Genomic DNA, 49,327 nt, shown 5'->3' with positions numbered 1-49,327 from the left:
CGCCGAAGGAGCGGCTCGCCGCCCGTCAGACGCACCTTGCGTATGCCGAGCTGCGCGAGAGCACGCACGACGCGGACGATCTCCTCGAAGGACAGAATGTCCGCGTGGGAGAGCTTCTCCACGCCATCTGCGGGCATACAGTAGCGGCAGCGCAAATTGCAGCGATCCGTCACGGAAATGCGCACATATTCGATTTTGCGGCGATAAAAATCAAGCATACGACGCCTCTCTTACCACGAATATCCGATAATCAGACCCAAAGGGCGCAGACGCATCGGCAAACTCGCAATCAACGCACAACAATTTCACAACAAGATGACATCGACCTCCGCACCCGCAGCAAGGGGCGGCGAGCCGGCGGGAATATCGACGAGCGCGTTGCAGCCGACGGCGGAGAAGAGCACGCCGGAAGCATGCTTCTCGGGCAGATGCACCTCGCCCTGCGCATACTGCGCTCGCACGAAGCGCCTGCCGCGGCTCGCCTTGGAAAAGCCGTCCCGCAAGACGGCGCGGCGGCGCATCGGCAAGAGCGCGTCTTGCGCCGTCAATTTGGCGAGCACGGGACGCGCGAGAAGCTCAAACGTCGCCGAAGCGGCAAACGGATTGCCCGACAGGGCGATGCCGAGCGTGCGGCGCGAGTCGCCCGCCGCCGAAAACGTATAGCCGATTGCGGGCGCTCCAGGCTTCATCAGAACGCGCCAGAAAAGGCGCTCGGCATTCAGTTCCTTGACGACGTCGTGCATGATGTCCTTCTTGCCCACGGAAACGCCGCCCGTCGTCAGAACGAGGTCGGGCGGCTCGGCAGAACTCACGAGCGCACGCGCAACCTCCTCCGCATCGTCGGGCAGCGCACCGAGGATTTCCGCCTCGAATCCCATCTCCTTGAGCCTTGCCGCGAGCAAGTAGAGATTGCTGTTGTAGATCTTGCCGGGGCAGAGCGGCTCGCCCGGCTCGACGAGCTCATCGCCCGTGCTCGCCAAAACGATGCGCACGCGGCGCACGCAAGGAAGACGCTTCCTCCCCTGCCCCGCCAGGACGGCGATGTGCGCTGCCGTCAGACGATCGCCCGCCTTGGCGAGCACGGCGCCTTCTTCCACATCCTCCCCGCGAAAGCAGAAGTTCTCGTGATGCTTGAGCGCATAAGGCACGAGAATTTCCTCGCCCTCCACGCGCACGTCTTCCTGCCGCACGACGGTGTCCGCGCCCTCGGGCATCGCCGCGCCCGTCATCAGACGAAGCGCCTCGCCCGCGCCCACCTTGCCGGCGAAGAAGCTGCCCGCACACTCCTCGCCGATGACGCGAAAGCGCGCGGGAGCGTCCGCCGACGCCCCCTGCGTACAGGCAGCCAAGAGCGCATAGCCGTCGAGCGGCGAGCGGTCAAACGGCGGCTGGTCGAAGGCGGCGCAGCAGTCCTCGGCAAGCCTTCGCCCGAGCGCCGCGAGAAGCGGCACGGACTCGGCTTCCGACAGCGGAATCTCGCGCACCTCGCGCAAAAGAAGCTCCTGCGCCTTTTCCAATGATATGTCCTGCATCGCTCCACCTACTCCCACTTGCCGAAGGTGCAGCGCGGATAGTGGCACGTCTCGCACGCGAGACACAGCCCGCCGAGTCCAAGGCGGCGGATCTCGCGGCGCGTCACGCGCTCGCCCGCCAAGATGCGCGGCAGCACGATGTCGAAGATCGTCGCCGCACTGTACATGACGCAGCCCGGCAGGCCGAGCACGGGCACTGTGCGCCCGTCGCGCTCGGCATAGGCGAGCAGGAACATCGCACCGGGCAGAACGGGAGCGCCGTACGTCACGACCTCCGCACCCGCAGCGCGGATCGCGGCGGGCGTGCGGTCGTCGGGATCGACGCTCATGCCGCCCGTGCACAGCACCATGTCCATGCCGCGATCAAGAAGCTCCTCGATCGCCGCCTGCGTGTGCTCCAAGGCGTCGTCAGAAATGCGGTGCTCGTTGACCGAAAGCCCGAAGCCGCGAAGCTTCGCCGCAAGGACAGGCGTGAACGTGTCCTTGATCCTGCCGTGCGCGACCTCCGATCCCGTCGTCACGACGCCGACCTTCAGCGAGCGGTACGGCAGAAGCCGAAAGATCGGCTCATCGCCGACGGCTCGCGCCGCTTCATCCATCAAATCCTTTTTTACGGCGAGCGGAATCACGCGCATGCCCGCGAGCAGATCGCCCTTCTTGACCGCCATGTACTGCGGCGCACAAGCCACCATGATGTCATCAAAATCGTTGAGCCGATGGAAGCGCTCGGCATCGACGGCGAATATGCCGTCATGAAGCGCCCGAAGCTCGATCTTGCCCTCTTTCGGCTCAGAGGCTTCCATTCCCTCGTTCTGACAGAAGCCGCGCAGGATCTCCGCCGCTTCGTTCTCGTGCAGCAGTGTGCCGTCGTTTTCCCAGACGTAGAGATGCTCCTTGCCCAAAGAGAGCAGCACGGGGATGTCCGCCGCCTCGACGACATGCCCCTTGCGAAAGCGTGCACCCTTCCTCACGCCGCGCACGATCTCCGTGATGTCGTGACAGAGGATCTGCCCGACCGCATCTTCCACAGAGATTTCCTGCATCGCCAAGGCGCTCACGAGCGGCTCTCCTTCCTGCGGTAGACGATGGGGCTGCGCGTCAGATAGAGGAACGGGAAGCTCAGGCAATGCACGAGGCGCGTGAACGGAAAGAGGATCGCCGTCACCATCCACAGCAGCATGTGCGCGCGGAACACGAACGGCACGCCCTCCATCAGCGAAACGTCGGGAGAGAACGCAAGGAGCGAGCGGAACCACGGCGAAATCGTCGCGCGGTAGTCAAAAGCGAAGCCGCCCAGGGCATTCGACAGCGTCCCCGCGCAGCCCGTCAGGATGGCGAGGAAGAGCACGAGGTAGAGCCAGCGATCCATGCGCGACGTATTGACCTGCATGTAGTCCTTGCCCAGAAAACGGCGCTTCAAGAGCAGCAGGAAGCCGAAGAAAAACAGGATGCCCGCCGGTATGCCGCCCGCCAGCGCGATGATGTGATAGAGATGCTCGTTGATTCCCGCCGCTTCCGTACAGACCTTCGGGATGAGCACGCCGATGATGTGACCGCCCAAGGCCATGAAGAGGCCGAGGTGGAACATCGGGCCGGCGATCTTCAAATCATTCTTCGAGAGAAATTCGCTCGATTTCGTCGTCCAACCGCGCTCCATCAAGACGTAGCGCGCTATCGTGCCGCCTATGAGCACGGTGAAAGCGATGTAGGGCAGTACGCCCCAAAAGAACTCATTCATGCTGCATCCCCTTCCCATCTCTCCGCCTGCATGAGCACGACGTCCAAAAGAAAAGCATAGGCGAGCTTCGCCTCGATGAAGCGGTCGCGCAGGAGCTTGAGCTTGTCCTTCATCGTGCGAAAGACCTCCGCCGCCTTCTCTTCGGGCAGGGCGGCGGCAAGCTCCAAGAGCGCCGGCAAATAGTCGGGAAGCTCATTCTGCGTGTCGAAGCCGTTCTTGAGAAACAGCTGCTTGTAGACGTGCATCTCGCTCGCCTGCTTGCCGAAGTCCGTGCGATCCTGCGTCGTCAGATAAAGATTCGTGTTCGGCGAGAACTCGAAAGAGCGCACATATTGCTCTTCGTAAGCCTTATTGCCAAGCTCCTGCGCGTAGTCAAAAAGCTCTTCCAAGACCTCTCGCGCCTGCTTCGTCTCAATCTCTGCCGCCGCGGCGCGGTAGGCGTCGAAATCCTGCCACCACGCCTCGCTCGGGTACTCCAAAAGATATGCCGCGAGCTTCAGCAGCTTCTTGTACTCTTCCATCAGCAACCTCCCGGGCAGACATAGCCCGCGCTGCCCTGCAGCTCACGCAGACGCTCGTGCGTCTCCGCCTGCAGTCCCGCCGGAATGACGACGCGATCCTTGCGCTTGGCGATGGCAAGCAAGCGGTACATCTTCTCGTACTCCGCCTCATGCAGGGAAAGCTCTTCGGGAAGCGACTCTTTCGTTTCCTTGTAGCGCATGACCGTGCGCATTTCCAAGAGCCGCGCGAGCGTATTCTTGACGACGGCGACGTCGCCCGCCGCAAAGAGCTGCGCCAGATATTCGAGCGGAATGCGCATGTCCGCCGCGTCGGGCAGGTAGACATCCGCTTCCACATGCTTCAAAATCGGCGAGAGCGGCGGGATGTACCAGACCATCGGCAGCGTGCGGTACTCAGGGTGAAGCGGCAGAGCGATCTGCCACTGACGGATGATCTTGTCGACGGGCGAACGCTCCGCCGCATGAATCCACGCATCGGAAATGCCCGCCTCACGCGCCGCCTTCTGCACGTCCGGATCGTGCGGATCGAGAAAGATGCCGCGCTCGCTCGCAGGAATATGCGCGGCATTCTCCGTCTTCGCCGCCTCTTCCACCTTGTCCATGTCGTAGAAAATCACGCCCATGTAGCGGATGCGCCCGACGCAGGTGTCGGTGCAGACCGTCGGCAGGCCGTTTTCCAGACGCGGATAGCACAAGACGCACTTCTCCGCCTTGTTCGACTTCCAGTTGTAATAGATCTTCTTGTACGGACAGGCGGGCACGCAGTGACGCCAGCCGCGGCAGACGTCCTGCGAGATGAGGACGACGCCGTCCTCGTCGCGCTTGTAGATCGCGCCCGAAGGACACGCGGCGACGCAGGCGGGATTCAGACAGTGGTTGCAGAGGCGCGGCAGATACTTCATGAAGAGATCGTGAAATTCCAGCTTGATCTTCTCGCCGAGCTTCTTCAAATTGTGATCATTGCGCGCCGACTCGCCGCTCGCGAGATCGTCCTCCCAGTTCGGCCCCCACTTGATCTCCATGCGCTTCTGCGTGATCAAGGAGCGCGGACGCGCCACGGGCTGATGGTTCTTGCGGCCCGAATGGATCAGCGTCTCGTAGTCGTATGTCCACGGCTCGTAATAGTCGTCAAGCTCGGGCTGATCGGGATGGTAGAAGAGCTTCATGAGGCGCACCGCCTTGTTCGCGCCGGAGGCGAGCGAAAGCTCGCCGTCCTTGACCTTCCAGCCGCCCTTCCACTTCTCCTGATCTTCCCAATTCTTCGGGTAGCCGATGCCCGGCTTCGTCTCGACGTTGTTGAAGTACATGTACTCCGCACCCTCGCGGTTCGTCCAGACGTTCTTGCACGTGATCGAGCAAGTATGGCAGCCGAGGCATTTGTCAAGGTTCATGACCATCGCTATCTGCGCTTTAATCCTCAAGCCAATCGACCTCCTTCATCTTGCGCGCGACGACGTAGGCATCGCGCTGGTTGCCCGTCGGGCCGTAGTAATTGAATCCGTAGCTGAACTGCCCGTAGCCGCCGATCATGTGCGTGGGCTTCATCATGATGTGCGTCGGCGTGTTGTGCGTGCCGCCGCGCGTGCCCGAAATCTTCGAGCCGGGCACATTGATGTGGCGATCCTGCGCGTGGTGCATGAATACGACGCCGCGCGGCAGGCGGGGCGAAGTCACGACGCGCGAGGCGACGACGCCGTTGCGGTTGTAAAGCTCGACCCAGTCGTTGTCCTTGACGTCGATATCGGCGGCGTCCTTCTCGTTGAACCACACGGTCTGCCCGCCGCGGAACAGCGTCAGGAGCTGCTGGCTGTCAAAGTACATGCTGTGCGTGCTCCACTTGTTGTGCGGCGTCAGATAGCGCAGCGTGATTTCCTTGCCCTCGCCGAGCTTCTTCTCGATCGGACGGTTCTCCAAGATCGGGCGGTACGTCGCCATCGCCTCGCCCCACTCCTGCATGAGCTCGTGATCGACGTAGAAGCACTGGCGTCCCGTCACCGTGCGGAAAGGCACGAGCTCCTCGACGTTCGTCGTGAACGGCGTGTAGCGGCGATTGCGGTTGCTGCCCGTGAACGTCGGCGTCGTGATCGTCTGGCGCGGCTGCACGGCGACCTGATCGAACGTGAAGCGCTCGATCTCGCGATCCTTGGCAAGCCGCGTGAGATTCGTCAGACCCGTGCGCTTCTCCATCGACTGCCATGCGCGCACGGCGACAGAGCCTTTCGTCGTCGACGAAAGCCCCATGACGGCGTCGGCGGCCTGGCGCGCCTCGAAGATCGACGGCATACCGTAGGAGACGAAATCCTTGTTTTCAATGACGCCGTTGCGCTTTCGGATCTCCTCGTAGTCCTCCTTCGACTCCCACGAGAGGCCGTGTGCGCCCATGCCCTTCTCCACGTTGGGGCCGAGCGCGATCCACTTCTCGTAAACCTTCGTATAGTCGCGCTCCACCTTGACGAGGTTCGGCATCGTCTTGCCCGGGATCGGCTCGCAATCGCCCTTCTTCCAGTCGCGAATCCTGCCTTCAGGCTGCGCCGTCTCGCCTTCCGTATCGTGCTGCAGAGGCACGGCGACGACATCTGTGTACGGCTTCATGCCCGCTTCCTTGGCGACGCGCGAGACGGCCTCGGCGAGCGTGCGGAAGATGTCCCAGTCCGTGCGCGCCTCCCACAAGGGATCGACGGCAGGCTGGAACGGATGGACAAACGGATGCATGTCCGTCGAAGAAAGGTCGGTCTTCTCGTACCACGTCGCCGTCGGCAGCACGACGTCGGAATAGAGTGCCGAGCCTGCCATGCGGAAATCGAGGTCGATGAGCAGATCTAGCTTGCCCTCGGCCGCGCCGCCGGGCTTACCGATCTCCTGCTCCTCGCGCCAACGGATCTCCGTCGGGCGCGTCGGGCACTTCTCCTCGGCGAAAAGGCCGTTCTTCGTGCCGAGCAGATACTTGAGGAAGTATTCGTGCCCCTTCGACGACGAGGTGATGAGGTTCGCACGCCAAATGAAGAGGTTGCGCGGGAAGTTCTCGGGCGCGTCGGGATCTTCCGCCGAGAAGTTCAGCTCGCCCTTCTTGAGGCTTTCAGCGACGAACTTCTTCACGTCCTCGAAATCCTCATGACCCGCTGCCTTCGCCTCGTCGATGATCTTCTGCCCGCTCTTGTTGAACGTCGGATAGAACGGAAGCCAGCCGAGTCGCGCCGCGAGCACGTTGTAGTCGCCGGGGTGGCGGTAGCGCGGCTTGCCCGTCGCCGCGACAATCTCTTGCGTGTCGATCTCGTCGCTCCGCCACTGATCGGTGCCGAAGTAGAAGAACGATGTGCTGTTCTGCAGGCGCGCCGCCGGCTGCCAGTCCGTCGCCGTCATGACGCGTGCCCAGCCCTCCGCCGGGCGCAGCTTCTCCTGCCCGACGTAGTGCGCCCAGCCGCCGCCGTTCCTGCCTTCCGCCCCGACGAAGAGCAGGAGGTTCAAGATCGTGCGGTAAATGATGTCGGCATTGTACCAGTGGTTGATGCCCGCGCCCATGATGACCATGGTTCTGCCGTCCGTCTTGATCGAGTTGTCCGCCATCTCACGCGCCGTATGAATGGCAAGCTCGGGCGAGACGCCCGTGTACTTTTCCTGCCAATGCGGCGTGTACGGCACATCATCCTCGTAGGACGAGGCCGCCTCGCCGCCGAGGCCGCGATCGATCGCATAGTTCGCCATCGTCAGGTCGTAGACCGTCGTCACGAGGCGCTCGCCCGCCGCCGTCTTGATTTTCTTGACCGGCACCATGCGCTTCAGGAGCATTTCCTCGCGCTCCGTGCCGAAGTACGGCAGAGTGACTTCGATTGCCTCATCCTTGATGTCGAGGACGGAAAGACGCGCCTTGATCGCCTCGCCCGTGTCGCTGTCCTCTTCTTTGAGATTCCACTTTGCCTGACGATCCCAGCGGTCGCCCATCGTGCCGTTCGGCACGACGAGTCTTTCCGTCATCTCATCCACGACGTAGAACTTGAAGTCGGCGTGCTTCTCGTCGGCGCGTCCCATATCCTTCGCGTTGAGGAAGCGTCCGGGCAGGAAGCTGCCGTCTTCTTTCTCGTCGAGGAGCACGAGGAACGGGAAATCCGTAAAGCGGCGCACATAGTCGACGAAGAACGGCACTTCCTTGTCGATGTAGTACTCCTTCAGGATGACATGCCCCATCGCCATGGCGAGCGCTGCGTCGCTGCCCGTGTGCAGGCTGATCCACGTGTCGGCGACCGTCGTCGACTCCGCGTAGTCGGGCGCGACGGAGACGACCTTCGTGCCCTTGTAGCGCACCTCCGTCAAGAAATGTGCGTCGGGCGTGCGCGTCAGCGGCACGTTCGAGCCCCATGTGATGATGTAGCCCGCATTGTACCAATCGCTCGACTCCGGCACATCTGTCTGGTCGCCCCAGACCTGCGGGCTTGCCGGCGGCAGATCGGCGTACCAGTCGTAGAAGGAAAGCCCCGCGCCGCCCATGAGTTGCATGAAGCGAAGCCCTGCGGCATAGCTGAGCATCGACTTCGCGGGAATGACGGAAAAGCCAAAGTTGCGGTCCGGACCGTACTTTTCCACCGTGTAGAGAAGCGACGAGGCGATGAGTTCCGACACCTCATCCCAATTCGAGCGCACGAAGCCGCCCATGCCGCGCGCCGCCTTGTAGCGCTTCTTCTTCGCGGGATCGTCGGCGATGCTGCGCCACGCCTCAAGCGCCGTCTTATGATTCTTTCTCGCCTCGCGCCAAAGCTCAGCGAGATCGCTCCTAAGGTACGGGTACTTGATGCGCAGCGGGCTGTAGAGATACCACGAGAACGAAGCGCCGCGCGGACAGCCGCGAGGCTCGAAATCCGGCATGTCGGGCGCGGTCTCCGGATAGTCGAGTGCCTGGTTCTCCCAAGCCACGAGGCCGTCCTTCACATAGATGTTCCAGCTGCACGACCCCGTACAGTTCACGCCGTGCGTCGAGCGCACCCGCTTGTCGAACGACCAGCGGTCGCGGTACATGTTCTCCCAGTCGCGCCCGCCCTCATGAATCTGTTGGTGGCCGCTCGCCGTCCGCTCCTTCGGGATAAGATAACGGAACTTCTGGAAAATGCTGCTCACTTCTCCATCTCCCTCCTGAGGAAATCTCGTTTCCTTAAAGAATACGGATATTTTCATCCGCACTTCTCTAACTTCTCTAATCCGATTTATTATAGCAAAATTTTCTCGGATTTGTCTTGTAACAAATATCACAGATGAAAAATTTTCTGTCGAATATGGGATATGCAGTGATAAATATTACTGCAAGTCGCTTTTCTTATGCTATACTAAGATGATATGGTATAATGATTTTCACCGAAGAAAGGAGTTTTTCCATGAAAAAAATCGCCCTTCTCCTCTCGTGCCTCACCCTCTTCGTTCTCGCGGGCTGCGGCACAGCGCCGAGCGCTTCGGACGCGAAGAAAGATTCCGTCGAGCTGCAGGTCTCCGCTGCCGCGAGCCTGACCGACGCGATGAATGAGCTGGCGACCGAGTACGCGAAGGTGCATCCTCAGACGAAGGTCGTCTTCAACTTCGGCAGCAGTGGCGCCCTGCAGCAGGCGATTGAGAACGGCGGCAGCGCCGACCTCTTCTTCTCGGCGGCGCAGAAGCAGATGGATGCGCTCGAAAAGGCGGGACTTCTCGCTGACGGCACGCGCAAGAACCTCCTCGAAAACGAAGTCGTGCTCATCGTTCCCAAGGATGGCGGTAAAGCGATCGCCTCCTTTGACGCGCTTGCGACGCCCGCAGCTTCGCGCATCGCTCTCGGCGAGCCGAAGGGCGTTCCTGTCGGCCAGTACACGGAGGAAATCCTCACGAAGCTCGGCATCCTCGACCAGGTGAAGGCCAAGGCGGTCTACGGCTCCGACGTGCGTCAGGTTCTCTCGTGGACGGAGACGGGCGACGCGGACTGCGGCGTCGTCTACGCGACGGACGCTGCCGTTTCCGACAAGGTCAAGGTCGCAGCGAAAGCTCCGGCAGGCTCGCACAAGCCCGTCATCTATCCCGCCGCCATCTTGAAGGACACGAAGCACATGGACGAGGCGAAATCCTTCCTCGACTTCGTTTCCTCGGAAAAGGGCATGGCGATCCTTGAAAAGTACGGCTTCAAAGCCGCCGGAAAATAATGGAACTTGAAGTCAAGATCCGCAAGAAGTTGCGCGGCTTCGATCTTGCCGTGGAATTTTCCGTGCGCGACGAGGTGCTCGCGCTGCTCGGCGCCTCGGGCTGCGGCAAGAGCATGACCTTGAAGTGCATCGCGGGCATCGAAAAGCCCGATGAAGGTCGCATCCTGCTCAACGGGCGCACGCTCTTCGACAGCGAAAAGGGCGTCAACCTCGCGCCGCAGAAGCGCCGCGTCGGCTACCTGTTTCAAGACTACGCCCTGTTTCCCAACATGACCGTGGCCGAGAACATCACGTTCTCGGCACGCGGCACGAAAGAAGAAAAGCGCAAGCTCCTCGAAAGGGAGCTTGCGCGCTTTTCGCTTGAGGGACTCGAAAACTCCTACCCCAAGGAACTTTCGGGCGGACAGAAACAGCGCACGGCGTTCGCGCGCATCCTCGCCTCCGATGCAGAGTTACTGCTGCTCGACGAGCCGTTTTCCGCGCTCGACAGCTACCTCAAGTGGCAATTGGAGCTGGAGCTGCTGCACCTCTTCGACTCCTACGGACGCGCCGCCGTCCTCGTCTCGCACGACCGCGGCGAAGCCTACCGCCTGGCCGATCGCATCGCCGTCCTGAGCAGCGGCGCACTCGAATCGCTCGGCACGAAGCACGCGCTCTTCGAGCAGCCCGGCACACTCGCGGCGACGCTCCTCACAGGCTGCAAGAATATCTCCCGCGCACGCCGCACGGCAGAGCATGAGCTCTTCGCCGAGGACTGGCAAATCACGCTGCACTCTGCCGCCCCCGTGCCCGAGAACCTCCGCCATGTCGGCATCCGCGCCCACTTCTTTTCCCTGCGCGAAGAAGCGGCGGAAAACACGCCGCGCATGGAAGCCGTGCAGATCATCGAGGATGCCTTTTCCTACCTCGTCATGGCGAAGAAGGCGGATTCGGACGCCGCGCCCGTGCGTTGGGAGATTGAAAAAATCGCTTGGCAAGGGCTGGGGCAGAAAGAATTCTATCTGCATTTTCCCGCCGATCGGCTCATCTTGCTCGAACGATAGGAGGCGCACATGGAATTTTCTCCCTTTTGGATCACCTTGAAGACGGCGACGGTCGCCACCTTCATCTCCTTCTTCCTCGGCATCGCCCTCGCCTACGCCGTCCTCCATCTGAGACGCTTCCAAGGCATTGCCGACGCCGTCATCACATTGCCCATGGTGCTGCCGCCGACCGTCGTCGGCTTCTTCCTCCTGCTCGTATTCGGCAGGAAAAGCCCTCTAGGGCAAATGCTCCTCGACTTCGGCATGCCGCTCGTCTTCACATGGAAGGCGACCGTCATCGCCGCCGTCGTCGTCTCGCTGCCCCTCATGTACCGCACGGCGCGCGGCGCCTTCGAGCAGCTCGACAAGAACATTGTCTATGCGGCACGCACACTCGGCATCTCCGAGTGGCGCATCTTCTGGCACATCCTCGTGCCGAACGCCAAGCACGGCATTGTTGCGGGACTCGTGCTGACGTTCACGCGTGCGCTCGGCGAGTTCGGCGCGACGATCATGTTCGCAGGCAACGTCCCCGGAACGACGCAGACGATGTCCACAGCGATCTACGCCGCCGTGCAGGCGAATGACTACGACCTCGCCTTCCAATGGGCGACGGCTCTCGTCCTCTTCTCCCTCGTCTTCGTCGCCGCCATGAACGCTTGGCTCGCGCGAAGCCGCGGCTAAAAAAATACGGACACAAAAAGCTTCCTGCTGCAGCGGCGCTACAGCAGGAAGCTTTTTTATTTCAAGTTGTTTGCGAGGGGACTGCGCCTTACATCATGCCCGGCATACCGCCGCCCATGCCCGGTGCGCCCATCGGCATCGGAGGCTCCTTCTCCGGCTTGTCCGCCACGAGCGTCTCCGTCGTCAGAACCATCGCCGCGATGCTCGCCGCATTCTGCAGAGCGGAACGCGTGACCTTCGCCGGGTCGACGATGCCCGCGCCGATCATGTCGACGTACTCGCCCGTCAGAGCGTTGAAGCCCGTGCCGTTCGCCGACTTCTTGACGTTCTCGACGACGACGGAACCTTCGAGACCCGCGTTGTTCGCAATCTGGCGAACCGGTTCCTCGATGGCGCGCTTCACGATGTTGATGCCCGTCTGCACGTCGCCCTCGGCGCTCAAAGCGTCAAGCGCAGGCAGGATGTCGACGAACGTCGTGCCGCCGCCGGCGACGATGCCCTCTTCGACCGCCGCACGCGTAGCATTCAGAGCGTCCTCGATGCGCAGCTTCTTGTCCTTCATCTCGACCTCGGTCGCAGCGCCGATCTCGATGACGGCGACGCCGCCCGCGAGCTTTGCGAGGCGCTCCTGCAGCTTCTCCTTGTCGAAGTCCGAAGTCGTCTCCGCAACCTGCTTCTTGATCTGCTCGACGCGCGCGTCGATCGCAGCCTTGTCGCCGGAGCCGTCAACAATCGTCGTCTCTTCCTTCGAAGCGCGAACCTGACGCGCCTGACCGAGATCCTCGATCTCGACGCTGTCGAGCTTCCTGCCGACTTCCTCGGAGATGACCGTGCCGCCCGTCAGGATAGCGATGTCTTCGAGCATCGCCTTGCGGCGGTCGCCGAAGCCCGGAGCCTTGACGGCAAGAGCCTTGAACGTGCCGCGCAGCTTGTTGACGACGAGCGTCGCAAGCGCCTCACCGTCGAGATCCTCGGCGATGATCATCAGTTCCTTGCCCTGCTTTACGACCTTCTCAAGAATCGGCAGGATGTCGGCAATCGCCGAAATCTTGCGATCCGTGATGAGGATGTACGGATTGTCGAGAACGGCTTCCATCTTGTCCGTGTCCGTGACCATGTAGGGGGAGATGTAGCCGCGGTCGAACTGCATGCCCTCGACGACCGAGAGGTTCGTGTCCATGGACTTCGACTCCTCGACCGTGATGACGCCGTCCTTGCCGACCTTCTCCATCGCCTCTGCGATCAGCTCGCCGACTTCCTCGTCACCCGAGGAAATCGCCGCGACCTGCGCGATCGCCGCCTTGCCCTCGACCTTCTTCGAGTTGCTCTTGATCTCATCGACGAGCTTCTTGACCGCCTGGTCGATGCCCTTCTTGAGGATCATCGGGTTCGCGCCCGCAGCGACGTTCCTCATGCCCTCGTGGATCATCGCCTGCGCGAGAAGCGTAGCCGTCGTCGTGCCGTCGCCCGCGATGTCGTTCGTCTTCGTCGCGACTTCCTTGACGAGCTGTGCGCCCATGTTCTCAAACGGATCTTCGAGTTCGATGTCCTTCGCAATCGTCACGCCGTCGTTCGTGATCGTCGGTGCGCCGAACTTCTTGTCGAGAACAACGTTGCGACCCTTAGGCCCAAGCGTGACCTTTACGGCATTTGCCAAAGCGTCGACGCCCTTGCCGAGCGCACGGCGCGCTTCTTCATTGAACAAAACCTGCTTTGCCATGGTAAAACCTCCCAATATCTATCGAATCTATCGAATCTGCGCTCTCTCAGACAAATCTCAGAGAACCGCGAGGATGTCGCTCTCGCGAACGATCAAGTAGTTCTGCTCGTCGACCTTGACTTCAGAACCCGAGTACTTCGAGAAGATAACCTTGTCGCCCGTCTTGACTTCCATCTGCGCGCGCGTGCCGTTGTCGAGCATCTTGCCCGTGCCGACTGCGACGACTTCGCCTTCCTGCGGCTTCTCCTTCGCCGTGTCTGGCAGCACGATGCCGCTCGCCGTCTTCATATCGCCTTCCGAAACCTTGATGACAACTCTGTCGCCCAATGGCCTGATCATGTTTATCTTCCTCCCAAATCAACGGAATCGCTGACGAATCAGCTCTTCCTAAATTCTTTTTGTTAGCACTCGCGTTGCTTGAGTGCTAATCACAGTTCTTATATTACTCATTTTTCGACAAATAGTCAAGGACTTTTTTTGATTTTTTGACCTTTTAGGGAGAAATCTACTGAAACCGTTCAAGAAATCACGCCCATGAGCGCAGATCGATTGGCAAATTTTTCTTAATCTCGGCACGCAATGTCCACGAAATGGCGGTTTGTGCGTGTGCTTTGTACCAAAAAGAACGGCCTATTCTTCCCATCATCAAAATGCCGTCAGGCTTCCAAACTGTTCTCATTGAGCAGGAAATCATAGACGCTCATCAGCAGCACGCCCTTTTCATTATAGTGCGGCGCAGGCGTATTCTTCGTGATGATCATACGCTTGAAAAAATCGCCCGTCAGCATCAGCGAGCGCTGCTCCTGCTCCATCTTTGCGGCATCAGGCAACGCGTAGGCGGATTGGATATAGTACCGCTTCGATCCCTTGTTGCAGACGAAATCAATCTCAAGCTGTCTGCGAATGCTGCCGCCCTTTTCATTCCTGTCGTTCTGCACGATGACGCCGACATCCACATTGAAGCCGCGAACCTTCAGTTCATTGAAGATGATATTCTCCATGCTGTGCGTCTCTTCCAACTGTCGGAAATTCAGCCGGGCATTTCTCAGTCCCATGTCCGTAAAGTAATATTTCAAAGGAGTGTCCATATATTTCTTTCCCTTCACATCATAGCGCATGGCGCTGTCGATCAGGAAAGAATCACAGAGATAATCAATATATCGCTTGATCGTGCTGTTGCTGATGCTCTTTTTCTTGACAGATTTGAAAGTCGCCGACAACTTTTCCGGATTCGTCAGCGAGCCGATGGCAGAGGAAAGGATGTTCAAAATATCTTCTAGTTCCGCCTTGTTGCGAATGTTGTGCCTGCCGATAATATCGGAAATGTACGTTTCTTCAAAGAGCGATTTCAAAAAAGCGATTTTCTGCTCCGCCGTCGTAAAACTCAGCACGAGCGGCAAACCGCCGTAGAGCATATATTCATTCCAGCCATCCTGCTTCGTACCGTTATAGACTGACATGAACTCTGCAAAGTTCAACGGATACAGGTGAATCTCGTCGCCGCGCCCACGGAACTCCGTGATCACATCCTTCGACAGAAAACGCGCATTGCTGCCCGTCACATAGACGTCCACATTCTTCATGCGAATGAGGCTGTTCAAGACGGCCTCAAATTCGTCCAGAAGCTGCACTTCGTCGAGAAGCACATAATACATGTCATCGCCCGTAATCCGTTCCTGCAAATGCGGGTACAGCACATCAGGATCACGAAACCGCTTGTTTTCAAAAGCATCAAATGCGATCTCGATGATATGCGCCTCATCAATTCCCTCAAAAAGCAGATGTTCCTTGAAAAGACTAAAAAGAAGATACGATTTCCCGCACCGCCGCAAACCCGTCACTACTTTGATCAAACCATTATGCTTTTTGCTGATCAGCGCATCAAGGTAGCGATCTCGTTTTATTTCCATACTCCATGCCTCCTATTGAAGATTTCTGCGGCATTACGCAAAAATCTTCAACAGTATGATGCATCGTCTATTCCTGGCGTGATTCCTCACCCCAGCACCAGTCCCACCGGGCAATGATCGCTGCCGAAGACCTCGTTGTGGATCGTCGCTTCCTTGATCTTCGGCGCGAGGCGGTCGGAAACGAGGAAGTAGTCGATGCGCCAGCCTGCATTCGTCTCACGCGCCTTGCGAAGATACGACCACCATGTATAGATGCCCGTCTTGTCGGGGTAGAGCGCGCGGAACGTGTCGGTGAAGCCCGCTTGGAGAAGCTCCGTCATCTTCTCGCGTTCCTCGTCGGTGAAGCCTGCATTCTTGCGGTTCGTCTTGGGATTCTTGAGGTCGATTTCCGTATGCGCCACATTGAGGTCGCCGCAAACGACGACGGGCTTCTTCGCATCAAGCGTCAAAAGATAGTCGCGGAACGCCTCCTCCCACGTCATGCGATAAGCGAGCCGCTCAAGGCCGCGCTGCGAATTCGGCGTGTAGACCGTCACGAAGTAGAGATCATCGAACTCCAGCGCGATGACGCGCCCCTCGTGATCGTGCTCTTCGATGCCGAGGCCGTAGCTGACGGAAAGCGGCTCGATGCGGCTGAAGACCGCCGTGCCCGAGTAGCCCTTCTTCTCCGCACTGTTCCAATACTGCTTGTAGCCCGTAAGCTCCAAGATTGCCTGCTCCGGCTGCATCTTCGTCTCCTGCACGCCGAAGACGTCGGCGTCGAGCGCCTTGAACGACTGCATGAAGCCCTTGCCGAGGCAAGCGCGCAGACCATTGACATTCCATGATACAAAACGCATGATATTTCCCCCTCAGCCCTGCACGGGATCGCCGACGAAGTAGAGATAGAGGACGACGATGATGCCGAGCACGATGCGATACCAGCCGAACGCCTTGAAATCGTTGTTCTTGATGTAGCGCAGCAGGAACTTGATCGAAAGGATCGACACGACGAATGCCGTCGCCATGCCCACTACGAGAATCAAGATCTCGCTGCCCGTGTAGTGCCAGCCAAACTTGACCATCTTCAAGAGACTCGCGCCGAACATGACGGGAATGGCGAGGAAGAACGTGAATTCCGCCGCCACATAGCGCGACGTGCCGAAGAGGATGCCGCCCAAGATCGTCGCGCCCGAGCGCGACGTGCCCGGCACGAGAGACAGCACCTGGAACAGGCCGATGATGAACGCCGTCTTGTAGTCGAGCCGCTCGATCTCGCGCACGCGCGGCGTGCGGCGCTTATTGTACGTCTCGACGACGAGGAACATGACGCCGTAGAAGATCAAGGTCGCCGCGACAACAGGCGCCGTCATGAAGTGCTCTTCCATGAACTTGTTGAACAAGAGTCCGATGACCGCCGCCGGCACGCAGGCAAGGATGACCTTGTACCAGAGCTGCCACGTATCGCGCTTCTCCCAGCTTGACTTCCAGCTTGAAAACGGGTTGAGCTTCTCAAAGTTCAGCACGACGACGGCAAGGATGGCGCCGAGCTGTATGACGACGAGGAACATGTCCATAAAGGACTTCGACACGTCGAGCTTGATAAATTCGTCGACGAGGATCATATGACCCGTACTGCTGATCGGCAGCCACTCCGTCAGACCTTCGACGATACCCAGGACAACCGTTTTCAAAAGCTCCATAATACTTAAATCCACACAGAATCCCCCTAATTCTCCCTACGAGATATTGAACGGGAACATTATACCACAGTTGCCGCGTCGTTGGAACAAAAAGGATTGCTCTTTCCATTCGCAAAATTGCGGAATCACTGCCCCCATGAATCCTTAAATTATAAAAGATAATAGATCTTATTTGTGAATCCGTACCATTTATGCTATAATGGGAGCGATGAATTTGCGGGCAAAGTTCCGCCCCTATATCGCAAAGGAGGATTTTTCATGCACAAGATGTTGAACCAGCTTCTTTCCGACCTCGTCGTCGAATATCACAAACTTCAGCACTACCACTGGTACGTCAAGGGTCCCGACTTCTTCCCCGTTCACGCGCAGTTGGAAAGCTACTACGACGGCGTGCGCGAAGACATCGATGCCATCGCCGAGAGCCTGCTGCAGATCAACCACGAGCCGCTGTCGTCCCTCAAAGACTTCCTCGCAACCGCGAAGATTGAAGAAGCGAAGCCCGGCTTCGTGACCTCGGACGAGATCCTCGCCGAAGTCGAGAAGGACTTCTCCTATATCTACGAGCAGGTGCGCAGCCTCAAGAAAGCTGCCGACGAGGCGAACCGCTACGTCACTTCCATGCTCATGGACGACCTCATCAAGAAATACGTCAAGTCGCTGTGGATGCTTCGTCAGGCGCGCATGAAGTAAGAGAAACCGCAGCATGAACAGTCAAAAATGGGCGATGCACGGATATGCATCGCCCATTTTTTCATTTCGTGCCACCCTTCAGGTCTTGAACTTGGCGGCCGCCGCATTGAGGTCGTGTGCCATATCGGAGAGACCGCGCGTACTTGCAGCGATCTCTTCTTACGCTTGCACGATCTTGCTGAAGTCAGCGACCTCGCGCAGGAGATCGTCGACGCCCTTCAAGAGGGCGAGGCGATTCTTGCGAATCTTCTCGTCGTCCGCCATGACCATGACGGCGTCAAAAAAGGCGTTGATCGGCTCGGCAAGATCCTTGAAATCGTCGATGGCGCCGACGAAGTCGTGCGCCTCGATGAGGCTCTCAGCTGCACTCCTAGCGGAAGCGTAGGCCTTCATCAGTTCCTTCTCCTCGTCCGTCTCGAAGAGCGCTGCATCGACGTGCGCTTCGCCCTTCTCCGCCTTCGCCGCGAGGTTCGCCACGCGCACGAAGGCCTGCACGGCGTCCGCCATGCCGGGCGCGGCAAGCTGATCTCTGACCGCCTTCGCCGCGAGCAGCACGCGGCGCACGTCGTCGACATTGCCGAGCACGGCGTCAGCGATGTCGTAGCGTATGCCTTCTTCGGCGAGCACGTTCTTGAGGCGCAGGCGCATGAAGTCAGCGACGTCCGCCTGCATCTTCTCGCGCACCGCCGCGTCCGTGATCTTGAGCAGATCCATCGTCCAGTCCACGAGGTCATGCAGGGATATGGCAACGCCCGCCTCGATGATGCTGTGCACCATGCCGAGCGCCTGGCGGCGCAGGGCAAAGGGATCTTGAGAACCCGTCGGAATCAGGCCGCGACTGAACGTCGCGACGATGTTGTCCATCTTGTCCGCGAGACTCACGACGAGTCCCGCACGCGTCTTTGGCTGCGCATCGCCCGCGAAGCGCGGCATGTAGTGCTCGTCAATCGCAAGAGCTACGTCCTCACCCTCGCCGTCGAGACGCGCGTACTCCTTGCCCATGACGCCCTGCAGCTCCGTAAACTCCGTGACCATTCCCGTCACGAGATCCGCCTTGGAAAGGAGCGCTGCACGCATCGCCGCTTTCTTCTCGGCATCATTCGCACCGATGGCATCAGCGATTTTTCCTGCGAGCTTTTCGAGACGCAGTGATTTATCGTAGACCGTGCCAAGCCCTTCCTGGAACACGACGGTCTTGAGCTTTTCCAAATGCTCCGCAAGGCTCTTCTTCCTGTCCTCGTCGAAGAAGAACTGCGCGTCGGCGAGGCGCGCGCGCAGCACGCGCTCGTTGCCGTGCTGCACCGTCTCAAGGTACTCTTTCCCGCCGTTTCGCACCGTGAGGAAGAGCGGCAGGAGCTTGCCGTCCGCCGACTTCACGGGGAAGTAGCGCTGATGGTCGCGCATCGGCGTGATGACGGCGTCAGGCGGCAGCGCGAGGTACTTGTCCTCGAAACTTCCCGCAAGCGCTGTCGGATACTCGACGAGGTAAAGCACCTCTTCGAGGAGATTCGGCGTGATTTCCGCCGTGCCACCATGCGCCTTCGCCGCTTCGACGAGGCCCTCCTCAATCAGAGCCTTGCGCCGCGCGGGATCGACGATGACGAAGGCCTTCTCGCACGCCTCCTCGTAATGCGCGGCATCCTCAATCGTGAAGTCGCCCGTGCTGAGGAAGCGATGGCCGCGCGATGTATTGCCGCTCTTGACACATGCAAGCTCGAAGGGCACGATCTGATCGCCGTAGAGCGCGACGAGCCAGCGCAGGGGACGGATGAAGCGGAAGTCGAGGTCACCCCAGCGCATGCTGTTCGGAAGCGGAAGACCTGAAATGAGATCGGGCAGCATCTTTGCCAGCACCTTTTCCGCACTCTCTCCCTTTTCCTCGACGAGCGCATAGACGTAGCCGTCACGCACGACGAGATCTTGCGCCTTCAATCCCTGTCCGCGCGCGAAGCCTTCCGCCGCCTTCGTCGGCTTGCCTGCCGCATCAAACGCCACCTGCACGGAGGGACCGCGCTTCTCCTCAGCGACGTCCTCCTGCTTTTCTGCGAGTCCTTCGACGACGAGCGCGAGACGGCGCGGCGTGCCGAGCGTCCGCACCGCGCCGTGCACGAGGCGCAGTTCCTTCAGAGCCTTCTTCGCGTTCTCGCCAAGCTCCTTGAGCATCCCGGGCATCGCATGTGCCGGAATTTCCTCCGTACCGATCTCCAACAACAAATCCTTGCTCATGCTTTCGCCCCCCTCTTCAGCATCGGATAGCCAAGTTCCTCGCGCTGCTTCAGATAGCACCGGGCGCAGAGGCGTGCGAGTTTGCGCACGCGCCCGATGAACGCCGTGCGCTCCGACACGCTGATCGCGCCGCGCGCGTCGAGCAGATTGAAGGCGTGTGAGCACTTCAAAACGTAATCGTAGGCGGGATGGACGCGCCCCAGTTCGATGATGCGCACGGCCTCCTTCTCGTACTTGTCAAAAAGATCGAAGAGAAGAGCCTCATCCGACAAGTCGAAGGAATACGCCGACTGCTCGACTTCGTTCTGATGGAAGACGTCGCCGTATGTATAATCCGCTGTCCACTGGATGTCGAAGACGTTCTCGACGCCCTGAATGTACATGGCAAGACGCTCCAGCCCATAGGTGATCTCTGAAGAGACGGGCTTGACGTCAACACTGCCGACCTGCTGGAAATAGGTGAACTGCGTGATCTCCATGCCGTCGAGCCAGACTTCCCAGCCAAGACCCCATGCGCCCAAGGTCGGCGACTCCCAGTTGTCCTCGACGAAGCGGATGTCGTGCTGCTTGGGATCGATGCCGAGGCTTTCAAGACTTTCGAGGTAAAGCTCCTGGATATTGTCGGGCGACGGCTTCATGATGACTTGGAACTGATGGTGCTGATACAGACGATTCGGATTGTCACCGTAGCGCCCGTCCGCCGGACGGCGCGAAGGCTCGACATAGGCGACGTTCCACGGCTCGGGTCCCAAGACGCGCAGGAAGGTCGCGGGATTCATCGTGCCCGCGCCCTTCTCCACGTCATACGGCTGCGCTAGGATGCAGCCTTGCTCGCTCCAGAACTTCTGCAGAGCGAGGATGATCTCCTGAAACTTCAAATCGAACAACTCCTTATCTCGCGAAACGGACAAAAAAACGCCCCGCCCCGCAACAAAAATGTCACAGGGACGAGACGTATCCCGCGGTTCCACCCTGATTGACGCCGCCGTGCAGCAAAGCATGCTGCGGCAAACGCCCACCTTGAATTTTATTGAACTGATGCTCCAAAGCGCCCGTCACTCCCAAGAACCGCGCAAGAATCGTGCGCCGCCCTGACGGTCTTCCACTGCCACCGTCTCGCTGTACGGAAGTTCCTTTTCTTCTTCATCGCATGTTTAGTTTAGCAAAGGACATGGCGGCTGTCAATGGAGGGACTATCATTTGTTTATCATACCCAGTTTTCCGCCTTGTTGGAATTTCAGCATCGCGGCCATTTGGCATGAAATCTTCCGTGAAGCCATTGACCCCTTTCATGAAGATCTCCCACTTTTCCTCTTCTGAGATGGACTTGTTTTCTTGACCGTCCATGCCGAGCTGCTGCAGCGCCAACCTTTTTAAAAGCTGCGGCACATTCGATCTCTTCGCACGCGCCGCCTTCACAAATTTTCTGCGCTCCATATTGTTAAGCGGAACATTCACCATACGCATAGCAGCCACCTCCCTACAAATGATTATATTTCATCCAATCGTATGCCGTCAAGGCAAACTGCACGTTCCAACGCCCGTTTCCCCACGCGCCGCCTTCCAGCCGAGCGCCGCCTGCCTCGCACGGATGAAATCGGCGTAGATGCCGCGCTCTTGCAAAAGTTCCTCATGCGTGCCGCGCTGCACAATCCTTCCCTCAGAGACGACGATAATCTGCCGCGCGTTCCGCACGGTGTTGAGCCGATGCGCGATCATGATGACCGTCTTGCCTTTCGTCAGCGATTCCATCGCCTTTTGCAGACGATCTTCGTTCTCGGGATCGACATTCGCCGTCGCCTCGTCGAAGATGATGATCGGCGCGTCCTTCAAGATGGCACGCGCAATGGAAATGCGCTGGCGCTCACCGCCCGAAAGGCTCGCGCCACCGTCTCCGATCACAGTATCGTAGCCCTCGGGCAGCGCCTCGATGAAGTCGTGGCAGCAGGCCTCGCGTGCAGCGGCGACAACTTCCTCGTGCGTTGCCGTCGGCTTGCCGAAGCGGATGTTGTTTTCTATCGTATCGCGGAAAAGATAGACGTTCTGGAAGACGATGCTGATCTGTCGCATCAAAGATTCGAGCGTGTAGTCGCGCACATCATGTCCGCCGACCTTGATGCTGCCGTCCGCCACATCCCAGAAGCGTGCGATGAGATGGCAGAGTGTCGTCTTGCCCGAGCCGCTCGGACCGACGATCGCCGTCAAGGCGCACTCAGGAATCGCCAATGAAACATCATCAAGAATCTTTCGCGTACCGTAGAAAAAGTCGACGTGTTCGAAGGAAACATCGTGATGCTCCGGCTCGATATCCGTGCCGCCCGAATCCATCTGCGGCAGATCCGCCGCCCGCTCCGCCTGCTCGATGGAGCTTGTCACAACGCGCAGGATCATCAGCATGCTTCCCGTAGACTCAATCTGCGAGAAAATCAGAAACGAGAGCACCAGTCCCATGAGAGCTGTCAGAAGATCCATCGTACCTGCCTCGTAAGAAAACAAGGCGACGAACATGATCAAGACGCTGAAGAGGCGCAGCGTCGTCTCCTGCGCGATGGCGTACGGCGTGAAGATCTTTTCGATGGCGAGATTCGCCGCACGGCTCTCATCAAGGGCTTCACGCACGCGCGCATCACCCTTGCCGCGCAGGTTGAACGCCTTGATGACGGGCATTCCCTCGATCTGCTCGAGAACCGCCTCGACCAGTTTCGCCTGCGCCTTCTGCCGCTTCGGCGCAAGGCTGCGCGACTTCTTTTCCACCGAGGAGGTCACGAGCAAGTAGCAGAGGACGCCGAGGATGAAGAGTACGCCGATGCGCCACTGCCAGAAAAGCAGCATGGGCATGAGGATCAGCGTATTCAAAAAGCCACTCAAAAGGGTGACCAAGAGGCGCGGCGCCGTGTTCTCCACATCGTTCAGAACCGTTGTCGCAACACCCGTAAGCTCACCTCTGCTGCTTTCGTCAAAATAGCCCATGGGAACCGTCTTGAGCTTGTCGCCGATGACGATGCGCTTTTGTGCCACCATGAAGTAGCCGGCATGGACGCGCTGCAGCTGCGAAAAATAATGGGCAACCGCCCTGCCCGTCACGCTCAATGCGAGCAGCCCCAGAGAAGAAAGCGCAGCCTCCGCCGTACCCCTTCCTTCGACCAAGGCCTGCAAGATGATGTAGATCGCCGTGATCTGCAAGATGTGAAAAAGCGCGTAAACGATGCCCAGAGCGAGCGACTTGTTGAGGTTTCCCCGCTCCTTTCCCGCAAAATGCCAAATCATCTTCAGCGCTTCAAGCATGGCAATCACCATCCTTTGCTCCGACATGCGCGTGCCACATCGCGCGATACGCTGTGCTCTTTTCAAGCAGCTCCTCGTGCGTGCCGCTCGCCGCAACCATGCCCGCTTCTATGAGGAAGATCTTGTCGGCGTCCGTAATCGTCGACAGCCGATGCGCGATGATGATGACCGTCTTCCCCGCGATGAGACGTGCGACCGCCCGCTGCAGGATCGCCTCGTTCTCAGGATCGACATAGGCAGTCGCCTCGTCGAGCACGACGATCGGCGCATCCTTCAAGACGGCGCGCGCGATGGCGATGCGCTGACGCTCGCCGCCCGATACATGACTGCCGCCCGTGCCGACGCGCGTGTCATAACCATGCGCAAGCCGCAGGATGAAGTCCTCGCATCCCGCAGCTCGCGCGGCGCGCTCGACCTCCTCGTCGGAGGCCTGCGGCCTGCCCATGCGAATGTTCTCACGAATGCTGTCGTCGAAGAGATAGGCATCCTGTGCAACGAAGGAAACGAGATCATAGAGCTGCGCGAGCGGAATATCCGTACTCTCCCTGCCGCCGATCTTCAAGCTGCCCGAATCTATATCCCAATATCCGGCAATCAGGCGTGCGAGCGTCGTCTTGCCGCTGCCGCTCTGTCCGACGAATGCGTTCAAGGTATGCGGTGCAAGCGCAAGGCTCACGCCGTGCAGCACTTCCTTGCCGTCTTGGTAGGAAAAGCGCACATCCGTAAGCTCGATGCCCGCATCGAAAAGCTCGACATCCGATGTGCCATGATGCTGCTCCTCCGCTCTCAGCAGCTTGTCAGCCGAAGCGACGACTGTCCCGACCTGCGACACCGTGTCAATGAACCCCAGGGCCTCGATCAACGGCCCTGCGACTCCCAGAGAAAGAATCACCGCCGTCACGAACACTTCCATGCTCATGTAGTCCTGCATGTAAAGAAGCCAGCCGCCGGGCAAAACCGTCAGCAGTGTCGTCGGCGCAATCGTCATCGCCAAGGAGATGGGAAATTGGCAGTCCTTCATCCACTGATAGAAATATGCGGCATTCGCCACGATGCTACGCGAAAACTTCTCGTAGGACGCCGCGCCCTGGTTGAACGCCTTGATGACCTCGATGCCGCCGATGTACTCGACGATAGCAGCATTCATCGTCTCCGTCGCCGCCACCGACGCCTCGAAGCGCTCCTTGTAATCGCGCATGGCAAAGCTCAGGCAGAAGAGCCCGACGGGGATGGAAACGATTGCCAGAATAGCCATGCGCCAATCAAGCACAAGCAGATAGCAGAAGATGCAGAAAGGGCCGACGAGATTCGCCGTCAGCTCGGGCAGAAGATGCGCGAGCGTGCGCTCCGTGCTCTCCACCTGATCGACGATGATATGCTTGACCTCGCCGACAGGCAGATCCGCGACCGTGCCGAGCGGCAGCTTCGGCAGCTTCTGCAGGATCTTCCAGCGAACTTCGCGCAGAATGGAGAACGCCGCCTTATGCGAGACGGAAAGCGCGTACGCATAGAGGATGCCGCGCAGAAGATAGCCGACAAACGCGGCGAAGCACAGCAGAAAAACCTCATCCCTTTGCAGCCCCCGTCCTGCCAGAAGCGCCGCGAGGAGTGACGATACGACGAAATACGGCACAAGTCCGCAGAGCACTGCCGTAACAGAAAGGAAAATCGAAAAGAGAAGCCTGCCGTGCTCCTCTTCATCCAACTCCCACAGACGCAGCAAAGCGCTTTTCGCATCCATGTCCGCACCTCCTCAATATTTTCCATTTGGATTCCATGATAAGTTTAGCGAATCTTTAGATAATGATATGTAAATCTATTATCAATGATAATCTATATCGTTATATCATACTTCGCACTGCAATTCAAGAATAAAGTTTTATTAACGCTTTTCTGCGACACAAAACAGCATCCGTCAAAGAAAAAAGGGCTGCCGCACAAATCGTGCGGCAGCCCTTTTCTTTGCAGCAAACCTCGCCTTACTTGCCGGCGAGCTTCTTGTAGCCTGCGAGCCTCATCTTGGCGTCGTTCTCCGTCTTCTCGAAAAGTGCGTCGGCAGCCTCGGGGAAGCTGCGCTTCAAGGAAGCATAGCGGACTTCGCCCTGCAGGAATTCCTGGAACTTGCTGAAATCCGGCTCCTTCGAATCGAGCGTGAACGGATTCTTGTCCGTGCCAACGAGCGTCGGGTTGAAGCGGTAGTTCGCCCAGTAACCGCAGGCGTTGGCGCGCTTGCCCTCTTCCTGGCTGCAGCCCATGCCAATGCGGATGCCATGGTTGATGCACGGCGCATAAGCGATGATGAGCGAAGGTCCTTTATAAGCCTCGGCTTCCTTGATCGCCTTCAAGACCTGGTTGTGGTCGGCGCCCATGTTGACCTGTGCGACGTAGACGTAGCCATAGGACATCGCCATCATGCCGAGATCCTTCTTCTTCGTCTTCTTGCCCGTCGCAGCGAACTCTGCAATCGCAGCCGCCGGCGTGGACTTCGAAGCCTGACCACCCGTGTTGGAGTAGACCTCCGTATCGAAAACGAAAACATTGACATCCTCGCCCGAAGCGAGCACATGATCGACGCCGCCGTAGCCGATATCGTAAGCCCAGCCGTCGCCGCCGAAGATCCACTGCGAACGCTTCACGAAGTAGTCGCGCTCATCGTAAATCTTGTTCAGAAGCTCGTCCGTGCCCTTCTCCTTTTCGAGAAGTTCCGTCAACTTGTCAGCGCGCTCGCGCGTGCCTTCGCCCTCGGCCATGTTGTCCTTCCAGTCCTTCAAAGCAGCCTGGAGATCTGCACTTCCCTTGCCGTCCGCAAGCGCCGCATCGACATCGGCCGCAATGCGGTCACGGATCGCACGAACGCCGAGGAACATGCCAAGACCGAACTCTGCATTGTCCTCGAAGAGGGAGTTCGCCCAAGCCGGGCCATAGCCCTTCTCGTTCTTCGTGTACGGCATCGCCGGTGCGCTGCCGCCCCAGATCGACGAGCAGCCCGTAGCATTCGAGATCATCATGCGATCGCCAAAGAGCTGCGTGAGGAGCTTCGCGTACGGCGTTTCGCCGCAGCCTGCGCAAGCGCCCGAGAATTCGAGCAGCGGCTTCTCAAACTGCGAGCCGATGACCGTATCCTTCTTCATCGGGTTCTTCTTCGGTGCGACCTTCGTCGCATCGACGCCATAGTCGAAGTAGACCTGCTTCGCCTTGAGATCGTCGTCGAGCGGCTTCATGTCGAGCGCCTTCGCCGGGCAGACCTGCGCGCAGTTGCCGCAGCCGAGGCAGTCCATCGTGGAGACGGCAATCGTGAAGTTGTAGTCCTTGATCGCCTTGGTCTTCTTCCACGGGAAGCCCTCCGGCGCCGCATCCTTCTCGGCGTCCGTCGTGAGCACGGGACGAATGGTCGCATGCGGGCAGACATAGGAGCACTGATTGCAACCGATGCACTTCTCGGCATTCCATACGGGAACATTGATCGCCGTGCCGCGCTTCTCGTAAGCCGCGCCGCCGACGGGGAACGTACCGTCGACCATTTCCTCAGCGAACTGCGAAACCTTGAGACGGTCGCCTTCCTGACGGTTCATGACGTTCTGAACGCCCGTGATGAACGCCGGAATATCATGCGCTTCTTCCTTCTCGTCCTCAGCATTCGCCCAGTCCGCAGGAACATTGACGCGATGCAGAGCCTCGATGCCCTTGTCGATGGCGCCGTTGTTCATGTCGACAATCTTCTGACCCTTCTTGCCGTACGATGTGACGACAGCATCCTTGAGGTACTTGACAGCCGTTTCAATCGGAATGATGTTCGCGAGCTTGAAGAACGCGGACTGCATGACCATGTTGAAGCGGCCGCCGAGGCCGAGCTCCTTGGCGATTTCCACAGCGTTGACCGTGTAGAACTCGATGTCGTTCTTCGCGATGTAGCGCTTCATGTAGGCGGGCAGGTGCTTCGAGAGATCCTCCTCGTTCCAGACCGTGTTGAGCAGGAACTTGCCGCCGCGCTTGAGGCCTGCGAGGAGATCGTACTTCGTCACGTACGACTGCTGCGAACACGAGATGAAGTTCGCGTTGTGAATGAGATACGGCGAATTGATCGGAGACTTGCCGAAGCGCAGATGCGACATCGTGATGCCGCCGGACTTCTTCGAGTCGTAGGCGAAATACGCCTGCGCATACATGTCGGTCTTGTCGCCGATGATCTTGATGGCGCTCTTGTTCGCGCCGACCGTGCCGTCCGAGCCAAGACCCCAGAACTTGCAGGCCGTCGTGCCTTCCGGCGTAAGATCGACGTCCTCGGGGTACTCAGCGAGCGACGTATGCGTGACATCGTCGTCGATGGCAATCGTGAAGCCATGCTTCGGATCGTCCTTCTTGAGTTCCTCGTAGACCGAGAGGACATGATCGGGCGTCGTGTCCTTGCCGCCGAGACCGTAGCGGCCGCCGACGATGACAGGGTTCATGTCGGAGTTGTAGAACGCCGCCTTGACATCGAGGTAGAGCGGCTCGCCGATCGCGCCCGGCTCCTTCGTGCGGTCGAGGACAGCGATCTTCTTGACCGTCTTCGGCAGATACTTGAAGAAATGCTCGAGCGAGAACGGACGATAGAGATGCACGGAAAGAAGGCCGACCTTTTCACCCTTGGAATTGAGATAATCCACGGCTTCGCCGGCCGTCTGACAGATCGAGCCCATGGCGATGATGATGCGCTCGGCATCCTTTGCACCATGATAGTCGAAGAGATGGTGCTCGCGTCCCGTGATCTTCGCGAGATCTGCCATGGCTTCCTCGACAAGCTCAGGCAGCGCTTCATAGTACTTGTTGGCGGCTTCCTGCGACTGGAAGTAGATATCCGGGTTCTGCGCCGTACCGCGGATGACCGGATGATTCGGGTTCAGTGCGCGTGCACGGAACTCCTTGACCGCATCCCAGTCGAGGAGTTTCGCAAGATCGTCAAAGTCGATGACTTCGATCTTCTGAATCTCATGCGACGTGCGGAAACCGTCGAAGAAGTTGATGAAAGGCACGCGGCCCTTGATGGCGACGAGATGCGCGACAGCGGCGAGATCCATGACCTCCTGCACGCTCGCCTCACACAGCATCGCACAGCCCGTCTGACGCGCTGCCATGACATCGCGCTGATCGCCGAAAATATTGAGGGAGGAAGTCGCCAGAGCACGGGCGCTCACATGGAAGACACCGGGAAGGAGCTCGCCGGCAATCTTGTAGAGGTTCGGGATCATCAGCAGAAAGCCCTGCGAAGCCGTGTACGTCGTCGTCAGAGCGCCTGCCTGCAAAGAGCCGTGCACAGCGCCTGCAGCGCCTGCCTCGGACTGCATCTCGATGACGCGCACCTTCTGACCGAAGATGTTCTTCGTTCCCTTCGCCGCCAGAGCGTCGACATGCTCCGCCATCGGCGAGGACGGCGTGATCGGGTAGATGGCGGCAACATCGGTGAATGCGTAGGAAATATATCCCGCAGCCGTGTTGCCGTCCATGGTCTTCATTTTTTTGCTCATGTTTTGAATTGCTCCCCTCTTTATAAAAAGATACAAAACACATAAATGTGGGTAATACCCGCTATGACCTATTATACACCGAACCATTCCTGTTGTAAATAAACAGCATGAGGAACAATTCGGAAAAATAGGAGAAAATCACAGATTTATTGACCTTGCGTCCGCCTCCCGATATAATAGAAACCATTATGAAAACTGCACCAAGACCGCCAAGAAAGCTAGGAGTGGAATCGCTTGCATCACCTTCGCCGCCTGAGGCCTCTCGTGCCCGCACTCATCGTCCCTCTGATCCTTTGGGCGACCGTCATCGAAAGTGATGAAGCGCTCTATGCCAAGGCGCCGCTTCGCGCCATAACGGAGACGTCCATGCTGCATCCCTTGTCCTTCTCCCCCATTCTCGTGTGGGAGAAGAACGTCAACGCCACGCACTACGAAATCGAATTCTTCCGCGAACAGCCTGCCATTTGCTATCCCGATACGGCGTCCTCCGAAGCCGTCTGGCGCTCCGATGACGTCTATGCAAGCAGTTACAACCCGCCGCTCTTCCTCTTCGCTGCCGATCTCTTGGGGCGCGCGCCGCTCTATTGGCGCGTGCGCGCCCTCGACTTCGACGGCACGCCCGTGTCGCTTTTCAGTGCCGTCATGACGCTCTACACGAGCGCCGCCGTCGCGCCGAGCGTCATGACCGTGCCTCTTCCCATCGCCTCTTCCGAAATCACGGCGCCTCTTCTCTATCCCGTCTACCATTGGGTGCGCCCTTATCGTGCGCATGCCTTCGAGGTCGCGCTCTACGCAGAAGATCCGCCGGAAAACCCCGACGCCGAGCCGATCGACACGATGACGACGCAGCTTTCTGAAATCTACGACCAGAAGCCCCGCATCACCCAAGGATTCTTCTACTGGCGCGTGCGCTCGCTCGACGAGGCGGGCGAACCCGCAAGCGACTGGTCTCCCGTGCTGAAGTTCCGCAACGACCCCAAGGACAACTGGGAAATCGCCGTCTTCGGCGACAGTATCAGCCACGGCGGCGGCCATATCTCCTACGGACCCGCCGACCACGAATTCAGCTGGCTCTCCTATCTCGACTTTCCCGCCATCAACCTCTCGATGAGCGGCGATACGAGCGAGACAATGCTCGAACGCTTCGAGGCGGACGTCCTGCCCTTCCATCCGCGCTACCTGCTCATCCTGAACGGCACGAACAGCCTGCGTGCGGGCGTCAGTGCCGCCGAGGTCATCGCCGACCTTGAAGAACTCAAGGCACGCTGCCTCGCAAACGGCATCCGCCCCATCTTCCTCACGCTGCCGCCGATCAACCCCGAGAACATCGCACGCGCCTTTGACGAGCCGACAGCGGATGACTGGCAGACGCAGTTCTCCCTCGTCAACGCCTTCCTGCGCACCGAGGTGCACATCGATGTGGCGGCGGCATTCTCCACCCATCCCCTGCTGCCGACGGAACTGGCTCTGGACGGACTGCACGAGGACGTGATCGGAAAGCAGCTCATCGCCCAGACGGTCAACCGCGCCTGGCCGGAAACGAAGCAGCAAGCTGACCGACTTCCCGCGCAGTAGGTTTTGGGGCGTGATGACAATATATTAAGGAGAATATATTGTATTTATCTCTCTTCCGATATAGAATAAGGAGTATAGATTCAAAACACACGGACATGCTCCGTTCCAAAAGAAAGGCGGTCATATTCATGCAGGCAATCGAAATCAAGAAAGGCATCTACTGGGTCGGCGCCATCGACTGGTCGATGCGCAGTTTTCACGGCTACGAGACGGGACGCGGTTCAAGCTACAATGCCTACCTCATCCTCGACGAGAAAATCACGCTGATCGACACGGTGAAAGAACCGTTCCGTGATGAGCTGATTTCACGCATCTCCTCCGTCATCGACCCCGCCAAGATCGACATCATCGTTTCAAACCATGTCGAGCCCGATCACTCCGGCTCTATCCCTGCGATGATGAAGCTTTGCCCCAAGGCGGAAATCTATACGAGCGATCCCAACGGCTTCAAGGGATTGACCGCCCACTACGGCGATCTTCCCTACCACGGCGTCAAGGCGGGTGACACACTGAGCCTCGGCAAGCGCACGCTCACGTTCGTGCCGACGCCCATGCTCCACTGGCCCGACAGCATGGTCACCTACTGCCCCGAAGAGAAGATTCTCTTCTCGAACGACGCTTTCGGTCAGCACCTTGCCGCTTCCAAGCTCTTCGACGATGAAGTGGACTGCGCCGTACTCATGGAAGAGGCGAAAAAGTACTATGCGAACATCCTCATGCTCTACGGACGCCAGGCGCAGACGGCCTTGAAAGCGCTCGCAGGGATCGACATCGAGATGATCGCCACAGGACACGGCCGACTCTGGCGCTCCCATATCCCCGACATTCTCGCCGCCTACCAGAAGTGGAGTACGGGCGAGCTGGAAGATAAGGCCGTCGTCGTCTTCGACTCCATGTGGCATTCGACGGAAAAGATGGCGCGCGCCATCGCCGAGGCCTTCGCTGAAAAGGGTCTGCCCACACAGTTCTATGACATCAAGAAGACGCATATGTCCGACATCGTCGTCGACGTCCTTACGAGCCGCTACCTCGCCGTCGGCTCGCCGACCATCAACAACCAGATGATGCCGCCGATCGCGGGCTTCCTCTGCTACCTCAAGGGACTCGCGCCGAAAGGACGCGAAGCCTTCGCCTTCGGCTCCTACGGCTGGGGCGGACAGAGCATCAAGCTCGTCGAGGACGAACTCAAGGCCGCCGGCTGCAACATCTGCCTCGACATGATCCGCATCGCGAACGTGCCGAGCAAAGAGCAGCTCGATGAAGTCCGCGAGAAGGTCAAAGGAATTGAGATAAAATAATGATAAAGAAAAACGCTGCTGAAAATGTTCGGCAGCGTTTTTCTTTATCTCACACAAAAGCAGTATGACTTTTGCTATATTTTTCCTCTTTATCGCCCGAGCATCGCGAGCATCGTGCCTGCGGCGACGGCGGTGCCGATGACGCCGGCTACGTTCGGTCCCATGGCGTGCATGAGGAGGAAGTTGCCGGGCCGTGACTTCGCGCCGACGACCTGGCTGACGCGCGCTGCCATCGGCACGGCGGAGACGCCGGCGGAGCCGATCAGCGGGTTGACCTTATGACCCGAGACGACGTACATGATCTTGCCGAAGATGACGCCGCCCGCCGTGCCGCCGATGAAAGCGACGAGGCCGAGCATGATGATGAGCAGCGTGTCGCGCGTGAGGAAGTGCTCCGCCGACATCGTCATGCCCGTGCCCGTGGCGAGGAAAATCGTGATAATGTTGCACAGTGAGTTCTGCGCCGTATCCGAAAGGCGGTCGGTGACGCCCGACTCACGGAAGAGGTTGCCGAGCATGAGCATGCCCAAAAGCGCTGCGATCGACGGCAGCAGCAAGCTGATGAAGATAGTCGCGACGAGCGGGAAGATGACCTTCTCGAACTTCGTGACGTCACGCAGCTGCTCCATGACGACCTCGCGCTCCTTCTTCGTCGTGAAAAGCTTCATGATGGGCGGCTGAATGAGCGGCACGAGCGACATGTAGGAGTACGCTGCGACAGCGATCGCCCCCAGGAGATTCGGCGCGAGCTTCGTCGCCAGATAGATGGACGTCGGTCCATCGGCGCCGCCGATGATGCCGATGGCGGCGGATTCCTCGACGGAGAAGCCGAAGACCATGGCGAGACCGAGAGCTACGAAGACGCCGATCTGCGCCGCCGCTCCCAAGAGAAGCGTGTTCGGATTGGCGATCAGAGGGCCGAAGTCCGTCATCGCGCCGATGCCGAGGAAGATCAGCGGCGGAAAGATTTCGTAGGTGATGCCAAAGTTGATCGCCTTCATGACGTTCATCTCTTCAGCGAAGAAGCCCGTCTCCGGGAAATTCGCCAAGATACAGCCGAAAGCGATCGGGCCAAGGAGCAGCGGCTCGAACTCCTTGGCAAAGGCCAGATAAAGAAGCACGAGTCCGACGAGAATCATGATGCCGTTGCCCATCGTGAAGTGGGAAAAGCCCGATCCTGCCCAGACGGCCTGCAGCGATACGATAAAAGCATTGAGGAATTCCATGATTTTGCCTCCTTTGCATCCGATGGTCTAGCGCAGGGCGCGGCCGGAGTTCTTCCAGCCATCGCGCGCCAGCGGGCGGATCGTGCGGATCGCGCCTGCCGAAAATCCCGCGAGCGTGACGGCCGCCGCAATCGCCGCGACAACCTCCGCCGAAAGGCCTTCCGGCTCGGGAGCGCACACAGGCTCCGGCGCGGCAATCGGTGCTGCTGCGGGAGCTGCGACGGAAACCGGCGTTTCCTTCTTGCGCGTCGGATCAACGGCATGGATCAGCCGAATCAGGAGACTCAGCGAGATCAGGACGATGAATACGACGGTCATGTTGATCAGCATGATGATCAAAGGATTCGTTGTTACTGGCTGTGACATACACTCACCTCATTCTTGATAGATGAAAATGCTGCGTCTTGCAAGGAAGTGTATCGTTTCCTTGCTCCTATTATAGATGAATTTTCAAAAAACTTAAAATACATTATACGAATAGCGTCCATAGCCGTCAGCTATTCCCCAATGAGACGATATAATTTTTCGATATAGATCCTCCGAAAGGCGGCTCTTTCCCCAAGCGTCCGCCTGTCGAGCCGCACGGAAAATCCCGACTTCTGCAGGCGGCTCTTCCACGAGGCGGACTCATCCCCTGCCAGATCGTGCGTGACATGGCGTCCGCTCGCCAGGAGGAGCGGGGCGAGCAGCACGCGCTTTTTCCCGCTCTTTTCAAGGCGATCGAGCACCATGGCGAAGTTCGGCACATCCGCCTCCTCCAGCACGCCGATGTGTACGGGAAGCCCCTCCTCATCGGCACGCTGCTGCAGCAGCGTGTAGACGGGATTGTGTCTGTGCGGCGAACCGTGGCCGAGGAGCACCGTCGCCTCTCCTTCCTGCGCTGCAAGACCGGAAAAAATCGCGGCCAAACCATGCGCAATATCATCGTTTTTCGTACCGTCTGCGCGAAAGAATACAGGCTCGCCGACCTTGAGCACGTCGAAGCGCAAAGAGAGCGCTTCCGCTTCCTTGAGAATCTTGTTTTCGTATTCCTCTCCTGGCGTCAGATGCGTCGGCTGCACATAGACTTCACGCACACCCGCCCGGCAAAGTTCTTCCAAGCGCTCCGCCAGAGAAGCCATATCGATTCCCGCCTCCTGCAGGCGGCGACGGATGAAGGCGGACGTATAAGCCTCGACAACCGTGAATTCCGGAAAGGCCTCCGCGATCTCGCGCACGATTGGTACGAGGCTTTTCTCCCGCGCCTCGGACGCACTGACGCCGAAGCTCGTGACGACGATAGCAGGGCGCATCACCCCTGCTCCTTCTTGACGATGTCAGCGATGCGGCGGCAGATCGTCTCAAGCTGCGCCTGGTCAGGGCCTTCCGCCATCACGCGGATCAAAGGCTCCGTTCCCGACGGGCGCACGAGGATGCGGCCATCGCCGCCAAGCTCTTCTTCTCCTGCGCGAATGGCCACAGCAATCGCCTCATTCTCCTCCCAGCCTTCCTTCGAAGCGACGACGACGTTGACGAGAAGCTGCGGATAGCTCTTCATCAGGGCGGAAAGTTCCGACGCCTTACGCCCCGTGCGCTTCAGCGCTGCAAGCACCTGCAGGGCGGTGATGAGTCCGTCGCCCGTCGTGCTGAAGTCAGAAAAGATGATGTGCCCCGACTGTTCGCCGCCGAGACGGTAGCCGTGCTCGCGCATGTTTTCGAGCACATAGCGGTCGCCGACCTGCGTGATCTCCGCACGCCCGCCCGCTTTCTCGATCGCCTTGTGAAAGCCGATGTTTGCCATGACCGTCGTCACGACGGTATTCCCCGCGAGCCTTCCCTTCTCCATCATGTCCTTGGCACACATGACGAGGATGTGGTCGCCGTCGATGACCTCGCCCTTCTCATCCACACACAGGCAGCGGTCAGCATCTCCGTCGTGCGCGATGCCGATGTCCGCGCCATCCGCAAGCACCGTCTTCTGCAGCGATTCAAGATGCGTCGAGCCGCAAGCCTCGTTGATGTTGACGCCGTCCGGTTCTGCATGGATCACATGCACGTCGGCGCCCAGGCGGCGCAGGACGCGCGGCATGCAGTCGTACGCCGCGCCGTTCGCACAGTCGAGCACAATCTTCAAGCCGTTGAGCTGCACGCCTGCCGTGCTCTGCACGAAGTCGATGTACTCGCGCACATATTCCTTGCGGCGCTTGATGCGGCCGATGTTCTCACGCGTCGCACGCGGCAGCTTCTCGCCCGCCTCGATGCGGCGCACGAGGCTTTCGATCTCGTCCTCCACAGCATCGGGCAGTTTGTAGCCATCGCCGCCGAAAAATTTGATGCCGTTGTCGTAGAAGGGATTGTGCGACGCCGAGATGACGATGCCCGCAGCCGCCTTGTGTGTCCTCGCCAGATAGGCGATAGCGGGCGTCGGGCAGACGCCGACGATCTCGACGCGCCCTCCGGCCGAGCAGATGCCCGTCGCGAGAGCGGACTCGAAAAGGTTGCCCGAGATGCGCGTGTCGCGCCCAATGATGATCAAGGGATTTTGCTGCACCTTCTCGCCGAAGTACAGGGCTGCCGCCCAGCCGAGACGATATGCCAACTCCGGGCAGAGCGCCACGTTTGCTTCTCCGCGAACACCGTCCGTACCAAAAAGTCTTGCCATGAAATTCTCTCCTATTCTTCATCGCCCTTGGCGATCTTATTCCATAGACTCCCTTTGCTCCAAGAAAGCGATAGCCGCCTTCATGCCATCGACGGCAGCGCTCATGATGCCGCCCGCGTAGCCCGCACCCTCGCCGATGGGATAAAGCCCCAAAAGACCATGCGCTAGGAAGCTCTCCTTCTCGCGCACGATGCGGCACGGCGCAGAAGAGCGCGTCTCGACGCCCGTCAGAGGCACATCAGATGCGGAAAATCCCTTCATGCGCCCGTCGAAGGCGCGAAGAGCATCCTCGAGCGTATCCGTGACGAAGCGCGGCAGGCACTCGTGCAGATCGACAGGGCGCACGCCGGGCAAATATGTCGGCTGCACGAGGAAGTCTACCGCACCCTTTTGATGTGCAAGAAAGTCACCGACGGACTGCACGGGCGCACGGTAGTCTGCACCCGCAAGCTTGAAGGCGAGGCTCTCGCACTGCCTTTGAAATTCCATTCCTGCGAGCACCCCGCTGCCGAAATCCTTCGGGCCAACCTGCACGAGAAGCGCGGCGTTCGCCACGCCCGAATCGCGCTTGTAGCAGCTCATGCCGTTCGTCGCGACGCGGGAAAGCTCGGACGCCGCCGCAACGACCTGCCCGCCCGGGCACATGCAGAAGGAATACGCGCCCCTGCCACGCAACTTGTCCTGATACGTGAGGCTATAGTCGGCGACAGGCAGGCGCACATTCCCAGCATCCTCTCCGTACTGCGCACGATCGATGAATTCTTGGGGATGCTCGATGCGCACGCCCACGGCAAACGCCTTCGCCTCCAGAAAAAGGCCGCGTGAAAGAAGCATCTCGTAGGTGTCGCGCGCCGAATGTCCAATGGCGAAGAAAGCTGCTCCGGCCTCCACGCGCTCCTCGCCGTTGACGATGAGCGCGTGGAGCGCGCCGTCTTTCAGCTCGATGTCTGTCACTTGAGCCAAGAAGCGAATCTCGCCGCCCAGGCGGCGGATCTCTTCACGGATGTTCTTGACGATGCCGCGCAGGAGGTCGGTGCCGACATGCGGCTTGTGCAGATACTTGATCTCTTTTGGTGCGCCGGCCGCCACGAAAGCGTCGAGCACCTCGCTCACGAGAGAATCGCCGATGCGCGTCGTCAGCTTGCCGTCAGAAAACGTCCCCGCGCCGCCTTCACCGAATTGGACGTTGGAACGCACGTCAAGCGTTCCCTTCTGCCAGAAGCGCTCGATTGCCGCATGACGCGCCTCGACGTCATAGCCGCGCTCTAGGATGAGTGGTGAAAGCCCCGTGCGTGCGAGCGTCAGCGCGGCAAACATGCCGGCAGGGCCGAAGCCCACGACGACAGGACGCGCCTCGCCCGGTGCGAGCGGGGAAAAGCGTGCAAGGTCGAGCTTTTCCTCCTTTTCAGCAAGCGCAACATGACGGTCGCGCCGCAAGCGCGACAAAAGCTTTTTCTCACTGCCCTGGATGCGCACATCGAGCGTATAGAGGAAGGCGAGCGGCGCTCCACGGTAGCGTCGCGCATCGAGTGCCCTGCGCACGATGCGCACTGCAAGAATATCGTCTGGAGAAATACCCAAACGCTCAGCGGCAAGAGCTGCAAGCGGGCGTTCGTCGCTCAAGGGGACAGCATAGCTGCTGATTCGGATCATGGCGCGTCCGCTCCCTTTGCCTGTGCCTTCGGTTTCAGCTCGACCGTGACCGTGACCTCTCGATTGGAAATCGCAACACCATTGGGTATGGCAAGATGTACTATCTTCTTGCCGCTCTCCTTCATGTCCGAGATGACGATCTTCTCCGTGTCGATGCTCGCCACCTTGCTGATGAGCGCGGCCTCGCCTGCGATCTCGATCTTCGCCGGCTCAACTTGCACCTCGCCCAGAGTGAATCCCTCGGGCAGAGCATCGTCAAGGACGGGGCGAACACTGACGATCTTGCGCGTCAGCCCGCGCGCAAGCTGTACGGAAACCTCAACCGTACGCGCGAGAAGATCCACATCGTCGACTGCCTTGCCGTCGCTGTTGATCGGCGTCAACGGCACCTGCAAGGTGAAGTCGTCACGATTTCCCGAAAGGCCGACGTAGCCGATGACGCGGTCGACCTCCGCCACGCGCGACTCGGGGCCCTCGATGACCGTGGTGTTCGCCGACTGCGAAATCTTGCCCACGGTGTAGCCAGCAGACGCCGAACCTGTGACAATGAGATCGATGCGAACCGCTCGCCGCACGATCTTGTCCAAGGTGACCGAAACGGTCTCCGGCTGCGCGTCGACGAGTTCGAATCCCTGCGGCAAAACGGCCTTGACTTTAACCTCGTGCTCGCCTGAATCAAGTCCGTCAAGATCAGCGTAAGCCTTGAATCCTTCCGGCTCTGCTGAAACAAAGAAGGAGCGCGCGCCGCGCACCTTGAGTTTCACACTTTTCTCCGACTGCGTGATCTTGTATCCCTCAGGCGCATTGCGCAGCTCAACGGCAACAGTGAAGCTGCCCTCGATCTGCGGATTTTGCTCGTTCATGACGAAAAGCCAGAGCACGACGGCGACAACAAGGGCGATGATTTTTGCCGGGAGGTTGCGCTGGACGAGCGCACGCAATCGTGTCATCATTTCCCCTTCCTCCAATTCAACACCATGTCCTTGATGCCTGTCGTCTTGGGCATGAAGATAGGACGCAAGTAGGATTTCAGGTGTTCCGAACTCAGGCGGCGCACGATCCTGCCGTTCTCCGCGACGGAGACCGTACCTGTCTCCTCACTAACGACAACGATGAGGGCATCACACTGCTCAGAAAGGCCGATGGCAGCGCGATGGCGCGTGCCAAGTTCCGTGCTCAGCGTGCGATTTTCTGTCAAGGGCAGAAGGCATCCCGCCGCGATCAGGCGCTTGCCGCGTATGACGGCGGCACCGTCGTGCAAAGGTGTATTCGGGATGAAGACGTTCATGAGAAAGTCTGCCGTGATGAGACCGTCGATCTGGACGCCCGTAGCGCTGATGTCGTTGAGTCCCATCTCGCGTTCAAAGACGAGCAAGGCGCCAATCTTACGCGAAGACAGGAGCATCACCGCCTTATCAAGCTCATTGACGAGTGAGCGCGCCTCACTGTCATCGAGAAAAAGTGATTTGCCGAAGAAGCGTCCCTGTCCCAGATGCTCAAGCGTACGGCGAAGTTCCGGCTGAAATACAATGGGAAGCGCGACGAAGAGCAAGGTCAGCGTCTGCTGCAAGAGCCAGTAGATGACGTGCAGCGACAGCCAGTTGCAGACAATCGTGAGCCCCAGGAGCACGAGCAGCCCCTTCACCAATGTGATGGCGCGCGTATCCTGCAGCATCACATAGAGTTTGTAAAGAATCAATGCCACGATTAGGATGTCAAGAACGTCCAACAAGCTGATCGTCGACAAGATTCCTTGAAAGTGAATCGGAATATGGAACGGCATAAACAAAACCCCTAGAAAAGCATCCCATCATAGTTGAACATAAAACCTATTTCTTCTCGTGTGCAGGGAAATCCTTTCGAGAAAACGAATTTGCCCAAAAGACCCATTTCAAACCAAGGTGCACAGTGCACACGGTAGATTCTCCAAAATATCGGAGGCGATGAGTCCATAGCCCTTCTCCTTCGCCGCCAGATCTCCGGCAAGACCATGGATGTAGACACCTGCGAGCGGCGCAAGCCCCGCCGCCGTCTGCTTCATAAGCCCGGCAATCGCACCTGCAAGCACATCACCCGCACCTGCCGTCGCCATACCCGAATTGCCCTTCGACGTGAGGAAGACCTGTCCGTCGGGATAGACGATGATCGTGCATTCGCTCTTGACGACGAACACGGCATGATACTCGCGTGCGGCTTCACGAGTCATGTCAAGAAGCGACGTGCGCAGATCGCTGACAGCGAGTCCCAAAAGGTGTGCCATCTCGCCGAGATGCGGCGTCAAGATCGGCACGAATGCGAAACCCTTGAACGCGTCCGTCTTGCCGCAAAATGCGTAAATGGCATCGGCATCCAGAATCAAAGGCCTCTTGACGGCGGCGCAGAAATCCTGCACGAACTTCTGCGTCTCCTGCGCCCTTCCAAGTCCCGGACCGATCAGCACGGCATCGAAGCCTTCCGCCAGCGCCAGCGCCTCGCCGAGCGCCGCGATGTCAATCGCACCCTCGTCCGTCTCGGGAAGAGGTTTCGTCATGACCTCGGTCAATTTTCCCGCCATCATCTCCTGAAGACTTCTCGGCAAAGCCAACACAGCAACGCCCGCGCCGCTTCTGAGAACGGCAGAAGCGGCAAGCGCCGCCGCGCCTGTCATGCCGCGCGAACCCGCAATGACGAGGATGCGTCCGCAAGAACCCTTGTGCGCATCGAGCGGACGCGGCAGCAGGACCGGCGCTACCGTCACATCATCAAGGTAGGTCTGGCGGATCGTATCGTCTTCGAGCAAGACTTTCGGTATGCCGATGTCATCGACGAGCAGTTTTCCCGTCGCCGTTTCGCCGGCGCCAATCATATGCCCGAACTTCGGCAGTCCGAAGGTCACAGTGAGATCCGCGCGAATCGCCTCGGGAGAAGCGTTCCCCGTATCTGCCTCGACACCCGTCGGAATGTCGACGGCGATGACCGGCTTGCCGTGACCATTGACCATGCGCACGACACGCGCGGCCGCGTCGCGCAGATTGCCCTTGAATCCCGTGCCCAGGATGCCGTCGACAACTCCATCGACGAAGCGCAAAGTCACTTGCAGTTTGTCCCAATCGCGCTCCGTTTCGAGAACATGTACGACGACGCCCATCTTGATGATGATGTCACGGTTGAGCGCCGCACTCTTCGTCAGATGCGCAGGACTGCCCACGAGGAATATGCTGATCTGCGCACCATGATTCATCAGATGCCGCGCAGCGACGAAAGCATCGCCGCCATTGTTGCCGCTTCCCGCGAGCACACAGATCCGCTTGCCCGAAACGCCGCCTAGGTATTCCTCAAAAGCAGCGGCGACTTCGCGTCCCGCATTCTCCATCAGCAGAATCTCCGGTACGCCGTATTCCTCGATAGCTCTTTTATCGATCTTCTTCATCTCATCTGCCAAAGCGATCTTCATGCTTCTCCCCCTCCAGAATACATTGTGCGACGGCATATTCCCTGGCGTGACTCAAGGAAAGATGTATGCGGCGCACGCCCCTCTCCTCTGCGAGCGTCGCAAAGAACCCGAAAAGATGTACCTCGGGTGCGCCGAGCGCATCGGGCACGATCTCAACATCCAGCAACGTTCCTCGGCGCAATCCCGTACCAAACGCCTTCAAGACGGCTTCTTTACCAGCCCAGCGCGCTGCATACGACGCCTCACGACCCGCACCGCGTCCATCACAGTAAGCTCGTTCCTCCTGCGTGAAAACGCGTGCCAGGAATGCCTCTCTCCCCATCGCTTTTTTCATACGCTCGATCTCGATGATGTCCGTGCCGACTCCCAAAACCATCGCATCACCCCAGCTCACAATCCCCGCCCATCGCCAAACTGCACGGCGAGTCAGACGTTCCACAAGAAAAGCCGGCTTTATGCGGAAAGAGATAAAGCCGGCTTTCATCCACTATTCTACTGTTCCTGCCGCGCAGGTGCAGGCGCCTGCGGCTGCTCCACATTGCCGGGCGCCGTCGGGCGCATCGGCGTGATGACGGGATTCATGCCGCCGCCCGAAAGGTTGGGCGAAATGTCGGGCAGTTCAGGTTTTGCCGTCAGTGTTTCCGTCGATGAACTGTCGGGATTGAACTGGTACGTCCTGGCAATCAGAACCTCGACGCGACGGTTCTGTGACCTGCCCTCGTCCGTCTTGTTATCCGCGATCGGACGATATTCGCTATAGCCGATGGAACTGAAGCGTGCCGGATTGAGCGACGCATTGCTCGCAAAAAGGAATTTCATGAAATTCAGGGCGCGCTGTGAACTCAGTTCCCAGTTCGACGGGTAGCGCGCCGTAGAAATCGGCACATTATCCGTATGCCCCGAGATGACGACGCGCTCGGGAATCTTCGCGAGAAGGCCTGCGACGACAGGGCCGATCTTCTGCGCCTCACCTACGAGTTCCGCCGAGCCCGAGGGGAAAAGCGCCTTTTCCTTGATGCGGATCATCAAGCCGTCATCGGTCATCGTCGTGTTCAGCTCACCTTGCAGACCGTTCTGCTTGATGTAATTATCAAGTTCCTTCTGCACCTCTTCCAAAGCCTTCGCTTCTTGAATGTAGGCACTGTTACCCTTGTCTTCCGTCGCCATGCGTTCGGCATGGCGGCTTTCGCTCGGCCCCATCTGACTGAAGAACGAAGGCCCGCCCGTATTGAAAGCCGCTGTGAACGCCTGCGCCATCTGCGCCATCTTGGCCGAGTCCGTAGCGGACATGGCATAGAGGGCGATGAACGTGGCAAGGAGCAGCGTCATGAGGTCGGAATAGGGCAACAGCCAAGCCTCGCCCGCTTCTTCTTCATGCGGTGCATGCCGCTTCTTTCTTGCCATGCCTTACGCCTCCTTCTTCAGTAGATCGCGCTCCGACTGCGGAATGAAGACCATGAGCTTCGCCTCGATGGCCGTCGGTGAATCACCTGCCTGCAGAGACAGGATGCCCTCGACGATCATTCGCTTCTGACCTATCTCAGAATCTGACATGATCTTGAGTTTATTTGCCCACGGAAGCCAGAGAACGTACGCCGTATAGATACCGAGGATCGTAGCGACAAACGCGGCCGCGATGGCGTGACCGACGACGTTAACATCCGACAGGTTGCTCAGAGCTGCGATCAGACCGATAACGGCACCAAGAACACCGAGCGTAGGCGCGTAGGTACCGGCCTGCATGAGCATCAGACGCCCCAGGGAGTGACGCTCCTGCATGACAGAAATCTCAGCGTCGAGAACGTCGCTGACAAAGTCCGGATCCATGCCGTCGATGACCATGCTAAGCCCCGTTTTGAAGAACGGATCGGAGATGTCCTCGACGCGGCTCTCCAGTGCCAAGATACCTTCACGACGCGCAATCTGCGAAAGCTCGATAAAAAGCTGCAGAAGCTCACCCTTCTGATGCGAAGGCGGCGCCTGGAAAGTCATCTTGATCAACTTCGGCAGCATCTTCATCTCATCCATGCGGAAAGCCGTGAAAAGACAGGCAAACGTGCCGAGGATGATGATCATGAATGCCGCCGGATTGTTCAATGAACTGATTGGCGCGCCCTTCAGAACCATACCGCCGAAAATGGCGATGAGTCCCGACAACAGTCCGATTAGCGTTGATTTTTCCAAAAAAATCCCCCTCTTCCCTAATGGCAGAGACGCAGGGCGTCTCCTGCAACGCCGTCTGCCCACTTGCATCCAGCACCCGCAAACGATGCAGATGATTTTTGCGGCGTCTTCATCCTTGCTTGCGACCGACGGAATACGTCGGATAGAGCATCTTGGCTGCCCTTCCTCTCGCACGAAGCCCGCTCGACCTGTGCAGGTCATGACCGTCAAAACTTCATGGCAAAAGTGCAGAGCACAATCCACTGCTTAATATATATCGAAATAAATGCAAAAAAAATTCATGACTGGCTAAAGGACTTTGCCACTATTTTTCTTTGAACTTCCATCCTCGCGAATCTCAAGCCGGTACTTTAGGAAATGCTGATAAATGAAGTCGTCCAGAGGTATGAAGATGCAGGACAGAATTTATCAGTGATTCCTTTACAGTGTACACTAGATTGGTGTCGCTGTAAAGGAACATTTTCAAAAAAATTACATCTGTTTTTAATCATAAAAAATAAATTTTTCTTATTGTATCATAGATGATTTTGAAGTATGATAGATTTAACGAAAATAATTCATTTTTATGGACGACAGGGAATGGGTGGCGATCAAGCATGGAACTAAGACAACTCGAATACTTTCAAATGGCAAGCCGACTGAAAAACATCACGCGCGCCGCTGAAAGGCTTCGCGTATCACAGCCGAACATCACCGTCGCGATCAAGAAGCTTGAGGCGGAACTTGGCATCCAGCTCTTTGACCGCAGTCAGAAGCAGCTGTCTCTGACGCCCGAGGGCGCTGTATTTCTGACCCGCATTGAGCTTGCGCTGCGCAATATCCAGGACGCCGTGCTCGAAGTCAACGATTACAAACAGCTGCAGAAAGGCACGATCAAGATCGGCATCCCGTCGATGATCGGCGCCTACCTCTTCCCCAAGATTTTCTCCAGCTTCCAAAAGAAATACTCGCATCTCGACGTCTATCTCTACGAAGAAGGCTCGATGCGCATCCGCGAGCAGCTCGAGCGCGATGAGCTGGACTTTGGCATCGTCATCCTCTCCAATGCAGCGGCGAGCCTACAGACGCTTCCCATGGCGAAGAGCCAGATCGTCGCGTGCCTGCCCGAGCAGCACCCACTTGCCAAAAAAAAGGCCATCTCCCTGCACGACATCGAAGACGTGAACCTCATCATGCTCAAGGACGGTTCCTTCCTGCGAAAGCTCCTGCTCGACACCTTCAAGCAGGAAAGCATCACGCCCGACATCGTGCTCGAATCGAATCAGATCGAGACCATCAAGGGGCTGATCGCGAGCGGTGCAGGCATCGCCTTCCTGCTCGACTTCATCGTCGAGGAGACGCCCGGGATCGTGACGCTGCCCTTTGACAAGCCCGTCTTCGTCGATGTCGGGCTTGCCTGGAAGAAGGATCGTTACGTTTCCAAGGCCGCGCAGGCTTTCATCGACTTCTGCCAGAACACGCTGAAAAAAGAAAAATGATGTGCTTTCAGACGGCCGCTCCGAAGAGGGCGGTCTTTTTTTCAAAAATTTTATGGGAATTTACGGGAAATGTGCTACAATGGTAGCCGTAAACTCTGACGGACTCGAACTGTATCCGCCCACCTTGCATGAAGCAACAGGAGGAATCACCATGGCTTACATCAACGAAAACTATCTGAAACTCGCCGGCAGCTATCTCTTCCGCGAGATCGCACACCGCGTCGCTGACTATAAGGAAAAGAATCCCGCAGCCGACGTCATCTCGCTCGGCATCGGCGACGTGACGCAGCCCCTGCCGCCCGCCTGCATCGCCGCCATGCACAAGGCGGTCGACGAGATGGCTGCAGCCGAGACCTTCCGCGGCTACGGGCCCGAGCAGGGCTACGGCTTCCTCATCGAGAAAATCATAGAAAACAACTTCCCGGGACTCGGCATCGAGCCGGACGAGGTGTTTATTTCCGACGGCGCCAAGAGCGACTGCGGCAACATCCAGGAAATCTTCAGTGAAAAGGCGAAAATCGCCATCACCGACCCCGTCTACCCCGTCTACCTCGACACGAATGTCATGGCGGGACGCACGGGCGCACTGCAGAAAAACGGACACTTCTCGGGCGTTGTCTACCTGCCCTGCACGGCAGAGAACGGCTTCCTGCCCGAGCTGCCCACGGAGCATGTCGACATCATCTATCTTTGCTCGCCGAACAACCCGACGGGCATGGCGATGACGCGCGAGTCTCTCTCCCGATGGGTCGCCTACGCGCGAGAGAACGAGTCTGTCATTCTCTTCGATGCCGCTTATCAGGCCTTCATCACCGAGGACGATCTGCCGCACTCCATCTTCGAGATCGAGGGCGCGAAGGACGTCGCCATCGAATTTCGCTCCTTCTCGAAGACAGCGGGCTTCACAGGCACGCGCTGCGGCTACATCGTGCTGCCGAAGAGCGTGCAGGGCAGGAGCGCCGACGGCACGAAGAAGAGCCTCAACCCGCTCTGGAATCGCCGCCACACGACGAAGTATAACGGCACCTCCTACATCATCCAGCGCGGCGCAGAGGCCATATTCACGCCCGAAGGGAAACGAGAGACGGCGGCTGCCATTTCCTACTACCTCGAAAACGCCCGACTCATCCGCGAGGGCCTTGAATCCATCGGTCTTGAGGCATACGGCGGCGTAAACGCACCCTACATCTGGCTCAAGACGCCGCACGGACTCTCCTCGTGGGACTTCTTCGACCACCTTCTCACAGGCGCGGACATCGTCGGCACGCCGGGCGCAGGATTCGGCCCATGCGGCGAAGGATATTTCCGCCTCACGGCTTTCGGCGACCGAGAGAATACGAAGCGAGCAGTCGAGCGCATCAAGGAAAAACTGACGTTCTGACGAGAGGAGAAAGACATGCTCAAACCCCGCCTGCACGAACTCTGCATCTGCCGTCCCATATTGCAGGATGCGCTCATCGGAAAGTTCCTGTGCTTTCTGGAAAATCCCGAGAACACTTCGCACGCTTACGATTTCACCGCAGGGCTCATCGAGAAGGCGGAATTGCTCGGCCTTTCCGGAAATATCCTGCGCTCCTATTTTCTCCATGTGCTCGCTCATGTGGAAAACACCTTCGCATGCACGGTGGAACAATCTTCCGGCAATGTCGGCAACAGTCTTCGCCGCGCCTTCGTGCGCGATATGGAAATCCTCGCCGACGTCTTTCACGAGCCGCCGAGCGCCATGCTGCCATGCGACCTCCTTGACGACTACGAACCGACGAAGCGCTGCACGAGCGAAGCGTCCTCCTTCCTCCACGAACGCATAGCATCTGCGGCATCGGCAGAGGAAGTCTCAGACGCCTTCCTCGATTTTTACCGGCGTTACGGCTGCGGCGAGATTTCGAGCTGCAAGGCGTTCTCTTGGAACGACAAGGAGCACAAGCTTCAAGGCGTCGAACACTTCGAAGCGCTCCCCCTTGCCGACGTCATCGGTTACGACCGCCAGAAGAAGCAGCTGACAGACAATACGGAAGCCTTCCTGGAAGGGCGTCCTGCCAACAACGTCCTTTTGATCGGCGCGCGCGGCACGGGCAAGTCCTCCTCCGTCAAGGCTCTCGCTCACGAATACTATGGTCGCGGTCTTCGGCTCGTGCAGCTCACGAAATCGCAGCTCGGCGAACTGCCGCGCATTCTCGCGGCGCTTCGCCGATTTCCCTCCAAGCGCTTCATTCTCTTCCTCGACGACCTCTCGTTCGAGGCATTTGAGACGGAGTACAAGTATCTGAAATCCGCCATCGAAGGCGGCGTCGAGGCGCGTCCCCAAAACGTGCTCATCTACGCGACATCCAACCGCCGCCACCTCATCAAGGAAAGCTGGCGCGACCGCGATCAGGCGCAGGACGAGCTCTATCGTCAGGACAGCGTGAACGAGACCGTCTCCCTTTCCGACCGCTTCGGTCTCATCATCACCTTCCTCGCACCCGACCAAGAGCAATATCATGCTATCATCTCCCACTACCTTGAAAAGGAAGGCATCCGCCTCGCCCCCGAGGAGCTTCGCGTTCTTGCTCATCGCTGGGAGCTTGAGCACTCCGGACGCAGCGGCCGCACGGCGCAGCAATTCGTCGTGCACTATCTAGGACAAATGCGGAAATGAAGAATCCCCCTCGCTTCTCTCAAAAGAGTCGCGAAGGGGATTTTTTCCTGCGGGGCGCACGGAGCAATGCTCCATAGCTTCGGCTTTATCTGGGATCGTAAGTGCAGTAGCCGTTCTCGTCACAGTAGGGGCCGCTCTGTTCGCTGTCGCGATAGTATCTGCTACCGCAGCAATTATAGCGCTGCACGCCTGCCGTATCTTTCGCCGATGACATCGAAGCCGCAAAAACAGGAGCCGCACTCACCGCAAGCATAGCCAGAAGGGCGGCACAAAGCACCTTCTTCATAGAAATCACCTCCTATTGCCATTATACTATGAAAACATCTTCATTGCAAGGGAAGCCATGATGCGCGACAAAACGGGACAGCCTTGCAGCTGTCCCGTTTTGTATATGTATCTCAAACTTCGCAGATGAATAATCTGCTGTAACCCTTGAAATATCTATCGTCTTGGCAAATAAAATAGCATGAGCGACATCCATTTGGTATAATTTTAAGTGTCGCGAATTGTCAAGTCAAGTGCAACGTCTTTGAATAATAGACCTCGTAGGGAGTTCTGTATCCTAGACATTTGCGTGGATGTCGATTTAATTTATCAAACGCCTTTTTTCAAAAAATCATGGATCGCAACGAGCGCCTCCTCCTCGACGCCGACGGGTTTCTTGCCCTCCATGAGTGCGATCGCATTGTCCGCAGAGACATTGAACAGATCAAACATCACCGTCTGTCCGGTCATATTGTTCTTGCCCATGAGCGCAACGCGCCCGTCGGAGTCCATCGTCCCTCTCGTGAAATACAGCCCGCCGCCGGTCCTCGTACCCATCCGGTACTTCACAGCCTTTGCAAGTTGTCCGGCAAGAAAGAGCGTCCGCTCTGTCGAGTTTCCGTCCAGCGTATCCGGCATCGTCCCCGTCTTGAGGAACTTTTTCCCGTCCAGATAAAGCATGTGGTTCTCATACCGCACGCGACCGCCCGACGCCTCGCTGATGCGATCGAGTATCGCATTGTAACGCGCCAGGGGTTCCGGGTGTTGATTCAGCTTGTTGTGATGCCCCGGCTCCGGAGGGGGCGACGTCATGCGCGTCTCCATATAGACCGCGAGAGATCCCGGCGAGTAGATGTCGCTGTGCTCGAGCAGTCGAAACGCCCCCGCATCCGCCTCCATCTCCACCCTCTTGGAGTTCTGCTGCAAAAGCGCCTTGATCTCGGGGCTCCTTGAAAATGCCGTGAAGTTATCCATCAAAAGCTTCCAATCGCCGCGGTTGATATAGTCCTGGAACGAGCGATGAACGACCTCTCCGTTGTACTCGCCGTCTTCAACAACCTCCAGCATTCTGAACCAATCCCGATTGATCCAATGCGTCATCTCGTGCGCAATGATATTCGCCACCTGAGAGCGCCCATAGATGACCGTCTTATCGCCCGTTCCGTGAACCTGTGACGACACCTTATTATAGAGACATTCCTGAACCAGACCTTGGTTGATGGTAATGATGCCGCCCGGCAGATTGTGCGCATTGGACTCATTGTCCGGAATGATATACGGATATTGGAGCCCGCGCTGCGTGTCGTTCTCCCCGCTGCGCATGCGGAGCACATCGGGATTATCCTTGACGATATGATCAACGATATTGTTAATTCCCTCATCTTGATAGTGCGCTAATGCCGATTTCGCCCAAATCACATCGCCGAATTGATACTCCTGCTGTGCCGTGTACTGATACGGAGCACCGGCAAAAGCAACCGACGTCAGCGAACAAAGCGCAATGAGCACTGCGGCGACCTTTCTTGACATCATTTTAGAGATCACAGTCATTCCTCCCCTTCCTTCTCCCAAAAGCTCTTTCTCATCGAGTATTGCCCTGCAAAAGAATGCGCCGCCCTCCATCGGAGGAGGACGGCATCAATCTCACTTAGATTTTATCATTATAAAAAATCCGGCCGATTTTGTAAACCCCACCACACTCAAAAAACATTGCATCTAAGTGTCACTCCATCTCTTTTCATGATAAAGAAATCTCCCTTTTTATATTTATAAAAGCACAATATAATTGAGAAAAGAAACGTATTGAGTTATAATCAAAACAAAAGAAGGAGACCATACATGAAGTACTATGAGAAATTAAGGAAGCGCTGATAAAATGAGGTCGCCCAGATTTGCACAGATGCGCTGTATCTATCGAGGAGACAAACCGCAGGCGTAGCGGTGCTACGTCGAGGATTTGTCGACGACGAGAGGACAGCGCAGATGTGTGAAGATGGGTGGCTGAATTTATCAGTGATTCCTATTACAATAGATTTATAGATCAGGGAAGCGGTACGCGACCGCTCCTTGTCTACCTCATTACCTAAGCTGTAGAATGAGAGTGCATTGGTCTGACGCGTGATTCCTGGAACATTACGTCCGCAATTAAGTCCGTCATCCATCCTCCCATTCCCAGCAGTTCGTTTTATGCAGGTAGAACTGCGCTTCTGCACGTTCGTGTCAACCCTCAATAGATCGAATCGGCAATGAGGAGTTTGGTTTACCATTGCT

40 protein-coding genes are annotated in these 49,327 nt (G+C 58.1%); 9 read left to right on the top strand and 31 right to left on the bottom strand.

All coding sequences use genetic code 11. The features are described 5' to 3' along the window. From HMPREF1153_RS11160 to HMPREF1153_RS11130, 7 genes are all read right to left on the bottom strand, one after another. Positions 1 to 218: radical SAM protein (locus HMPREF1153_RS11160; RefSeq protein WP_009647025.1), on the bottom strand; the 218-nt coding region annotated here is incomplete at its 3' end. 87 nt (positions 219 to 305) lie between these two features. Beyond that, positions 306 to 1,532 (bottom strand): molybdopterin molybdotransferase MoeA, encoded by a 1,227-nt coding sequence (glp, locus tag HMPREF1153_RS11155; protein ID WP_009647048.1) that lies wholly within the window; start codon positions 1,530 to 1,532, stop codon positions 306 to 308. 8 nt (positions 1,533 to 1,540) lie between these two features. After that, positions 1,541 to 2,575 carry a molybdopterin-binding protein gene (locus HMPREF1153_RS11150; RefSeq protein ID WP_037370653.1) on the bottom strand — a complete coding sequence of 345 codons (1,035 nt, stop codon included), beginning with the start codon at positions 2,573 to 2,575 and terminating at the stop codon, positions 1,541 to 1,543. Between the two features lie 11 nt (positions 2,576 to 2,586). Next, on the bottom strand, positions 2,587 to 3,270 hold the full coding sequence (gene narI, locus HMPREF1153_RS11145; protein ID WP_009647051.1) for a respiratory nitrate reductase subunit gamma: 684 nt from the start codon (positions 3,268 to 3,270) through the stop codon (positions 2,587 to 2,589). After that, the gene (gene narJ / locus HMPREF1153_RS11140) at positions 3,267 to 3,791 is read right to left on the bottom strand and encodes a nitrate reductase molybdenum cofactor assembly chaperone (protein WP_009647024.1); all 525 of its coding nucleotides are present in this window, start codon (positions 3,789 to 3,791) and stop codon (positions 3,267 to 3,269) included. Before narJ ends, narI begins: the two co-directional genes overlap by 4 nt. Beyond that, positions 3,791 to 5,212, bottom strand: a complete 1,422-nt coding sequence (gene narH / locus HMPREF1153_RS11135) for a nitrate reductase subunit beta (RefSeq protein ID WP_009647033.1) — start codon at positions 5,210 to 5,212, stop codon at positions 3,791 to 3,793. Before narH ends, narJ begins: the two co-directional genes overlap by 1 nt. Then, complete coding sequence (locus tag HMPREF1153_RS11130) at positions 5,202 to 8,897, bottom strand: nitrate reductase subunit alpha (protein WP_037370647.1); 3,696 nt, start codon at positions 8,895 to 8,897, stop codon at positions 5,202 to 5,204. Before HMPREF1153_RS11130 ends, narH begins: the two co-directional genes overlap by 11 nt. Positions 8,898 to 9,151: 254 nt before the next feature. On the opposite strand from HMPREF1153_RS11130, the gene modA reads away from it, so the two are divergent. The 3 genes from modA to modB are packed head-to-tail and all read left to right on the top strand — an operon-like array spanning position 9,152 to position 11,649. Next, a complete protein-coding gene (gene modA, locus HMPREF1153_RS11125; protein ID WP_037370645.1) occupies positions 9,152 to 9,943 on the top strand; it encodes a molybdate ABC transporter substrate-binding protein in 792 nt (263 codons plus the stop codon). After that, positions 9,943 to 10,986 carry a sulfate/molybdate ABC transporter ATP-binding protein gene (locus HMPREF1153_RS11120; RefSeq protein ID WP_009647055.1) on the top strand — a complete coding sequence of 348 codons (1,044 nt, stop codon included), beginning with the start codon at positions 9,943 to 9,945 and terminating at the stop codon, positions 10,984 to 10,986. The genes modA and HMPREF1153_RS11120 overlap by 1 nt, the downstream gene beginning before the upstream one ends. A 9-nt stretch (positions 10,987 to 10,995) precedes the next feature. After that, complete coding sequence (modB, locus tag HMPREF1153_RS11115) at positions 10,996 to 11,649, top strand: molybdate ABC transporter permease subunit (protein ID WP_009647040.1); 654 nt, start codon at positions 10,996 to 10,998, stop codon at positions 11,647 to 11,649. An 88-nt stretch (positions 11,650 to 11,737) separates the two neighbouring features. On the opposite strand, the gene groL is transcribed toward modB, so the two are convergent. The 5 genes from groL to HMPREF1153_RS11090 form a co-directional block, all read right to left on the bottom strand. After that, on the bottom strand, positions 11,738 to 13,369 hold the full coding sequence (gene groL / locus HMPREF1153_RS11110; protein WP_009647022.1) for a chaperonin GroEL: 1,632 nt from the start codon (positions 13,367 to 13,369) through the stop codon (positions 11,738 to 11,740). 57 nt (positions 13,370 to 13,426) lie between these two features. Further along, entirely contained in the window at positions 13,427 to 13,708 is a 282-nt protein-coding gene (gene groES, locus HMPREF1153_RS11105) for a co-chaperone GroES (protein ID WP_006193124.1), read from the bottom strand. 317 nt (positions 13,709 to 14,025) lie between these two features. Continuing rightward, a complete protein-coding gene (locus HMPREF1153_RS11100; RefSeq protein WP_009647044.1) occupies positions 14,026 to 15,279 on the bottom strand; it encodes an ATP-binding protein in 1,254 nt (417 codons plus the stop codon). A gap of 86 nt (positions 15,280 to 15,365) precedes the next feature. Next, positions 15,366 to 16,118, bottom strand: a complete 753-nt coding sequence (locus HMPREF1153_RS11095) for an exodeoxyribonuclease III (protein ID WP_009647042.1) — start codon at positions 16,116 to 16,118, stop codon at positions 15,366 to 15,368. Positions 16,119 to 16,130: 12 nt separating this feature from the next. Then, positions 16,131 to 16,961 carry an undecaprenyl-diphosphate phosphatase gene (locus HMPREF1153_RS11090; protein ID WP_009647034.1) on the bottom strand — a complete coding sequence of 277 codons (831 nt, stop codon included), beginning with the start codon at positions 16,959 to 16,961 and terminating at the stop codon, positions 16,131 to 16,133. 258 nt (positions 16,962 to 17,219) lie between these two features. Between HMPREF1153_RS11090 and HMPREF1153_RS11085 the strand changes: the two genes are divergently transcribed. Then, complete coding sequence (locus tag HMPREF1153_RS11085) at positions 17,220 to 17,651, top strand: Dps family protein (RefSeq protein WP_009647061.1); 432 nt, start codon at positions 17,220 to 17,222, stop codon at positions 17,649 to 17,651. Positions 17,652 to 17,810: 159 nt separating this feature from the next. Here the strand turns inward: HMPREF1153_RS11085 and glyS are convergent, their stop codons facing one another. The 6 genes from glyS to nifJ form a co-directional block, all read right to left on the bottom strand. Next, entirely contained in the window at positions 17,811 to 19,877 is a 2,067-nt protein-coding gene (gene glyS / locus HMPREF1153_RS11080) for a glycine--tRNA ligase subunit beta (protein WP_009647030.1), read from the bottom strand. Further along, positions 19,874 to 20,755 carry a glycine--tRNA ligase subunit alpha gene (gene glyQ, locus HMPREF1153_RS11075; RefSeq protein ID WP_009647039.1) on the bottom strand — a complete coding sequence of 294 codons (882 nt, stop codon included), beginning with the start codon at positions 20,753 to 20,755 and terminating at the stop codon, positions 19,874 to 19,876. Before glyQ ends, glyS begins: the two co-directional genes overlap by 4 nt. A gap of 265 nt (positions 20,756 to 21,020) precedes the next feature. Continuing rightward, on the bottom strand, positions 21,021 to 21,344 hold the full coding sequence (locus HMPREF1153_RS11070) for a hypothetical protein (RefSeq protein ID WP_009647021.1): 324 nt from the start codon (positions 21,342 to 21,344) through the stop codon (positions 21,021 to 21,023). A gap of 48 nt (positions 21,345 to 21,392) precedes the next feature. Continuing rightward, complete coding sequence (locus tag HMPREF1153_RS11065; protein ID WP_009647060.1) at positions 21,393 to 23,162, bottom strand: ABC transporter ATP-binding protein; 1,770 nt, start codon at positions 23,160 to 23,162, stop codon at positions 21,393 to 21,395. Beyond that, positions 23,155 to 24,903 (bottom strand): ABC transporter ATP-binding protein, encoded by a 1,749-nt coding sequence (locus HMPREF1153_RS11060; RefSeq protein ID WP_009647032.1) that lies wholly within the window; start codon positions 24,901 to 24,903, stop codon positions 23,155 to 23,157. Before HMPREF1153_RS11060 ends, HMPREF1153_RS11065 begins: the two co-directional genes overlap by 8 nt. 238 nt (positions 24,904 to 25,141) lie before the next feature. Next, positions 25,142 to 28,666: a pyruvate:ferredoxin (flavodoxin) oxidoreductase gene (nifJ, locus tag HMPREF1153_RS11055; protein ID WP_009647029.1), complete on the bottom strand. Its 3,525-nt coding sequence runs from the start codon at positions 28,664 to 28,666 to the stop codon at positions 25,142 to 25,144. A gap of 234 nt (positions 28,667 to 28,900) precedes the next feature. Here nifJ and HMPREF1153_RS11050 point away from each other — a divergent pair, with 234 nt between their 5' ends. Together HMPREF1153_RS11050 and HMPREF1153_RS11045 are read left to right on the top strand one after the other, a co-directional pair. Continuing rightward, positions 28,901 to 30,241 (top strand): SGNH/GDSL hydrolase family protein, encoded by a 1,341-nt coding sequence (locus HMPREF1153_RS11050; protein WP_009647059.1) that lies wholly within the window; start codon positions 28,901 to 28,903, stop codon positions 30,239 to 30,241. A 128-nt stretch (positions 30,242 to 30,369) separates the two neighbouring features. Further along, positions 30,370 to 31,539, top strand: a complete 1,170-nt coding sequence (locus tag HMPREF1153_RS11045; RefSeq protein ID WP_037370651.1) for an FprA family A-type flavoprotein — start codon at positions 30,370 to 30,372, stop codon at positions 31,537 to 31,539. 89 nt (positions 31,540 to 31,628) lie between these two features. Here HMPREF1153_RS11045 and HMPREF1153_RS11040 read toward each other — a convergent pair whose 3' ends face one another. From HMPREF1153_RS11040 to motA, 11 genes are all read right to left on the bottom strand, one after another. Continuing rightward, positions 31,629 to 32,765, bottom strand: coding sequence for a sodium ion-translocating decarboxylase subunit beta (locus HMPREF1153_RS11040; protein WP_009647038.1), 1,137 nt, complete (start codon positions 32,763 to 32,765; stop codon positions 31,629 to 31,631). A 27-nt stretch (positions 32,766 to 32,792) separates the two neighbouring features. After that, positions 32,793 to 33,131, bottom strand: a complete 339-nt coding sequence (locus tag HMPREF1153_RS11035) for an OadG family transporter subunit (protein WP_009647052.1) — start codon at positions 33,129 to 33,131, stop codon at positions 32,793 to 32,795. A gap of 131 nt (positions 33,132 to 33,262) precedes the next feature. After that, the gene (locus tag HMPREF1153_RS11030) at positions 33,263 to 34,057 is read right to left on the bottom strand and encodes a sirohydrochlorin cobaltochelatase (protein WP_009647050.1); all 795 of its coding nucleotides are present in this window, start codon (positions 34,055 to 34,057) and stop codon (positions 33,263 to 33,265) included. Next, positions 34,057 to 35,406: a phosphoglucosamine mutase gene (gene glmM / locus HMPREF1153_RS11025; protein WP_009647053.1), complete on the bottom strand. Its 1,350-nt coding sequence runs from the start codon at positions 35,404 to 35,406 to the stop codon at positions 34,057 to 34,059. The genes HMPREF1153_RS11030 and glmM overlap by 1 nt, the downstream gene beginning before the upstream one ends. 36 nt (positions 35,407 to 35,442) lie before the next feature. Then, positions 35,443 to 37,059, bottom strand: coding sequence for an NAD(P)/FAD-dependent oxidoreductase (locus HMPREF1153_RS11020; RefSeq protein ID WP_009647027.1), 1,617 nt, complete (start codon positions 37,057 to 37,059; stop codon positions 35,443 to 35,445). Continuing rightward, positions 37,056 to 38,012 (bottom strand): CdaR family protein, encoded by a 957-nt coding sequence (locus HMPREF1153_RS11015; protein WP_009647045.1) that lies wholly within the window; start codon positions 38,010 to 38,012, stop codon positions 37,056 to 37,058. The genes HMPREF1153_RS11020 and HMPREF1153_RS11015 overlap by 4 nt, the downstream gene beginning before the upstream one ends. After that, positions 38,009 to 38,842, bottom strand: coding sequence for a diadenylate cyclase CdaA (cdaA, locus tag HMPREF1153_RS11010; protein WP_009647036.1), 834 nt, complete (start codon positions 38,840 to 38,842; stop codon positions 38,009 to 38,011). The genes HMPREF1153_RS11015 and cdaA overlap by 4 nt, the downstream gene beginning before the upstream one ends. Positions 38,843 to 38,950: 108 nt before the next feature. Continuing rightward, complete coding sequence (locus HMPREF1153_RS11005; RefSeq protein ID WP_009647031.1) at positions 38,951 to 40,492, bottom strand: NAD(P)H-hydrate dehydratase; 1,542 nt, start codon at positions 40,490 to 40,492, stop codon at positions 38,951 to 38,953. After that, complete coding sequence (gene acpS / locus HMPREF1153_RS11000; RefSeq protein ID WP_037370649.1) at positions 40,470 to 40,868, bottom strand: holo-ACP synthase; 399 nt, start codon at positions 40,866 to 40,868, stop codon at positions 40,470 to 40,472. Before acpS ends, HMPREF1153_RS11005 begins: the two co-directional genes overlap by 23 nt. Before the next feature lie 116 nt (positions 40,869 to 40,984). Further along, the gene (locus HMPREF1153_RS10995) at positions 40,985 to 41,896 is read right to left on the bottom strand and encodes a flagellar motor protein MotB (RefSeq protein ID WP_009647057.1); all 912 of its coding nucleotides are present in this window, start codon (positions 41,894 to 41,896) and stop codon (positions 40,985 to 40,987) included. A gap of 3 nt (positions 41,897 to 41,899) precedes the next feature. Next, the gene (motA, locus tag HMPREF1153_RS10990) at positions 41,900 to 42,676 is read right to left on the bottom strand and encodes a flagellar motor stator protein MotA (protein ID WP_009647037.1); all 777 of its coding nucleotides are present in this window, start codon (positions 42,674 to 42,676) and stop codon (positions 41,900 to 41,902) included. A gap of 596 nt (positions 42,677 to 43,272) precedes the next feature. On the opposite strand from motA, the gene HMPREF1153_RS10985 reads away from it, so the two are divergent. The 3 genes from HMPREF1153_RS10985 to HMPREF1153_RS10975 all read left to right on the top strand — a co-directional run bounded on the left by HMPREF1153_RS10985 (position 43,273) and on the right by HMPREF1153_RS10975 (position 46,792). Then, positions 43,273 to 44,154, top strand: a complete 882-nt coding sequence (locus HMPREF1153_RS10985) for a LysR family transcriptional regulator (protein WP_037370641.1) — start codon at positions 43,273 to 43,275, stop codon at positions 44,152 to 44,154. Positions 44,155 to 44,305: 151 nt separating this feature from the next. Then, positions 44,306 to 45,535: an LL-diaminopimelate aminotransferase gene (locus HMPREF1153_RS10980; protein ID WP_009647043.1), complete on the top strand. Its 1,230-nt coding sequence runs from the start codon at positions 44,306 to 44,308 to the stop codon at positions 45,533 to 45,535. Positions 45,536 to 45,550: 15 nt separating this feature from the next. Then, the gene (locus HMPREF1153_RS10975; RefSeq protein WP_009647023.1) at positions 45,551 to 46,792 is read left to right on the top strand and encodes an ATP-binding protein; all 1,242 of its coding nucleotides are present in this window, start codon (positions 45,551 to 45,553) and stop codon (positions 46,790 to 46,792) included. Between the two features lie 85 nt (positions 46,793 to 46,877). Here HMPREF1153_RS10975 and HMPREF1153_RS10970 read toward each other — a convergent pair whose 3' ends face one another. After that, on the bottom strand, positions 46,878 to 47,078 hold the full coding sequence (locus HMPREF1153_RS10970) for a hypothetical protein (RefSeq protein WP_009647047.1): 201 nt from the start codon (positions 47,076 to 47,078) through the stop codon (positions 46,878 to 46,880). A 308-nt stretch (positions 47,079 to 47,386) separates the two neighbouring features. Then, a complete protein-coding gene (locus HMPREF1153_RS10965; RefSeq protein ID WP_037370639.1) occupies positions 47,387 to 48,589 on the bottom strand; it encodes a M48 family metalloprotease in 1,203 nt (400 codons plus the stop codon). Positions 48,590 to 49,327: the final 738 nt, after the last annotated feature.

The organism is Selenomonas sp. CM52 (assembly GCF_000292955.1).
Lineage (GTDB): Bacteria > Bacillota > Negativicutes > Selenomonadales > Selenomonadaceae > Selenomonas.
Note: the sequence above shows the minus strand (reverse complement) of the source record. Positions and strands in the feature narration are given on the sequence as shown.

What these genes read in the sequence shown, in the direction of transcription:
- glp (WP_009647048.1), bottom strand. Translation starts at nt 1,532, where the DNA reads ATGCAGGACATATCATTGGAAAAGGCGCAGGAGCTTCTTTTGCGCGAG.
- HMPREF1153_RS11150 (WP_037370653.1), bottom strand. Translation starts at nt 2,575, where the DNA reads ATGCAGGAAATCTCTGTGGAAGATGCGGTCGGGCAGATCCTCTGTCAC.
- narI (WP_009647051.1), bottom strand. Translation starts at nt 3,270, where the DNA reads ATGAATGAGTTCTTTTGGGGCGTACTGCCCTACATCGCTTTCACCGTG.
- narJ (WP_009647024.1), bottom strand. Translation starts at nt 3,791, where the DNA reads ATGGAAGAGTACAAGAAGCTGCTGAAGCTCGCGGCATATCTTTTGGAG.
- modA (WP_037370645.1), top strand. Translation starts at nt 9,152, where the DNA reads ATGAAAAAAATCGCCCTTCTCCTCTCGTGCCTCACCCTCTTCGTTCTC.
- HMPREF1153_RS11120 (WP_009647055.1), top strand. Translation starts at nt 9,943, where the DNA reads ATGGAACTTGAAGTCAAGATCCGCAAGAAGTTGCGCGGCTTCGATCTT.
- modB (WP_009647040.1), top strand. Translation starts at nt 10,996, where the DNA reads ATGGAATTTTCTCCCTTTTGGATCACCTTGAAGACGGCGACGGTCGCC.
- groL (WP_009647022.1), bottom strand. Translation starts at nt 13,369, where the DNA reads ATGGCAAAGCAGGTTTTGTTCAATGAAGAAGCGCGCCGTGCGCTCGGC.
- groES (WP_006193124.1), bottom strand. Translation starts at nt 13,708, where the DNA reads ATGATCAGGCCATTGGGCGACAGAGTTGTCATCAAGGTTTCGGAAGGC.
- HMPREF1153_RS11100 (WP_009647044.1), bottom strand. Translation starts at nt 15,279, where the DNA reads ATGGAAATAAAACGAGATCGCTACCTTGATGCGCTGATCAGCAAAAAG.
- HMPREF1153_RS11095 (WP_009647042.1), bottom strand. Translation starts at nt 16,118, where the DNA reads ATGCGTTTTGTATCATGGAATGTCAATGGTCTGCGCGCTTGCCTCGGC.
- HMPREF1153_RS11090 (WP_009647034.1), bottom strand. Translation starts at nt 16,961, where the DNA reads ATGGAGCTTTTGAAAACGGTTGTCCTGGGTATCGTCGAAGGTCTGACG.
- HMPREF1153_RS11085 (WP_009647061.1), top strand. Translation starts at nt 17,220, where the DNA reads ATGCACAAGATGTTGAACCAGCTTCTTTCCGACCTCGTCGTCGAATAT.
- glyS (WP_009647030.1), bottom strand. Translation starts at nt 19,877, where the DNA reads ATGAGCAAGGATTTGTTGTTGGAGATCGGTACGGAGGAAATTCCGGCA.
- HMPREF1153_RS11070 (WP_009647021.1), bottom strand. Translation starts at nt 21,344, where the DNA reads ATGCGTATGGTGAATGTTCCGCTTAACAATATGGAGCGCAGAAAATTT.
- HMPREF1153_RS11065 (WP_009647060.1), bottom strand. Translation starts at nt 23,162, where the DNA reads ATGCTTGAAGCGCTGAAGATGATTTGGCATTTTGCGGGAAAGGAGCGG.
- HMPREF1153_RS11060 (WP_009647032.1), bottom strand. Translation starts at nt 24,903, where the DNA reads ATGGATGCGAAAAGCGCTTTGCTGCGTCTGTGGGAGTTGGATGAAGAG.
- nifJ (WP_009647029.1), bottom strand. Translation starts at nt 28,666, where the DNA reads ATGAGCAAAAAAATGAAGACCATGGACGGCAACACGGCTGCGGGATAT.
- HMPREF1153_RS11045 (WP_037370651.1), top strand. Translation starts at nt 30,370, where the DNA reads ATGCAGGCAATCGAAATCAAGAAAGGCATCTACTGGGTCGGCGCCATC.
- HMPREF1153_RS11040 (WP_009647038.1), bottom strand. Translation starts at nt 32,765, where the DNA reads ATGGAATTCCTCAATGCTTTTATCGTATCGCTGCAGGCCGTCTGGGCA.
- HMPREF1153_RS11035 (WP_009647052.1), bottom strand. Translation starts at nt 33,131, where the DNA reads ATGTCACAGCCAGTAACAACGAATCCTTTGATCATCATGCTGATCAAC.
- HMPREF1153_RS11030 (WP_009647050.1), bottom strand. Translation starts at nt 34,057, where the DNA reads ATGCGCCCTGCTATCGTCGTCACGAGCTTCGGCGTCAGTGCGTCCGAG.
- glmM (WP_009647053.1), bottom strand. Translation starts at nt 35,406, where the DNA reads ATGGCAAGACTTTTTGGTACGGACGGTGTTCGCGGAGAAGCAAACGTG.
- HMPREF1153_RS11020 (WP_009647027.1), bottom strand. Translation starts at nt 37,059, where the DNA reads ATGATCCGAATCAGCAGCTATGCTGTCCCCTTGAGCGACGAACGCCCG.
- HMPREF1153_RS11015 (WP_009647045.1), bottom strand. Translation starts at nt 38,012, where the DNA reads ATGATGACACGATTGCGTGCGCTCGTCCAGCGCAACCTCCCGGCAAAA.
- cdaA (WP_009647036.1), bottom strand. Translation starts at nt 38,842, where the DNA reads ATGCCGTTCCATATTCCGATTCACTTTCAAGGAATCTTGTCGACGATC.
- HMPREF1153_RS11005 (WP_009647031.1), bottom strand. Translation starts at nt 40,492, where the DNA reads ATGAAGATCGCTTTGGCAGATGAGATGAAGAAGATCGATAAAAGAGCT.
- acpS (WP_037370649.1), bottom strand. Translation starts at nt 40,868, where the DNA reads ATGGTTTTGGGAGTCGGCACGGACATCATCGAGATCGAGCGTATGAAA.
- HMPREF1153_RS10995 (WP_009647057.1), bottom strand. Translation starts at nt 41,896, where the DNA reads ATGGCAAGAAAGAAGCGGCATGCACCGCATGAAGAAGAAGCGGGCGAG.
- HMPREF1153_RS10985 (WP_037370641.1), top strand. Translation starts at nt 43,273, where the DNA reads ATGGAACTAAGACAACTCGAATACTTTCAAATGGCAAGCCGACTGAAA.
- HMPREF1153_RS10980 (WP_009647043.1), top strand. Translation starts at nt 44,306, where the DNA reads ATGGCTTACATCAACGAAAACTATCTGAAACTCGCCGGCAGCTATCTC.
- HMPREF1153_RS10975 (WP_009647023.1), top strand. Translation starts at nt 45,551, where the DNA reads ATGCTCAAACCCCGCCTGCACGAACTCTGCATCTGCCGTCCCATATTG.
- HMPREF1153_RS10970 (WP_009647047.1), bottom strand. Translation starts at nt 47,078, where the DNA reads ATGAAGAAGGTGCTTTGTGCCGCCCTTCTGGCTATGCTTGCGGTGAGT.
- HMPREF1153_RS10965 (WP_037370639.1), bottom strand. Translation starts at nt 48,589, where the DNA reads ATGATGTCAAGAAAGGTCGCCGCAGTGCTCATTGCGCTTTGTTCGCTG.